Genomic DNA, 57,671 nt, shown 5'->3' with positions numbered 1-57,671 from the left:
CACATAAAGTGCGTCACACAAAGTAAAAATAAACTATGCGATTCCTCCTGCGTCGGAATGACAAAAAAAACAGAACAAAACACAAACTTTGTCTTTCCAACGCAGGAGGAAACACAACAAGTATTGACAATAAATAGATATAAAATGAACAATACAATGATTGAATATAACGAAGGAAGTCATATATATTATGTTTATATCATTACAAATAAATATAGGTCAACTTATTATATTGGAGTTACCAATAATTTAAGCATCAGATTACAGCAACACAAAGAAAATATTGAAAAAGGAATTAAAACTTTTGCGTCTAAATATAATATTGAGTTTTTAGTTTATTACGAAAAATTTACTTGGATACAACTTGCAATCGCGAGAGAAAAAGAACTTAAGGGTTGGCGAAGAGAAAAAAAGTTAGATTTGATTAAATCTTTTAATAACAATTTTGAGTTTTTAAATGATAGATTCGTAAAGAATAATGCGATTCCGCCTGTGTCTGAATGACAAAAAATGAAACAACACACAGTTTGCCGTTCCGAAGCAGGAGGAATCACACAATACTAATAAAATAAAAGATGATGATGTGATTCCTCCTGCGTCGGAATGACAAAAAAAACAGAACAACACACACCGTTTGTCATTCCGACGCAGGAGGAATCACATAAAGAAATTCACATAAAAAAATAAAAAAATAAATAAACAAATGAACCTAAAAAACGCCCAACTCGAAGTAGATAATTGGATAAAAAACCACGGTGTTCGGTATTTTAACGAACTCACAAATATGGCACAACTTACCGAAGAAGTAGGCGAAGTAGCCCGTATTATTGCCCGCCGTTATGGCGAACAATCTGAAAAAGAATCCGACAAAAACAAAGATTTAGGCGAAGAACTTGCCGATGTGGTTTTTGTAGTTTTGTGTTTAGCCAACCAAACAGGAATAGATCTGCAAGCTGCTTTCGACAAGAAATTAGATCTAAAAACAAATCGGGATCACGACCGCCATCATAATAATGAAAAACTAAAGTAAAGTCTTAAACTTGTTATTTCTCGAAATAACAAAAAACAATAAAAATGAATTTACATCTTCATTCAATAATAATTAATCAACAATCAACAATCAAAATCTCTGGTTCAAAATCTGAAACCAATAGATTATTATTATTACAAGCCTTATATCCAAATATAACTTTAGACAACATATCTAGTTCAGATGATTCGCAAGTAATGATTAAAGCACTTGCCTCTAAAACTCAAGAAATAGATATTCATCATGCAGGAACTGCCATGCGGTTTCTTACAGCTTATTTTGCTCAAAAAGAAGGCAAAGAAGTAATTCTTACTGGTTCCTCTCGAATGAAAGAACGACCAATAAAGATTTTGGTCGAAGCTTTGCAACAACTAGGAGCGGAAATTGAATATGTAGAAAATGAAGGTTTTGCGCCCATAAAAATTGCAGGAAAAAAAATTGTTCAACATAAAATTTCGCTTCTAGCAAATGTAAGCAGTCAATATATTTCGGCATTATTGCTAATCGCTCCAAAACTCGAAAACGGATTAGAATTAACCTTAGTGGGGGAAATTGCCTCTACACCATATATTAAAATGACTTTGGCTTTGCTGAATGATTTAGGAATTGAAACTTCATTTATTGACAATAAGATTTCGGTATTACCACAATTCATAATTCATAATTCACAATTTACAATTGAGTCAGATTGGTCCTCGGCCTCTTACTTTTATTCGATAATTGCATTGTCAGAAATAGGAACACGAATTACCTTATCAAGCTACAAACAAAATAGTTTGCAAGGCGATTGCGTATTGGCAGAAATTTATAAGGATTTTGGAGTCGAAACGGTTTTTAATCTCAATAAAACAATATCAATTACAAAAATAAATAATTGTCAATTATCAACTATCAATTATCAATTAAATAATGCTCCAGATATTGCTCAAACCATTGCTGTTACTTGCTTCGGGCTAAGAGTGGGCTGTCATCTTACAGGTTTGCATACTTTAAAAATAAAAGAAACCGATAGATTAGAAGCGCTAAAAGTCGAATTAACCAAATTGGGCGCAACAATTTCTGTGACCAATAATAGTTTAACATTAGAGGGTTCGTCAAATATACATTCTGATATAAAAATTAAAACCTACCAAGACCATCGTATGGCAATGGCATTTGCACCATTAGCATTAAGAACTTCAATCATTATTGAAGATGCTGGTGTTGTCTCAAAATCGTATCCAAATTTTTGGAACGATTTACAAAGTATAGGTTTTCGAATTAATGAGATATAAAAAAACGTATAAATTTGTATAAATCTGAGTTATAAGCTCTCTATTATCTGTGTTTCATAAAAATAAACCCAAAAACACTTGACAACGCCTATCTCACAATCGTATATTTGCAAACGATTTAATTTTAGAACTCAAAAATCTAAAATCTAAAGTCTGAAATCTAAAATTTTACTATGAAGTTATCTCATTTCCAATTCAATTTACCAGACGAATTATTAGCTGAATATCCTGCCGAAAACCGTGACGAATCACGACTAATGGTTGTAAATAGAGCAAAAGGAACCATAGAACACAAAATGTTCAAAGATGTTTTAGACTATTTCGACGAAGGAGATGTTTTAGTTTTAAACAATACTAAAGTTTTTCCAGCACGTTTATACGGAAACAAAGAAAAAACAGGTGCCAGAATAGAAGTTTTCTTACTCAGAGAACTTAATGCCGAACAGCGCCTTTGGGACGTTTTGGTAGATCCAGCTCGTAAAATTCGTATTGGAAATAAACTATATTTTGGCGATGACGATTCGTTAGTTGCAGAAGTAATAGACAACACAACATCACGAGGAAGAACCTTACGTTTTCTTTATGATGGTTCTTACGAAGAATTTCGCAACAAACTAACAGAACTAGGAGAAACACCAATCCCAAAATATATATCTCGCGAAGTAACACCCGAAGATGCAGAGCGTTACCAAACCATATATGCAAAAGAAGAAGGTGCAGTAGCAGCACCAACTGCCGGCTTGCACTTCTCTAAGCACTTAATGAAGCGTTTAGAAATAAAAGGAATTCAATTTGCAGAAGTAACACTTCACGTAGGTTTGGGCACTTTTAATCCAGTAGAAGTAGAAGATTTATCTAAACACAAAATGGATTCTGAAGAACTAAAAATAACACAAGAAGCTTGCGATATTGTAAATGCTGCCAAAGAAAGAAAAAGCAGAATTTGTGCCGTAGGAACAACCTCGATGCGTGCCATAGAAAGCTCAGTTTCATCAGCAAGAACACTAAACCCGTATGATGGTTGGACAAATAAATTCATTTTCCCTCCACACGATTTTAGCCTAGCAACCTGCATGATAACAAACTTTCACACACCAAAATCTACACTAATGATGATGATATCAGCATTTTGTGGTCATGATTTAATGAAAGAAGCTTATGCAGAAGCCATCAAAGAAAAATATAAATTTTATTCCTATGGTGATGCCATGCTAATCATTTAAAAATAATATTTCAAATACAAAACCTTTCAGTACTGAAAGGTTTTTTTATACCCTTCTCATTTTTATTTAGCACCCACCCGAGCAAAAGAAGAACTAGCAAAGAGAAAAATTATTCCAACAATTTTTTGCTCACACGACTACTAGCAATAAAAGAAGCTATAAAACCCAATACTATAATAGTTACCAGAACAATGGCAACATTTTGCAAATTAAAAATTACGGGGTAAGCTAACGATTCAGAAATCATAACTACCTTATAAAACTGCTGTATTAGCACTATTATTATCCCTAAAAACAAACCCAAAAACCCACCAAAAACAGTTAGCAAAGTACCTTGCAGCAAAAATATTTTTCGCAAATCAGCAATTGGAGTTCCTATATTATATAAAGTTCTCAGATTGTCTTTTTTATCCAGAACCATCATGATAATAGCACCTGCAAGGGTAAACAAGATAAGAACAATAACTAAAGTACAAATAAGATAAAGAACCGTATTTTCTGTATTTAGCATTTTATACAAACTATCATTCTGTTGCGCCCTATTTTTAATAATCACCTGATTGCTAAAAACCACATTCAAATCATCAACAACAGTTTCGCTTTTTGCTTTTGAAGATAATTTTATCTCGAGTCCAGAAATCTGATTGGGTTTAAATTCTAGTAATTCTTGAGCAAGCTCTAAATCGGCAAAAACATATTTAGAATCCAGTTCGTCATTTACGGCATAAATCCCAATAGGAACTAAATTCGACTTATTAAAAGCATTTTCGGGATTAGAAATGGCGCCTTTTCCAGGCTTTGGCACAAATATTTCGAACGCATTGTCTAAATCGAACAAACCCAAAGACAACTTCTGAGCAATCATATTACCTACAACCACCTGAGGCGTTTTTGGCACAAGCCATTGCCCTTCATACATTACCTTACTTACATTATTTACAAGATTATACTGGCTATCAACACCTTTTAGGTAAGCAACCTGCTCTTTATTTTTATACAAAAACAACACTTTTTCCTCGATAGTTTTACTACAAAAAGCAATATCCGTATTAGCACCAATCCTTCGTTTCTGATCTTCCGAAATAAGAAACGACTTACCATACTTTGGTATTATTTTCAAATCTGGATCAAAATTATTACTAAACGACAAGCTAAACTCTTTTAGCCCGCTAAAGATAGACATAAAAACAAAAAGAACCATAGCACCAATTACAATACCGCCCAAAGCAATCTTAGAAATAATATTAATTGCATTATTACTACTTCGGCTAAAAACGTAACGCTTGGCTATGTAAAAAGGAAAATTCAAATTATATCTTCTTTCTTTTCTCTAACAAATCACGATTTTCAATAGGATTTTCTTTCCCCGCAAGCGCATTGTCAATTTTTTCGATATAATCTAAACTATCATCAATATAAAAAGCCAAATTAGGAACCTTACGCAACTGCAAACGCACACGTTGCGACAAATCATGCTTAATCAAGTACATATTAGACTTTATAGATTCTAAAATTTCAGGTGCTTTTTCTTGCGGAAAAACACTCAAATAAACCCTTGCCACGCCTAAATCTGTAGTTACACTCACCTTAGAAACCGAAATAACAAGATTCGAAATCCCGTTCTTACGAATCTCACCCTGCAAAATATCTACCAAATCCTTCTGAATAACACCGCCTATTTTTTTCTGTCTATTTGTTTCCATACCGCAAAAATACGATATTTTAGCGAAAAAAAAGAACACTTATTACAAATACATTTTCAAAATTAGAAGCGAAACACTTGGGCATTTTCAGCAAATTACGTTCCCGCTATCCGTTGCAATCTCGCCAAGAAAAATGGCGAGGATTTTCACTACTATCGGGGCTATTTTAGGAAATGAACTCTATTTTTGCGAACTTTGGTAAAAAAACCATGAGAAAAATAGAACACATAGGAATCGCAGTAAAAAATTTAGAAATTTCCAATCTAATTTTCGAAAAACTATTTGGCACACCATCATACAAACAAGAAGAAGTAGCAAGCGAAGGCGTAAAAACCTCCTTTTTTATGAACGGCCCCAATAAAATAGAATTATTACAAGCCACAAATCCAGAAAGTCCCATTGCAAAATTCCTAGAAAAAAAAGGCGAAGGAATACACCACATCGCTTTCGATGTCCAAGATATCCTTTCAGAAACAGCTCGTTTACAGTCAGAAGGCTTTATTATTCTAAACGAAACCCCTAAAAAAGGAGCCGACAATAAACTAGTTGTTTTCTTGCATCCCAAATCTACAAATGGCGTTTTAATAGAATTATGTCAAGAAATTGAAAAATAATTTTGAGAATCTCAAAAAATGTAGTAATATTGCAATCTCAAATAAGTCTTATGTGTTATTCATAAGCACAAGACAAAACAAAAACAGGTCCTATAGCTCATTCGGTTAGAGCAACTGACTCATAATCAGTAGGTGCTTGGTTCGATTCCAAGTGGGACCACTTCAATTTCATAAAACCTTTCAATTCGTTGAAAGGTTTTTTTTGTTGTTATTTTATTGTAAATTAGTTGGTTGAGTCAATTTTTTCAACTACTATTGTACAGAAATAATTTTAAATTAAAATTTTATAATTTCTAAGACAAACAAGCTATTAGAAAGTTTTTTATATATTTTACAATTATGAAGCCCATCCCAAAAAAACTAACCTTAACCTTACTAGCTACCCTATCAGCTGTTTTTACGCATGCTGCCCCTCCATCTGGACCACCACCACCAGCACCACCACCACCCGGATTTCCTATTAACAATGGCATTTTATGGCTAGCATTTGTAGCCATAGCATACGGTTTTTATACACTTAGAAAATTTAAACTACAATCTAAATAAAAAAGGTACACAAAACGTGTACCCTTTTTTTTATATAAATAATTCTTTGTTAGTTTTTTCCTTTTCCAGACAATTCTAGATTTTTCTCTATAGTATGACTTGGCCTTGACCACTTTGGTTTTTCCCCTAATGATTCATATCGAGAATCTTTTGCTTCAACTGTGGTAGGTTGCGATACTTTAGTAAATGGTTTTTGAGGATTTAACCCCAACATTTCAAACATTTTCATATCCTCATTTACATCTGGATTTGGTGTTGTAAGCAATTTATCGCCTGCAAAAATAGAATTTGCTCCCGCAAAAAAGCACATTGCCTGACCTTCTCTAGTCATATTCATCCTTCCTGCCGAAAGACGTACTTGTGTTTCGGGCATAATAATACGGGTTGTAGCTACCATACGAATCATTTCCCAAATTTCTACTGGTTTCTCTTCTTCCATCGGGGTACCTTCTACTGCAACTAAGGCATTTATTGGCACAGATTCTGGTTGCGGACTTAGTGTAGACAAAGCTACTAGCATTCCTGCTCTATCGCCTATACTTTCTCCCATACCTATAATTCCGCCGCTACAAACAGTAACATTTGTTTTTCTAACATTGGCAATAGTTTCAATTCTGTCTTCAAAACCTCTTGTCGAAATTACTTCTTTATAATATTCTTCAGAAGTGTCTAAATTATGATTGTAAGCATATAATCCTGCTTCTGCTAGTCTGTGGGCTTGGTTTTCGGTAATCATACCTAATGTACAACAAACTTCCATATCAAGCTTGTTAATAGTTCTTACCATTTCTAAAACCTGATCAAATTCTGGCCCGTCTTTTACATTACGCCAAGCAGCTCCCATACAAACTCTAGAGGATCCTGAAGATTTTGCACGTAGTGCTTGCGCTTTTACTTGCTGCACACTCATTAAATCATTCCCTTCAATATCTGTATGATACCTTGCAGCTTGCGGACAATAGCCGCAATCCTCTGGACAACCACCTGTTTTTATAGAAAGTAGCGTAGAAACCTGAACAACATTTGGGTCATGATATTCTCTGTGGATAGAAGCTGCTTCGTAAAGCAAGTCCATCAATGGTTTATTGTATATGGCAATTATTTCTTCTTTTGTCCAATTATTTCTCATTACACTCATAATAGTATCTTATAAATAGGGGTCAAAAATAAGGATTTCGGTTTAAAGTTTTACGTTCCTAATTCATTTATACTTAAAAATGTTTTCACGAATGGTTTTTGCTTGGTTACCATAAAATTTTATATCTGTTAGCAACTAGCAACCAAGTCACCCATAATAGCATTAAATACTATCATAATTACGAATACCTGACAATCTAACGACGGTTAAAAAAATAGTCTAACGATATAATTTTATCTTGTTGCAGTTGCCTTTTTAGTTCTTCAATCGAATTAAATTTAACTTCTGCTCTTATAAATTCACAAACAGAAATTGTAATTTCTAAATTGTACAAATCTTCATTTAGATTAAAAAAATGAACTTCTATAGTTGTGTTTTTTCCATCCACAGTGGGTTTTGTACCAATATTCATCATGCCTTGATGGTTTTTTCCTTGCCATGATCCTTCAACAATATAAACGCCATTTTTAGGTATAATTTTTTGAGTATTTTCTATACTAATATTGGCAGTAGGAAAACCAATTGTGCGTCCAAGCTGTTGTCCTCGTATCACATTTCCTGCAAAGAGATAATTATACCCTAAATATTGGTTGGCTAATTTTATATTTGCGTCCTGAATTGCTTTTCTAATTTTAGTCGAGCTAATAGAAATCTCATCTATTTCTTTAGCAGAAATTTGCTCTACATCGAAATGGTATTTTTTTCCAAAATAAATTAAATCATGTATATCGGACGCTCTATTTTTTCCGAAACGATGATCGTAACCAATAATTATTTTTTTAATATTTAGCTGATCTACTAAGATATTTTTTACAAAATCTTCGCCAGTTAGTTCAGAGAAACTAGCATCGAAAGGATGTATGATTAAATTATCAATTCCTTTTTTTTCTAACAGGGCTATTTTTTCGGCATTAGTATTCAGCAATTTAATATTGCTTTCTACTTGCAAAACGCTACGAGGATGCTGCGAAAAAGTGAGCACTACACTTTCTAGATGCTTATTTTGGGTGTTATTTAAAAGTCTGCTTATAATTTTCTGATGCCCTAAATGAACCCCATCAAAAGTACCAAGAGTAGCAACGGTTTTTTTTTCGCATTTAAAATCTGAAATAGAATAGAATACTTTCAAAGGAAATTAATTTTAAAGAACAAATATAAGCTTAAGTTTTGAATTTCAAAGAAGACTACCAAAGTATAACAAAACCTTCGTTTGCCCATCAAAACAATGAGAAATATAAAAAAATTACCGTCTAAATTTATTATTGTTTAAATTAAAACGCTTCAAAAAAACGAATAGTATATTTTTCTCGTTAAAAAAATTGTGCAATTTATAATTAATGAATACTTTAGCATCCAATTTTAACCCTAAATTCAATTATGATGAAGAAAAATACAAGTAAATTGTTGTTTATCTTAGCGTTAGGTTTTGCTTCTAACACAGTCGTAACAGCACAAGAAAATGCTTCACAAGAGCCTTCAAATGGATATGTTAGATGCTACACTACCGAACACGAGGCCGATTTGAAAGCCAAATATCCAAACCGTCAAACAACCCAAGAGTTTGAATCTTGGTTAGCACCTCAAATAGAAAAAATAAAAGCAGATAGACGCGCAGGAAAAAACATACAAACCGTATATAACATTCCTGTTGTAATACATATTATTCATGATGGAGACGCCGTTGGATCTGGAGAAAACATTACCGATGCTCAGGCAATTTCTCAAATCACAGTAATGAATCAAGATTATAGAAGAATGGCATCAACACCAGGTGGTGCAAACACTACCAATTTGGCTGTAGATGTAGAGATCAACTTTGTATTAGCACAAAAAGACCCTGCAGGAAATCCTAGCACAGGAATAGTTAGACACACAATTATCCCACCTACAAATGATTATCCTGACGGAGCAAATGGCAACGATTGGGAATTAAAAGCAGATGTTGAAAACATGAAATCCAACACGCAGTGGGATCCTACAAAATACTTGAACATGTGGACCATAAGACCTGGCGGAAACAGTTTGTCGGCCACACAAAATCCAGGGCTATCAGGACTTCTTGGCTATGCACAATTTCCTAGCACCTCAGGACTTACAGGACTTAATACCAACGGAGGACTAGCTGCTACCGATGGTGTAATAGCTGCTTTTGATGCAATGGGTACAAATGCAGCAAACGACGGGTCTTTCGCACTTAATCCTACCTATAACTTAGGAAGAACCATGACACATGAAGTAGGACACTGGCTAGGTTTACGCCATATTTGGGGTGACAACAATACTTGTCCTGCCGCAAATACAAGTGCAGATAAAGATTTCTGCGCAGATACTCCAGCAGCAAACGCACCAAATTACGCATGTACTTTAACAGCTAATACTTGCCCTACAACTCCAGGAAATGACCAAGTTCAGAATTATATGGACTATACTAACGATGCTTGTATGGATACTTTTACCAACGATCAGAAAACACGTATGCAAACTGTTATGGCAGTAGCCGACAGAAGAGGAACGCTAAACGCTTCAACAACTGCAATAGCTCCTTCTGCGGGTATTTACTATAAAAAAATAAGAAACACTTACTCCCCTGTTGAGGCTACAAATTGCTCTTATACAGATATTTCATACCCAGTCGCTATCATTAAAGCACCTTCGGCAAATGCAGTAGTTACTTTTAATGTAAATCCAGCTACAACTGCTGTTGTAGGTAAAGATTTTGACATTATGACCCCAACTGTTACACTTGCAACTGGCGCAACTACACCGCAAAATCTAACAGTTAGATATTATAATGACGGTGTAACCGAAGCTACTAAAAAAATAGTAATAGGTATGACTGTAAATGCAAGCGGTGGCGATGCAGTGATCATCCCTGGTTATGGCGAAGAAGACAATCCATCTTTATTAACGTGTACTATTTTAGACAATGATGTTGCCCATGTTGCAACACAGCAAACAACTGTTTTTAGTGAAAACTTTGACGGAGCCACCATTGCACCAAGAACACTAACTGACAGAGACGGAGATACTAAAAATTGGGGAGTATATAGCACTTCTGCTGGATCTGTTGCCGCTGGAATAGTAGGAAAATTTGCAGGTTCTGTATCCTATCAAAACGCAGCACTAACTCCAGACAATTTAATGACCTTTACAAATGCTATTGCAGTTCCAGTTGGAGCGCCTTCTTTATCATTTACCGTTTCTACACGTTTAGCTACTGATTTTGCTGAAAATTATGCGGTTTATGTAACAACATCTAATGACCCTAATACAATCGTTCAGCAAAATCCTGTATTTACAGAAATTATAGCTGTAGGAAAAACAGCTATAATAAATACTGTTGATTTATCTGCTTTTGCAGGTCAAAATATATATTTAAGTTTTAGACATTTTGATTGTACTGATCAATTTATATTAATGCTAGATGATATAAAGGTGTACAATACAGCTCCTGCTGACATCCAAGTAAATGTAAATACCGCAACACAATACCAAGCTTCAGTAAACATTGAAGGTACTGTGTACGCTAAAGACGCAACAACAAGTAAAGCAATTGCCGACTTAATAAGCACCACTAATTTTGATTACGGTTGTACAACCGTAGCAGTTACCAGAGATCAGGTAACAGCAGGAGCAACAGCTGTTAATTATGCTGCAAATACAGCTAACAATCAAAAAGTAATGGCAAAAACAGTAACAGTTACAGCAGGCACAAATAATGCTGCTGGAGCTGGAAGTATCAAGTTTTATATTTCTGAAGCAGAAATTGCAGCTTGGGAAACAGCAACAGGAAATTCTAGAACAGCATTAAAAGTAATCAAACAAGGAACCGCTTCGGTATTGGCTACAACGGCTGGAACATTTGGCCCAAACACTACTTTGACTGCTACAATTTCTAACGGATTAGGTGGGGTTTATTATTTTGGAACTGCCGCTACTTTAGGAAAATCAGATTTTGAATTTGAAAACTTCTCTATGTATCCAAATCCAAACAAAGGTAATTTTGTTTTAAAATTTACGCCAACTTCAACTAATGATATTAAAATAAATGTTTGCGATATTAGCGGGCGTGAAGTATATGAAAAATCTTTTTCTAATACTGGGGCTTTCAATCAAAACATTAACTTAAACAAAGTAGAAGCAGGAATTTATTTAGTATCTATTAGCGATGGAGCTAAAAAAACTGTAAAACGTATTGTTGTAGAATAAACAACAACACACTAAAACGCAAGCAAATAGCTTGCGTTTTTTTTTACACAAAAGTTATTTTATATAATTCAGCTTAAAATTTAACCAACCTAAACTTCTCTAAAAGATGAAAAAAAAATTACTATTTATTTTTGCTTCTGCTTTGGCAATCTGCCAAACGCAAGCACAAACAAAAGACGCATGGACCACTAGCAAAGACGGGACAAACAAAATGGCTACAGACAAGGCAGTAACAAGACAATCTTTCCCCAAAGAATTCAAATTATACGATTTGAATACACAATCGATGAGAGAAACATTATTCTCGACAAAAAACAACCTTTCAAAAAACAAAACCATTATTTCTTTGCCAAATACCGAAGGACAAATAGAAGATTTTGAAATACATGAAGATTCAAATTTCGAGGACGATTTGCAAGCGCGATTCCCTGAAATCAGAGCCTATTCAGGAAAAGGCATTACCGATAAATATGCTACTTTAAAGCTAAGCATTTCTCCACAAGGAATACAAACTATGATTTTTAGAACCGATAAAGAAAACGAATTTATCGAACCCTATTCGCAAGATCATACAGTTTATGCGGTATTTAAATCCCAAAGAGAAAAAGGGAAATTACCTTGGACTTGTGGTACCGATGACAAGAAGATGATAATAGATCTAAAATCTCAATTAGCAAATACAAACAGATCTAGCACAGGACAACTAAAAACCATGCGCTTAGCACAATCATGCAACGGAGAGTATGCAGCTTATTTTGGCGCTTCAACAGCAGGAAACGCAACAGACCAAGGAAAAGTATTAGCCGCTTTCAATGCTACATTAACACGCTGTAATGGGGTCTATGAGAGAGATTTAGCACTACACCTTAATCTAGTCGCTAACACCACGAATATCATTTATTACAATTCCGAAACCGATCCTTATTCTACCACATTAAGTCAATGGAACACCCAATTACAAGAAGCAATAAATACCACATTAACAGGCGTAGGCACAACATTAGCAGCTAACAATGCTGCTTATGATATTGGTCATATGTTTGGTGGCTCCGGCGGTGGCGGAAACGCAGGTTGTATAGGTTGCGTTTGTGTAGATGGAGTAACAGGTGGAACAGGCAGCACTAAAGGAAGAGGTATTACCGCACCATCTGATGGAATACCAATGGGTGATAATTTTGATATCGATTATGTAGTGCATGAAATAGGCCACCAATTAGGCGGAAACCACACCTATTCTAATGGAAATGAAGGAGCTGGCGTAAATATGGAGGTAGGTTCAGGGGTAACCATAATGGGGTATGCAGGAATAACCTCACAAGATGTAGCAGCACACTCTATCGATAAATACCATGCCGCTACGATAATGCAAATTCAAGCAAATCTAGCTGGAAAATCATGTCCTGTTACAACTAATATAGCAACAAACAATGCTACACCTGTAGTAAACGCAGGAGCTAATTACCTCATCCCTATAAGCACACCTTTTGTCTTAACGGCCGTAGGATCTGATGCTAATACCGAAGATGCTTTAACCTATAGCTGGGAAGAATTTGATGATGGAGCTACAAGTACCGCTGCAGCAAGTAGCGCAGCAACAACTAAAACTGTTGGGCCAAACTTTATATCTTGGAACCCTACAGCTTCGCCATCTAGATATTTCCCTAAAATGTCTTCTGTAATCGCAAACTCAGCAACCACTGGATTCGTTGCCAGCTCTTGTACTACGTGCGACGCTGGTATGCTATCTGAAGCACTAAGTTCGGTTGCCCGTGATTTGAATTTTAGAGTAACCGTTAGAGACAACGCTCCTTATAGTGCTACTGCTCCAGTAAAAATTGGACAAACTAATTTTGACGATATGAAAGTTACTGTTGTTGCTGGTGCAGGACCTTTTACCTTAACATCTCCCAACACAGCCGTTTCGTTATTAGAAGGCTCTAATCAAACCGTAACTTGGAATGTTGCTGGAACAGACACAAATGGTATAAACGAGAAATTTGTTGACATATACTATTCTACCGATGGCGGAAACACATATCCAACTTTATTAGCCAGCAAAGTCCCTAACGACGGAAGCGAAACCATAACAATCCCTGTTTCTGCCGCAAGTGGAAGAACTGGTTCACAAAACAGGATCATGGTTAAAGCTAATAACAATATTTTCTTCGATATTTCTAATGCAAATATTGCAACTACTGTTGGCGGCACTACATTTTCTGTGGCTTTCAACGGCGTTTCAGGAAACCAAAATCAAGGGGTTTTCCAGGGAGCAAACACATTAACTTATACATTTGATTACAATGCAATGGGTGGTTTTTCTGGAACTACAAACTTTACTGCATCTGGAGTACCAGCCAATACAACAGTAGCTTTTTCTCCAACATCTAGAACTACTGACGGCGCTGTAACAATGACGGTAACAACCACAGCAACAACCCCAATAGGTTTAGCAAATATTATTGTAACAGGTACATCTGGAGCAACAACAAAAACGGCTCCTTTCTACCTAGACATATCTGGAGCTCCAGCATTAACTACTTTATCTGCACCATCAGATAATGCAGTCGCTCAGAATACAACAACAAACTTAACTTGGGCAACCGCAGCAAATGCAACATCTTATGATGTACAAGTTGCTACCGATAATGCTTTTACTAGTATTATTTCTTCAGGAACGGTTACAACAACCACGTACCAAATAAGTGGTTTAAGCCAAGCAACTGCATATTACTGGAGAGTTTTAGCTAAAAACGCTAGTTGTACTGGTATTTTCGGATCTTCATTCAAGTTTACAACAGGAGTAACTTCATGTGCAACAACAGCAGCTTCTGGAGCACAAATTCCAAAAAACATAGCAATTCCTACAGCAAACACAGTCACATCGACAATAACCATTCCTGCAGCTAGTGGCGGAACAATTGCCGATCTAAACATAACAATGAACATTAACCACACCTGGGCAGGAGATTTAGTAGGAACTTTAACAAGTCCTTCTGGAACAATTGTACAATTATTCTCAAGACCTTGTGATGCCGATGCAACTAATGGAGATATTATTGCAACTTTCGATGATGCTGGTAGTCCTCAGGTTTGCCCTGGAATAACAGGAACCGTAGTTCCTTCAGCGCCTTTATCAGCATTTAATAATTTAAGTTCAACGGGAACTTGGACACTTACCATAGATGATGTTTCTAACAATGACGGAGGTAGTTTAAATAGTTGGAGTTTAAATATTTGTACTATACAACCATTATCGGCACCAAGTTTTGAAGGTTTTGCAGATTTCGGATTATTCCCTAATCCAAACAAAGGAGATTTTAATGTAAAATTTACTTCAGCTTCTACAAATGAGATTAAAGTAAATGTACATGATATGAGAGGTCGCCAAGTATATGAAAAATTATTTTCTAACACAGGAGCTTTCAATCAAAATATAAATTTAAACAAAGTGGAAGCAGGAATTTATTTAGTCACTATCACAGATGGTGCTAAGAAAACTGTAAAACGTATTGTTATAGAATAATACAAATTTTATAAAACATAAAAACGGAAGCCAGTTGGCTTCCGTTTTTTATTTGCCGTTATATGCAGTCATGGCATTTTCTAATCCCGCTAGCGCAAATGTTTTCACCGCTTCGACAGCAGTTTTCAGTCGTTCTGGTAGTTTTTCTTTCTCGGATTCGTCCCACTCCCCTAGCACATAATCTACTTGTTTGCCTTTCTTAAACTCGTCGCTGATACCAAATCTAAATCTCGGATATTCTGATGAATTTAGGATTTGCTGCACACTTTTTAAACCATTATGACCGCCATCGCTTCCTTTTGGTTTTATGCGAATGGTTCCAAATGACAAATTTAAATCATCAGTAATTACAAGTACATTTTCTTTTTCTATTTTTTCTTTTTCCATCCAATACTGAACTGCTTTTCCGCTCAAGTTCATATAAGTATTGGGTTTTAATAATAAAAGAGTTCTTCCTTTGAGTTTACATTCGGCAAGTGAACCCAATTTTACAGTTTGAAAATCTAACGATTCTTGTCGAGCTAAAAAATCTACTACTTTAAATCCTATATTGTGGCGTGTATTTACATATTCGGCGCCAATGTTGCCTAGACCAACTATCAAAAATTTCTTCATACTATCATTATTACTTTCTTCGGTTTTGGTTGTCGAAAAAAGATTTGAAATCCATTGTATCATTACAAAAGGGATTACTAATTTTTACTATTTAATAATGTAACGCTATCTAACTCCCGCTTTAACGGTGTCATAAACTGAATAAACCTTGGTTTATTCCTACTATCCATAGGTACCGAATTGGGCAATTTAAGTTTTAGTGCATCTACTTGCACTCCGTTTTTCCAGAAGCGATAACACACATGAGGTCCGGTTGCAAGCCCTGTACTTCCTACTTTTCCAATAATTTGCCCTTGTGTTACATGTTGCCCTCGGCGAACTAAAATTCTGGACATGTGCAAATATTGTGTTGCATAAGTTTTATCGTGTTTTACTTTCACATAATTCCCGTTCCCTATAGAATATCCAGATTTTTCGACCACGCCACTTGCGGTTGTCATAATTGACGTTCCTGTTGGGGCTGCATAATCAGTACCACTATGGGCTTTCCAGCGCAATTCTACAGGATGAAACCTGCTTTTCGAAAATTTTGATGTAATATTTACAGACTTTAGTGGTGCTTTCAAAAAGAAATTCTTCAATGCTTTTCCTTCGTCATCATAATAATCTACTTTTTTATCTTTCGCATTTTGTTTGAAAGGGAATGCGTATATTTTCTTTCCTTTGTATTCAAAATAAGCACATTCTAAAAAATCGATTCCGTCATAAATAGAATCATTTACAAACCTTTCGGTAAATGTTACTGCAAATTTATCTCCTTTTTTAGATTTAAAAAAATCGATAGACCATTTGTAAATTCCTATTAATTGACTTGACAAGGCAGAAGATGCGCCTTCGTTTTTTAGCGATTCCGATAAAGAGCCATTTAGTTCTCCTGCAATGGTTCTCCTTTTAAAACTTACAGGCCTTCTTTTTTTGTTTACTAGCACAATCGAATCACGAAAATCGACAATATAATAACTTAAATGATCTGGTTGGTAAACAAAATATTGCAGTTTTTTTGTTTTGTCTTTAGACAGCAACATGGTATAAGGCTTTCCTATTCTTACTCTTCTCACATCGAAAGTGTCTTTTACTTTGGCAACAATATCATATACTTTTTTTCCGTTTAGGTTTTGTTTTTTTATAATACTCCCAAAAGTATCTCCAGATTTTATGGTATCATTTACAACAAAAAAATCATTGAGTCTAAACCCGAATTCATAGCGAATTGGCGCTGCTTTTTTTGTGGGCAAAACTAAATTTTCATTGTCTTTTTTACATGAAATAATTAGTAGCGCAATGACTAATAGCGTTATAATTTTTTTCAAACGGATTTTTTTTTTAAAGGTTTTCGCCCCAATTGGCTAATTCATCTTTCGACCAAAGTTCGGGAAAAAATATTCTTCTTTGGTATTTTGGGTGCATATATTTTTTCCAATCGCTACCTCCTGTTGCTTCGCCATCACCTTTACCGTTGTCTATATACTTTCGGGCTGCGTTCAAATGTCCCATAACCCAAGTGATATTTACAGTATAATCATAATGACGCATAGCCGCAATTAGTTCTGGATTATGCTGGTCGTTTTCTGGAATTTCTTTAAATTTTTGCCAAAGATTGATGGTATTGTACTCTTGCATGCAATCAAGAAATTGTTTTTTGTACTTTTTTTCAAACTCTGTCAGTAAATATGATTTTTCGCCAGTGTCGTAATCTTTTCCTGCTGCTTGCCAATACAAATGTTCGAATGCGTGTTCGAATGCTGTGTCTCTATCGATGGTTGCTCTAAAACGGTGATCTATTAAGTTTATCAAATCGGTCGAACAAAACTCGATCATGCGATATTGTGCGCTCTGAAAACCGCTTGCTGGGGTGAGTGTGTGACGAAATTTCATGTATTGCTCTACTTCCATTCCTTCGCCCATGATATCGAAAGAAGTGGTTAGCATATCAAAATAACGACTAATTCTCATTAACCTTTCGGTAAAAAATGCTGTGGTTGGTTTTTGGGTGTATGATAATTGCTTTATTTCCCACAAAATCATTTTAAATAACAATTCGTTTACCTGATGGTACATAATAAATACGTTTTCATCGGGCAAAGTTGTTCTTTGTATTTGAAGGTTTAACAACGCATCTGTTTGAATATAATCCCAATAAGTAATGGGTTTAGCCCAAAGCAATCCTTCTAGGTGCGCTTCGGTTTTTTGGTTTATTGCTTTGTATTTTTCGTCAATTTCTTGAACTATATTTTCAAATTTGTTTGTCATCTTAGTTAATTACCATAAATGGATTTTTTAATCCTTTAAAAATTTCTAGATCGGCTTTAAGTGATCCTACTGCTAAACTAGCTTTTATTCGTAAAGGTATCTTATTTTCGTCATCTGAAATCCAAACCGTCAAACTTTCTTCTTCTTTAAAAACACGTCCAGATTGTACAAGTGGTCTAAAAATCATTGCTTTTACCTTACCAAAGCTTGTTTTTATTGTTTCTCGTCCCATAAATTTTAATTTAAATTTAGTGATTTCGTCATCAAAAAACATATCTATCATGATTGATTCTCCAATATTAAGTCTGTTTATATTTGGATGATTTCTTAAATAATAAAATGCAGAAACAATGTCTTGCACATTTTCACTTACGTTAAATGATTTGTCGGTATTATTCTTGTGATCCTTAACTAAAACAGTGTTTTTGTCTTGATTAAAGAAGCCTTCTTGGTTTTTTGTATAACCACCTTCGTCTATTTTTCGAAGAAATTGATAGGGTTTATAGGTTGTTTTATCTATAAAACTCTGATAATGATCTTCGACTTTAAAAAATGTTTTAGCCATTCCTGAAGTATAGCCGTGCCCAACTGTATAAAAGACTTTTTTGTTGCTTATTGCGGCTTCTTTTACTTCAAGGGTTGCGTAGCCTGCGGTGATCATACCGTAATGAATTCTGAACTTAAACCATTCACCTACATCGAAAGCGCCTTGGTTTTGTGCAAATGTATTTAATGAAATAATTAGCGAGAATAGTAGTAATTTCTTTTTCATTTTTAAGTCGATTTATATTCGTTTTACTTATAGAATACAAAATTCATTCCAAATGTACTAAAAAACAAAAAACCCAGTCAAATAAATGACTGAGTTTTTATGTCTTAACCAACCAAAAAACTATAAATTATGAAAATTTATCAATTTTAGGGAACCACCCCCTCAATTGCGAGTGCAAAAGTAGTGTGGGAATTCGTTAATTTCTAACAAAAAACAAACTTTAACATATTTTTATAAATTTTGCTAACGATATGTTGGTTTTTAGCAACAATAATGCAACCAAAACAAATATTTATTACAATGTTCCTCTTTTGGATTGTTCTCTTTCTATCGATTCGAATAATGCTTTGAAGTTTCCTGCTCCGAAACCTTTGGCTCCCATTCTTTGAATAATTTCGAAAAATAAAGTTGGGCGATCTTCTACTGGTTTGGTAAATATTTGAAGTAAGTAACCGTCTTCATCGGCATCGACCATAATGGCAAGGTTTTCTATTTTGGTTAGATCTTCTTTCATCATATCCATGTGAACGCCTAATCTTTCTGGTATGGCTTTGTAGTATTCGTGTGGTGGTGCCGATAAGAATTCGACTCCTCGTTCTTTTAGTTGTGTTACGGTTGCGATGATATCGTCTGTTGCGATGGCAACGTGTTGTACGCCTGAGCCTTCATAAAAGTCTAGATACTCTTCTATTTGTGAGCGTTTGTTTCCTTTTGCGGGTTCGTTTATAGGGAATTTTATTCTTCCGTTTCCGTTACTCATTACTTTGCTCATTAGGGCTGAATATTCGGTATGAATTTGTTTGTCGTCGAAAGAAAGGAAGTTTACAAATCCCATGGTGTCTTCGTAGAATTTTACCCATTCGTTCATTTGGTTCCAACCTACGTTACCCACCATGTGGTCTATGTATTTTAGTCCTACTGGAGTTGGATTGTAATCTGATTTATGTGCTATAAATCCTGGTAGGAATGTTCCTTTGTAGTTTTTTCTTTCTACGAACATGTGTACGGTTTCTCCGTAAGTGTATATTCCGGCACGAACTACTTCTCCGAACTCATCAGTCTCGACAGTTGGTTCCATATATATTTTTGCGCCACGAGAGGTTGTTTCTTCGAATGATTTTCTGGCATCTTCTACCCAAAGGGCGATAATTTTTACGCCATCTCCGTGTTTTTTTACGTGTTCGCCAATGGGAGATTCGCTTTTTAATGCGGTTGTAAGTACTAGACGTATTTTGTCTTGTTTTAGAACATAGGAGACTTTGTCTCGTGATCCTGTTTCTAGTCCGCAATAGGCGTGAGATTGGAAACCGAATGCTGTTTTGTAAAAATGAGCTGCTTGTTTTGCGTTTCCTACGTAGAATTCGACATAGTCTGTTCCTAGTAATGGAAGGAAATCTTGTGCGCCTTCGAATATTTTTTCTAATCCGTATTCTACTGATTTTACTTCTTTTGCCATTGTGTTTATTTTTTTATCCTTGAATAATCATAAAGGGAACGCGGATCACGCGAATTTTATAGATTTACACGGATTTATTATTGTATAAAATGTTGTTCTTTCTTCTAAATTTCTAGCCCTGATGGTCGAATTGCTCTCGCAATTACCTTTTTCTTTTTTCTTTAAAAAGGAAAAGATATAGCAGACAGCAGGAAATAGCTCCTTATTCTACCCAAGATTTGTAATATTGTCCATCATCTAATCCCATAGCTGCTTCGGTTACCATAAGTGGGCGAAAGGTGTCGACCATAACGGCGAGTTCTTGGGTTTGGGTGTGTCCTATACTGCGTTCCATTGCTCCTGGTGCTGGTCCGTGAGGAATTCCTTTTGGGTGTAATGTAATATGTCCCTGTTCGATATTGTTACGACTCATAAAATCGCCATCTACGTAATATAATACCTCATCACTGTCTATATTACTATGGTTGTATGGTGCTGGAATTGATTTTGGGTGGTAGTCATATAGCCTGGGAACGAATGAGCAGATTACAAAGGTTGATGTTTCGAAGGTTTGATGAATTGGTGGTGGCAAGTGTACGCGACCTGTTATGGGTTCGAAGTTACGTATGCTAAAAGCGTACGGAAAGTTATAACCGTCCCAACCTATTACATCAAACGGATGTGTGGCGTATACAATTTCGTGCATCATGCCTTCTTTTTTTGTTTTGATAAGGAAATCGCCTTTTTCGTCGTGTGTTTCTAATTCTGAGGGCAATTTGAAATCTCTTTCGCAAAATGGCGAGTGTTCTAAGTGCTGACCAGATTCGTTTTTGTAGCGTTTTGGGGTATAAAAAGGGGTGTATGATTCGACGTAGAACAGTCTGTTGTCTGAGGTTTCGAATTCTATTTGATATATCATGCCTCGAGGAATTATGAGATAATCGCCGTACTCGAAAGGAATGTTTCCTAACATTGTGCGGAGTTTTCCTTTTCCTTTGTGAATGAAGATCATTTCGTCGGCATCGGCATTTTTGTAAAAATACTCGGTAAGTGATTTTTTAGGTGCAGCGAGCCCGATGATGCAATCTTTGTTGATTAACATGTCTTTTCGGCTGTCAAGAAAATCGTCTTCGGGTTTTAGTTCGAAACCTTTTAGTAATAATGATTTTATGTTTTTACCTATGGCTATTTTTGGTTCGACCGAATAGGATTTTATAATTTCTTTGACTTGCGTTGGACGGTGCACATGGTATAATAACGATGAATGACCGTTGAAGCCTTCGGTACCAAAGAGTTGCTCGTAGTACAAGCCTCCTTCTGGCTTTTCGAATTGTATGTGTCGCTTTTGCGGAAAATTACCTAGTTTGTGATATATTGGCATTTTTTTCTAATTTTAGATTTACGATATTATATTTTAGATTTTTTTTTTGTAAAACTAAAGTTTTTCTCACTCAGGATTTCTCTTGATGAGGAATTGTAAATAGGATAATAAGCCTGACCATGTAGATTTCATATTACAAATATCGGGAAAAAATTATTTTTACGAGCCTTTTATTTTGAAATATTTATAATCGATAAAAGGCATTAAAAACTCGATTTAATCAAGTTTTAATGCCTTTTTTTATGTGTTTTAAATGTTTTTTATTTTTTATCAGGATTGTTTAAAACGCTATTTTTTTTACTATACCCGAAATATACAATAAGTCCTATTGCTAGCCAAACTGCAAGTCTTAACCAGTTTGTCCAGCCAAGACCGTATATCATTGCTAAACAAACTATTACACCTAAAATTGGTACAAATGGTACGAATGGAGTTTTGAATTCGCGTTTCATATCTGGATCTGTTTTTCTTAATACAATTACAGAAACACAAACTAAAATAAATGCAAATAAAGTACCTATACTAGTCATATCTCCTACTATATCTCCCGGAACAAAAGCAGCAAATGCACCAACAATTACTAAAATGACAAGATTTGCTTTGTATGGTGTTTTGTATTTAGAATGTAAGTCTCCGAATGCTTTTGGCAATAAACCATCTTTACCCATAGCGTAAAAAACCCTAGATTGACCTAGTAACATTACTAAAATTACCGAGGTAAATCCAAATAAAATAGCTACTGTTACAAACTGGGCTAACCACTCGTAACCAACCATTGCAGAGGTAATTACATTTGCAACCGATGCTTCTTTTCCGCTTGTTCTAAAAAATTCTACAGATTCAAGTCCAGTTAAAACGTGTGCAAAAAGAATATACAAAACAGTACAAACAGCTAATGAGCCTAAAATACCAATTGGCATATCTCTTTTTGGGTTTTTAGTTTCTTGTGCCGCTGTACTAACTGCATCAAATCCGATAAAAGCAAAAAATACTGTTCCTGCTGCTCCTAAAATACCCATGATTCCTCCGTAATTATGTCCCACACCTGAGTCATCTATAAATATTGAAGGCTGTGGTATATAAGGAGTATGATTTATTGGGTTTATAAAATTCCAACCAAATACAATAATCATTATTACAATAGATACTTTTACAAGTACAATGATACCATTTACAAATGCAGATTCTTGTGTTCCTTTAATTAGCAACAAACTTATTACTGCTACAATAAAGAAGGCAGGAAGGTTTATTATACCATGTTCTCCTGATGCAGAAATTTGAAAAGGCGAATGTGATAAAGAATAAGGTATAGGACTAGTATGAAGCACATTTACCAGCAAGTTATTTAGATACTCACTCCAAGCGATCCCAACAGTGGCAGCCCCTACGGCATACTCTAGTATTAAATCCCAACCAATTATCCAAGCTAAAAGCTCTCCCATTGTTGCATAAGTATAAGTATATGCGCTTCCTGAAATTGGAATAGATGAAGACAATTCTGCATAACAAAGCCCTGCCAAAGCACAGCCAATAGCTGCTATAATAAATGCGATTGTTACTGATGGCCCAGCGTTTTGGGCAGCCGCCGTTGCGGTTCTAACAAAAAGACCAGCTCCTATAATTGCGCCAACTCCTAATGCGACAAGCGACCAAGCGGTTAGTGTTCTTTTTAAACCTTTCTCAGACTCAGATGCTTCTGCAAGCAAAAGAGATATTGATTTTTTTTTCCAAATAGACATAAAAATAAAATTTTGTGTTTTAGTTTTCCAAAAATAGACTTTTTTGAAAACAATACAATAAAAAATGATTATTTCTGATGTTAATTTACGAAATACGCTTCTAAAAGACAAATCCAACAGTAAACCAAGTAAAACTTTTGCCAGTTTCTGGCGACCAACTTTGTTTTATTTCGATTGGTCCCACAAGCGTTTCTATACCATAACCTAATGCGTAACCAGTATATTTAGGACTAGATATCCAAGCATTGGTATCAAAAATATTATTACCTATATTGGCGAAATTTGAGCAAAGGTTAAGATGATTTTTTTTAATAAACTCATAATCAAACGATAAACTAGCTTTTACATAACTATTACCCGAAAGATCTAAATAATTATATCCGTAAAAAGGTTTCAGATTATTTATTTTAGTAAAACCATAACCGCCCAAAACATAATCGAAAACAGTATTGGTTTTTGTATCTACTAGAAACCCTCCTTCTGTTTGAAGTTTTACTGCTACTTTTTTGAAAACTGTTTGTACAATTCCTACATCAGCTTTTAAACTTGTAAACCGAGTAAAATCGTCATAGTGGTTAGATGAGGATAAAAATGATTGTATGTCGCCCATAAAATACCAGCCTCTTTTAGGAAAATATTTGTTTGAAAAGGAATCGTATTTTAAGAAACCTATTAATGACATATAATTATTTTTATCTAAATATTTTCTTGTGTTTGCAGATAAATTTGCTGTTACATTAATATATTTATGTTCTACACCTATTCCGAATAAGAATTTTTGGGCAAATATTGTTTGCAAATAAGCTTGATTGGATAGGTCTAGATAATCTATATTTATATTTTCTAATCCTGTGTTTTGTAGGGTTTTACCATCATTAAAATCGGTTTCGCTTGCTCGCTTAAACTGATTTAGTTTCGATTTTAATCCAAAACTCCAATGAAAACCGTTGTCTATATAATAATCTAAATTATACCTAAAGGCATCTCCTAGAATAACATCTAATGAAGCGACATCGTTTTTAAAATATAGGTTGCGTTGTGTAACATTTACTAAGGCACTAGATTTAAATAAGTCGTCATAATGCACGCCTAATTTGAAATAGGTTTTTACTGGATTTTCTTTAACATTAATAATTAAATTGTCTTGATTGTCCTGTTTTGTTAGTTTATAATTTAAAGAACTAAAATTTTGAGTAGCGTTTAAGTTGTTTATCCCATTATGTAAATCGCTATAACTAATTTTACTTCCTGGTTTAAATCTGAGTTTTCCAATAACATACGAACGGGTATAATTTTCATTGCCTTCTATACCAATTTCTTGAATGTGCAAACTATCTATTCCCTTTGTGTTTTCTGGGGCTTCCTGATAATGCGTGCCTAATCTTTCTAATTTTTCTCTTACTAGTAAAGCGGCTTCTATGCCTTTGTTTACTATTTGTTCTCCTCGATCGAAAGAAACTACTGAAAATCCTTCGATATTTGGTTTTATATAAATATCGGTTTGAAGTTTCTTTTCTCTCATTTTTTCAATGGTTTGATAATTTGAAATTTGATTCAGAATTACTAGCACACTATTTAAAGATTCTCGGTCTTTTAAGTCGTCTTGCACATCGACACCAATAATAACATCTGCCCCCATTTTTCTTACTTCTTCTACGGGATAATTGTTAGTAACCCCGCCATCTACATACAAATCGCCATCTATTTCTACTGGAGAGAATAAGGAGGGGAAGGCGCTACTTGCAGATAGGACTAATGGCAAACAACCGTTTTTAAAAACTTTTTCTTCTCCAGTTTCTAAATTTGTGGCTACACACAGAAAAGGTATTTTTAGTTTACTAAAATCTTGAACATGCCGAACGTTATGGGTTAGTTTACTAATTAAATTGTAATTATACATTCCTTTAGATAATCCTTTGGGAATGGTGATTTTGAATTTTTGAAAGGGTAATGAAAGTGCATACAACTCGTCGTTGCTCTTTTCGTAGAAAGTTTTGTTTTTTCGGGGTACAAAATCTTGAACTAATTCGTCGAAGTTTGTCTCTTTAAATATCGAATCTAGTTGGCTGGCATTGTATCCGCTGGCATATAATCCGCCTATTATGGCGCCCATGCTTGTACCGCCTATGTAATCTATTTTTATGCCTGCTCGCTCTATTTCTTTTAGTACGCCTATATGGGCAAATCCTTTTGCGCCGCCGCCGCTAAGAACGAGTCCTATTTTTAGTCTTCTGCTGGAGTCTTGTGTTTGTGAAAAGCAAATGAGGGAGGTTAGGCAAAAGGTTAACAGATACAAAAGACGCATGCCTTTTAGCCCCGATAGCAACGGAAATCCTTTTTCTTTCTTTTTCAGAAAGAAAAAGATTGGAGTGAATAGCGGGAAAATGGATTGCTTGTGTGCTTTATACATTCGCTACAAATATTAGTTGTCTAATTTGCTGTAAAAGTCGGTAATTTTTTTGGCTTTTGAAATACCTATAAGGTCAGATATTTCTTTTTCTTTGGCTAATTTTAATCTTTTTACACTTTTGAAATGTTTTATTAATGTTAGCATTGTTTTTTCGCCAATTCCTGGAATGGTTTCTATAGATGAATTGAGTGCTGCTTTACTGCGTTTGTCTCTGTGAAAGGTTATTCCGAATCGGTGTGCTTCGTTTCGTAATTGTTGTATTATTTTTAGTGTTTCTGATTTTTTATCTAAATATAGAGGAATAGAATCTCCTGGATAAAACAATTCTTCTAATCGTTTTGCAATTCCTATAATGGCGATTTTTCCTCGTAAATCTAGTTCGTCGATGATTTTGAGTGCCGATGATAGTTGTCCTTTTCCGCCATCGATAATAATTAAATTAGGCAGGGGTTGGTTTTCGTCGAGTAATCGTTTGTATCTGCGATACACGACTTCTTCCATAGAAGCGAAATCGTTTGGTCCTTCTACGGTTTTTATGTTAAAATGGCGGTAGTCTTTTTTGGATGGTTTCCCGTCTTTAAAAACTACGCAGGCCGCAACGGGATTGGTTCCTTGTATGTTTGAGTTGTCGAAACATTCTATGTGCCGTGGCTCGACAGATAGGCGTAAGTCTTTTTTCATTTGTGCCATAATTCGATTCACATGGCGTTCTGGATCTACAATTTGTAGTTGTTTGAGTTGTTCGATTCTGTAAAATTTAGCGTTGCGAACAGATAATTCTAAAATTTGCTTTTTGTCGCCTAATTGTGGTACTGTTACTTTTATATTTTCGCCTACTTCGACTTCGAAAGGAACAATAATTTCTCTTGAAAGTAATTGAAAACGCTCTCTGAGCTCGACAATTGCTAGTTCTAATAATTCTTGATCTGTTTCGTCTAGTTTCTTTTTTATTTCTAAAGTATGGGAACGAATAATCGAACCATGCGAAATTTGGAGAAAGTTAATAAATGCTGCTGCTTCGTCTGAAACGATAGAAAAGACATCGATATTTGTGATTTTTGGGTTTATGATGGTAGAACGTGACTGGTAATTTTCTAGAATTTCTATTTTTTCTTTTATTTTTTGAGCTTCTTCGAAGTGCATATTCTGAGCTAAATTAGTCATCACTTTTTTGAAATCTTTCATAGAGTCTTTAAAATTTCCTTTCAAAATTTCACGAATTGCATTTATTTGTGTTTGATAATTTTCTAGTGTTTCTAGTCCTTCGCAAGCGCCTTTGCAATTGCCAATATGGTATTCTAAACAAACTTTAAATTTATAGTTTTCGATGTTTTTTTGGCTCAAATCGAAATTACAGCTTCGCAGCGGATACAATTCCTTGATCAAATCTAAAATTACCGAAACTGTTTTAAAACTAGTATAAGGCCCAAAATATTCTGAACCATCTTTTACCATTTTCCTAGTTGGAAACAATCTCGAGAAAGGTTCTTTTTTAATACAAATCCAAGGGTACGTTTTGTCGTCACGAAGCAAAATATTGTATCGTGGTTGCAGGGTTTTTATAAGGTTGTTTTCTAGTAATAACGCATCGGTTTCGGTAGGTACAACAATGTGTTTTATAGTTACAATTTTCTTAACAAGGACATTTGTTTTTGCAGTATCATGCACTTTATTAAAGTAAGAAGAAACCCTTTTTTTGAGGTTTTTTGCTTTACCCACATACAAAATTTTGCCGTCTTTGTCGTAATACTGATATACTCCAGGATTATCCGGAAGGGTTTGTATTTGTAACTCTAAAGATGAAATTGACATTGATTTGAAATTGATATTTTTAAAACAGTCAAATTTACGATTTCCAAAATATTATTTCTACATTTAAACTTTAAATTTATAAAATGAAAAAAACGAAGACAATTACCATTCTTGGCGAAAGTATTAAAGCTGGCGAAAGTAAAACTATAGATATGGAAATAGCTCGTTTGCATACCACTACCAAGCTAAAAATACCAGTAATTGTAGAGCGTTCTACTATTGATGGTCCCGTGATTTTATTTTCGGCAGGAATTCATGGTGACGAAATAAACGGTGTCGAGATCATTAGACAACTAATAATACAGAAGATCAATAAGCCGAAAACTGGAACTATCATTTGCATTCCTATTATAAATATGTTTGGTTTTGTAAATAAATCACGTGAATTTCCTGACGGAAGAGATTTAAATCGTGTTTTTCCAGGAAGCAAAAAAGGCTCTTTAGCAAGTCGTTTTGCACACCATATTCTAGAAGAAATTATGCCAGTGGTAGATTATGCTATCGATTTTCATGCCGGAGGTGCCAGCCGGTTTAATGCGCCACAAATTAGAATTACACCAAATAATTTAGAATTAAAAAAATTGGCCGATGTTTTCGATGCGCCTTTTACCTTATACTCTAAAAACATTGCTGGCTCTTTTAGAAATTCTGCAGATAAAATGAATATAAAAATGTTGCTTTTTGAAGGCGGAAAATCTCTCGACATCAACAAATCGGTTGCCAACGAAGGGGTGAATGGCGTGAAACGAATTTTAGAACATTTAGCAATGCTAAACAACAATCTTACAACCGAAAAACAAACAAACAAAACCATTTATATTCAAAAATCAGGTTGGTTGCGTGCCAAACGCTCAGGTTTATTTCATGACAACAACCTAATTGGATCTTTTGTAGAAAAAGGCACAATTTTAGGCACAATTACTGATCCTTTTGGTAAATTTGAACAAAAAGTAAAAGCACCAGCTAACGGGTATGTTATTAATGCAAACCATTCGCCAATAATTTATCAAGGTGATGCAATTTACCATATTTCGAATATTGTGGGCGATGGCGGAGAATAATGATTTATTATTGCTAATTAACGAATTTAGATTTCAGATTTTGATATGAACAAAAAAGAACTTCGATTAAAATACAAAAAATTAAGACAAAACTTATCTCAAAATGATATTGAAGAAATGTCGTTAGAAATAGCCAATGCTATTCTGAAATTAAACATCTGGAACAAAACGTATTTTCATGTTTTTCTCCCTATAGAAGAACAAAAAGAAGTAAATACCGAGTTTGTGTTGCACCTTTTGCAAGGAAAAGACAAAGAAATTGTGGTTTCGAAAGCTAATTTTGAAACCCGAGAAATGACTCATTTTCTGCTAACAGATAACACAAAAATAAAGAAAAACCAATACAATATTCCAGAACCTATTGATGGTTTAGAAGTCCCTGTTCACAAAATAGAGGTGGTTTTTGTGCCTCTTTTAGCTTATGATAAGCTAGGAAACCGAGTAGGTTACGGAAAAGGATTTTATGACAAATTCCTGTCCGAATGCAAACCTGAAACTATTAAAATAGGACTTTCCTTTTTTGAATCTGAAGCGTTTATTTCCGATATTTTTGAAAATGATGTTACCTTAAATTTTTGTGTAACTCCCAAAACTATTTATAAATATTAATTATTTTGCGAAAGCTTTTTTATTAAAAACTATCAAAATCCCAACACCTGTAGATATTGCCATATCTGCCACATTAAAAATGGCATTAAAGAATGTAAAATGGTTTCCGCCCCAAACAGGCAACCAAGTTGGCAAATTTCCTTCCCAAATTGGAAAATATAACATATCTACAACTTTTCCGTAAAACCAGCTACCATAAGGTTGCTCGCTAAATAATGTAGCCAAGCTGTAAGTACTATCATTAAATATTTTTCCGTAAAAAACAGAATCGATAATATTCCCAAAGGCACCTGCCATAATTAGTGAAATAGCTATAACCAATACCGTTGAACTCCGTTTTTTTACAGCATCCCAAAGCCAATAACCTATACCTCCTACGGCAAGAATCCTAAATAAAGTTAGGGTTAATTTTCCGTAAATACCAGGAATTTCGACACCCCAAGCCATGCCTTCGTTTTCTATAAATAGTATTTTAAACCATGAAAACACAGGGACTTCTTGGTGTAAAACAAAATGTGTTTTTACATATATTTTAGAAATTTGGTCTATTAGCAAAACCAGAAAAACAATAAAATAGGCTTTCTTTAAATTCATTTTAAAATTTATTACGGGACAAAAATAAACATTATTACCCTAAAGTCGCAAGCGGAAAGTCATAAAGTCGCAAATCCTTGTTGCAAGTAAATCCGAAGTTTTTTAATTTTTACAAAAAAAGATATGAATATCTATACATGAAAGACTTTAAGACATTTAATTTTATGCCTTTCGACTTATATTACGATATAAAAAACGCTCCTAAAAGGAGCGTTTAGTAATTTATTGGGGTAAAATTATTTCTGCAAATTTTTTGCTTCAATACTCATTGTTGCATGAGGAACAATTTTTAAACGTTCTTTGTCTATTAATTTTCCTGTTACTTTACAAACACCGTAAGTTTTACTTTCTATACGAACCAGCGCATTTCGCAAGTCACGAATAAATTTCTCTTGGCGTATAGCCAGTTGTGAGTTTGCTTCTTTAGACATCGTTTCGCTTCCTTCCTCAAATGCTTTAAACGTTGGCGATGTATCATCGGTACCGTTATTTAAGTCATTCATGTAAGCGCTTCGTATTAAATCTAGATCGATTTTAGCTTTGTCTAGTTTTCCTAAGATTAATTCTTTAAATTCTGCTAATTCTGCGTCAGAAAATCTTATTTGTTCATCTACCATAATTTCTTATTTTGAAATTAAAATCATTGTTTTTATATCATCAAACTCAATAATTGTACCGTTTTCGATACTATCTAAAAGGATTAGTTCTTTTGTAAGTGTTTCAGATTTTATATAATCTTGGTTGTCTAAAATGGCTTGATTTATCTTGTCATTTTTTTCGACCGAAACCGTAATCTTATCAGTCACATCGTAACCCGAATCTTTTCTCAAATTCTGAATTCTGTTTACTAACTCTCTGGCAATTCCTTCTTTTCTTAATTCATCAGAAATTGTAATATCTAATGCTACGGTAATTCCACCAGAATTTGCTACCAACCAACCTTCAATATCTTGCGATGCAATTTCTACATCTTCTGCCGATAAAGTTATCTCTTTTCCTGAAATAACAATATCTAACGTTCCTTCTTTATCTAACTGACTAATTTGAGCTGCTGTAAAACCTTGTATTTCTTTAGCTATCAAACCCATATCTTTTCCAAAACGTGGTCCTAGAGCCTTAAAATTAGGTTTTATTTGCTTTACTAAAATACCCGAAGCATCGTCTAAAAGTTGTATTTCTTTTACGTTTACTTCTGCCATAATCAAGTCCGAAACTGCTTCTATTTCTGCTTTAAAACCGTTGTCGAGTACTGGAATCATTATCTTTTGCAATGGTTGTCGTACTTTTATCATTTCTTTTTTCCGAAGCGATAAAACCAGCGACGAGATTGTTTGTGCTTTTTGCATTCTGCTTTCTAACGATTTATCAACAAAGTTTTCAACCTGTTTTGGAAACTCGGCCAAATGTACACTGTCATATTTTTCTGACTGTGTTGTTAGTGTTAAATCTCTGTAAAGTTTATCCATAAAGAATGGGGCAATAGGTGCTCCAAGCTTAGAAACGGTGATTAAACAAGTATATAATGTTTGGTAAGCTGCAATTTTATCTTGTGCATAATCGCCTTTCCAGAAACGTCTTCTGCATAATCTTACATACCAATTGCTTAGGTTTTCTTGCACGAAATCTGATATCGCACGAGCGGCTTTTGTTGGTTCGTAATCTGCATAAGCGTCGTCAACGACTTTTATAAGCGTATTTAATTCAGATAAAATCCATCTGTCAATTTCTGGTCTTTCGTTTAATGGGATTTCTGCTTCGGCATATTTAAACCCATCTATATTGGCGTATAACGCAAAAAATGAGTAAGTATTATATAAGGTACCAAAAAATTTACGGCGTACTTCTGCAATACCTTCTAAATCAAATTTCAAATTATCCCAAGGATTGGCATTCGAAATCATGTACCAACGTGTGGCATCTGGACCATATTCTGTTAAAGTTTCGAAAGGATCGGCGGCATTTCCTAAACGTTTAGACATTTTTTGTCCGTTTTTATCTAAAACCAATCCATTAGAAACTACATTTTTATAGGCAACTTTATCGAAAACCAAGGTTCCAATAGCGTGTAAGGTATAAAACCAACCACGAGTTTGATCGACACCTTCGGCAATAAAATCGGCAGGAAAATCTTTGTTTTCGTCTATTTTGTCTTTATTTTCAAAAGGATAATGCCATTGTGCATAAGGCATAGAGCCAGAATCGAACCAAACATCTATCAGATCAGACTCTCTTTTCATGGGTTTTCCTGAGGCAGAAACTAACGTGATTTCATCGACTACATTTTTATGCAAATCGATTAAATCATAGTTTTCTTCACTCATATTTCCAACCTGAAAATTTTTAAAAGGATTTACTGATTGGAAACCTGCTGCGATAGCTTTTTCTATTTCGTTGTATAATTCTTCGACAGATCCTATTAAGATTTCTTCGGTTCCTTCTTCGGTTCTCCAAATAGGCAACGGAATTCCCCAAAAACGAGAGCGTGAAAGATTCCAGTCATTGGCGTTTTTTAACCAATTCCCAAAACGACCTTCGCCAGTTGCTTTTGGTTTCCAATTGATGGTTTCGTTAAGATCGAACATTCTGTCACGAACATCTGTAATTTTTATAAACCAAGAATCTAGCGGGTAATATAAAATGGGCGTGTCGGTTCTCCAACAATGTGGGTAACTGTGTACGTATTTTTCTACTTTAAAGGCTTTGTTTTCTTCTTTTAGTTGAATGGCAATTTCTACATCGGCCGAACGTTCTGGTGCTTCTCCATTAGTATAATACTCATTTTTGACGTATTTCCCAGAATAATTACCCAAACCATCTATAAATTTACCTTGTAAGTTTACTAATGGTACTAGATTTCCGTTTTCGTCAAGAACTAGCATTGGCGGCACTTCTGGCGTTGCTTCTTTGGCTACTTTAGCATCATCTGCTCCAAAAGTGGGCGCAGTGTGTACAATTCCTGTTCCGTCTTCGGTAGTTACAAAATCGCCTGAAATTACTCTAAAAGCATTTTCTGGATTTTGGTAGGGCAAAGCCAATGGCATTAATTGCTCGTAACGAATTCCTACTAAATCGGAACCTTTAAATTCAGCAAGGATTTTATAAGGTATTTTTTTATCGGCTGTTTTAAAGTTTTCGAAATCTGAAATTTCATCTGATTGAAAAAACCCTTTACTAAATTGTTTTCCAACCAAGTTTTTAGCCAAAATTACTTTTGCTGGAAGAAATGTATATTGATTGAAGGTTTCAACTAAAACATAATCTATTTTTGGCCCAACAGTTAGTGCAGTATTTGAGGATAATGTCCAAGGTGTGGTGGTCCAAGCTAGGATGTATATCTCTCCTAAATTTTGTAAAAAATCAGGCAAACTTTCGTTTAATGCTTTAAATTGTGCAACAACTGTTGTATCTGTCACATCACGGTAAGAACCAGGTTGGTTTACTTCGTGCGACGACAATCCTGTTCCCGCTTTTGGCGAATAGGGCTGAACGGTATAACCTTTGTACATCAAATCTTTGTTGTAGATTTGTTTTAGAATCCACCAAACGGATTCCATGTATTTGGGTTTGTAGGTTACGTAAGGATCTTGCATATCTACCCAATAACCCATTTTTTCGGTCAAATCATTCCACACGTCGGTGTAACGCATGACTGTTTTTTTGCAGGCTTCGTTATATTCTTCGATGGAAATGGTTTTTCCTATATCTTCTTTGGTAATTCCTAATTCTTTTTCGGTACCTAATTCTACTGGCAAACCGTGAGTATCCCAACCTGCTTTACGTTTTACTTGAAAGCCTTTTAGTGTTTTGTATCTACAAAAAATATCTTTGATGGCACGTGCCATGACGTGATGTATTCCAGGCAATCCGTTTGCCGATGGTGGCCCTTCGAAGAATACGAATGGTGTGTTACCTTCGCGAGTGGCTACACTTTTTTCGAATATGTTTTCTTTTTTCCAAAAGTCGAGTATTTCTGATGCTACCGTTGGTAGATTAAGTCCTTTGTATTCAGTGAATTTAGCGCTCATTTTGTCCTTTTCTTAAATCGTGGTGCGAAAATACTATTTTTTTTAAAAACCTCATCAATATTCCTATAAATTTGAAGATGAGTTTAAACACTTATAAGAATTTACGTGTTTATCGATAATGTAAGCTATTCATCGAATAAATTTTGATTTCCTGCACATTTATTTTAATTTTACAAAAAAAATCATGCGAAATTATTTTTTAAACACGATATTGTTTTTTGTGTGTTTTCAAGGATTATCTCAAGTAGGAATTGGCACCTTGACCCCTACTAAAAGTTTAGATATTAATGGCGAATTGCGCATCCAAACCTTACCTATTTCATCAGACCCACTAAATGCCTCATGGACACTTACTGCCGATAATGATGGAAATATAACAAAAGTAAACAGGAAAAACCCAACTAGCATTTTGTTAGAAGCTTCGCCAGATTATACAGGATATAAATGGAATACAAATACTGTTAGTTGTGACCCAGCATATTTATCGAATTGGAACACCTCATATAACATAACTACAAATACAGGAATTAGCTTTACTACTACCAAAGCCAATCAGCTCGTAGAAGTAAGTAGCTATATACCGTACCGGATTCTTGAAAGTTGTTCTGTGGCTACTTTAGCCTATGATGCCAACACAAGAGTAGTTGCTAGCAAAATAAACATAACTAGCCCTAGCAGCTTTAGTAAAACGGTGGCGGCAAGCACACAATACTTTAGTGGCGGCATGATTAATCAAACTGAGAATTATTATATTAACCTTTCAGGCAGTGTTGTTTTGCCAACCATAGGGACTTATACCTTTCTTATAAATATAGCAACCAGAAATATTGCAGGAACAGATGCTAGCAACAATTCCTTATTTCGTGTAAACTTTGTTAAATCTGAGATTTTAGCCCCTAGCGCACTTACAATAACTACCCTAAATTAAATATACCACTAAATATGAAAAAATTTATCATCATTTTAGCCTTCACAAACACCCTCTCTTTGCTAGCGCAAAATGTAGGTATCAATACTACAAGCCCTTCTAAAACACTAGACATTAATGGCGAATTGCGCATTCAAACCCTACCCGATGCCAATGCAGACGCAACAGCCAACAAAGAGTTAGTAGTAAATGCCGCTGGCGATGTAAAAACCACCGACAGGAATACCATTGGGGCAATACTACTGCAAGACAACACACCAAATACAACTGGAAAAACATGGAACAGTACAGCAACAGCCAATACCGATGGCAATATAACAAACACCCTGTACAGTACAACGATTACAACTACAAAGCCCAACCAATTAGTTAATGTAGTAATGATGATGCCGTATCAAATTTTCGATTTCGGAACCACTACTGCTTTGCCACACGACCCTTCTACTCGCTGTATTACCGCCTCGCTGGCTATAAATTGCGGTACTGCCGGAGCAGACGTGATAGTTGCAGCACATACAGATTTTTTTAGTGGCGGCTTTAACTTAACATTGCCCTACTATTTTACAATTTCCGGAACAATAAAAATTCCTACAGCAGGCATATATACGCTAAAATCCCTTATTAATTTAAAATCTAAAGGAACAGGAGATTTTAAAATAGACTTTACAGGAACGGGCGAAAACGGTTATATATTAGCTAGATCTTGCAATTAAGACACTCTTTATAATTGAGGCTAGTTCACATTTATTACCAACATAGAATCGCAGATTATATTGTGGCTTCATCAAGACATTAATAAAACATTTCTCCCATCATTACAACAACTTATTTGTTATATGCCATTTATGAAAAACCACACAAAATGAAAAACTTAATTTTTTTAATACCATTTATTGGTGCTTTTTTGGTTTCTTTTAAGCCAACTAATTCAAGTAAGAGCCCAAGTTCTTTTGATTATTATTTTGCAAACTCTAAAAATACTTGGAACGACAAAGAAAAATTTGGTAAATGGATTGAAAAACAAGACACAGTAATTTTTACTTTAGGTTATTTCAGAGGAGATTGTTGTGGTAGTATTCCTCAACCGAAAAATATGTTTGCTGAAATATTTAATGATACTATTTATTACGATTATAGAAATGAAAAAGACCCTAATTGTGATAGTCGTATTGGAATTTGCGGTGCTGTAATTGATTTTGTAATTAATAAAAATAAGTATCCAAATTATAAAAATCTTAAATGGAAGTACAGAAAAAAGAAATAACCCCTATTCTACTATTGAACTAACTCTGGCAAAAGAAAAAATATAAATCATTAAAGAGATAAAATAAACGACATATAACAGCCACTACAACGGATTTAGGCATTAGGCTTAATTTAAAATTGGTTTTGTATTTAGGATGATTTGGCAAATCCGAAAATAGGGCTTAATTTAGTCCCAAACCCGCTGTAGTGCCAAGACGTTACCTAACCAAATAACCTACCGTAATTTTGCCAAGCCACATAAACAAATATGCCTAAAAACAGCATACAAAGTATAAATTTTATAAAAGCAGAAGCCAGAAAACCCAACAACGAACCCGTAGCTACCATTAAAGCACGTTTTTTATCCTTCAAATTATAAAAAATCTCGCCTAAAAAAGCACCAGCAAAAGCACCAATAACAAATCCAAAAGGAATAGGAATAAAAAAAAATCCAAAAGCAAGCCCAATATTTGTACCCCAAACCCCATAAGAACTACCCCCAAATTTCCTTGTCCCTTTCGAGGGGATCATATAATCTAACACCAAAACAACAATAGTTAACACCAGCGTAAAGCCAAGAACCCAATAATCATTAGCAACGGCTTTGGTAAAATACAACAAAAACAATCCAACCCAACTAATACTTGGACCAGGCAAAACAGGCAAAAAACTCCCCAAAACACCTATAACAACACAAATAAAACCAACAATTAGTAATACAATATCCATAAATTAAATTTTACTATTTTTGAAAAACAAAAACACACCCTAAACACTAACGATTTACGCCATTTGTAGATGAAAAAACGAACAACAATACTCCTCTTAGTTACTATTTTTCAAAGTTGCCAGTATTTTAAAAAAAATGTACCCACCAAAGACGATTTACTACAACAAGAATTAAAAAAAATAAATTGGAACGAAGTAGATGATTTTCCAAGCACCACCCAATGCGATTCCATCAATGATAAAATTGCCCGAAAACAATGTTTTTTCGAGCTTGTAACAAATACCCTTCAAGAAAAACTAACCCAAGATTCCATCAAAATTCTATTTCCAAAAATAGACACCATCCCCATAAAAATCACCGTTTTTGCCAATGCAAAAATACAATTCGAACCCAATCTTACAAAATACAACAGCACGTATAACACCATAAAACTAGACAGCACCTTACAAGCAAAACTACTAGATTTCCCTACTATCGAACCCGCTATAAAACGCGGAATAAAAGTAAAATCACAGTTTGTATTACCCATAATCTTAAAATAAAACATTTTTTTTAGGAGCCAATCCTGCTATCCGTTACAATCTCGCCAAGAAAAATGGCGAGGATTTCCACTACTATCAGGGCTAGGGCATTTGGGCAAAAAACAAAACTATTTATAAAAAACCCTTCCTTTCCAAGAATAACTACCAAAAAAAGAATAAAACCCAACCACAACGCAAAACAAAGGATACAACAAACTACCAAACAAAAGATAATTTAAACTCGCTTTAAAAAAAGAACTCGCTTTATAAAGCAAAAAGAAATCAACAATAAATTTCGAAAACAAGAGTAATACAAAACAATTAAGATTAATCATTCCCAAAACAAAAAACAAAAAACCTAGAACCCAAAAAAGATTCATCAACAAAACAGAAACCCCCAATTGCATACTATACAAACCATTATAATTCCCAGTTTTACTTGCCCAACGAACCCTTTGATTAAATAAATATTTCCAAGTTTTTTCTGATTTAGTTTGCACAATTGCCCATTCCGATTTTAAGAAACAAACCTCATTTTTGGCTTTCTGAATAGCTTTCTGCAACAAAAAAACATCGTCGCCACTAGCAATTGTATCATTCCCATCAAAACCATTTAATTCATAAAAAAAAGCTTTTTGATAACAAAAATTGGCCCCATTACATATAAAAGCCTGGTTGTTCCCAAAACTCCCTATGGTTGTACCTTGCAAACTCAAAAAATCTAATTGCTGAAAAGCATCTAAAAAACCAGAATTTGTTTTATAAAAAACACCCGCCGCAACCATTTTAGGCTTATTCTTTTGTATAAACGCATCAAACGTAGAAAGCCAATTCGGCCCAACCAAACAATCGGCATCAGTAGTAATAACCCAATCATTTTTAGCAATAGCTATTGCCGTATTTATAGCATCTTTTTTTGGAGAATTAGAAACCCTAATATTGTGCACTATTATAATTTGCAATTCGTAATTTGTAATTTGTAATTCCTCCTCTGAATCGTCATCAACTAAAATCACTTCAAACAGATCCTTTGGATAATTTAATTGATCAATACACAACAAAAGTTTTGGCAAATTATCCTGCTCATTTCTAAACGGAACTACAATAGAAAACCTGGTTTTTGGTGACACATTTTCATTGTCAAAAGGTTTTACTTTCGTAAATCCGTAAATTAACCAAATAATATTTAGCAAATAATAAATCGTAATGCAAGCAAAAATGTAATTTACAATTTCCATTGTGGCTTAAAATTTAAAACATAAAAACCACCTATAATTACAGGAATTACCACATTTAAAAACCACATAAGTGTGGTTACAAAAACCACAATCCATTCATTTACACCTAATAAAGAAAAGAAAAAAACAGCCACGCTACCTTTTATAGCAAAATCTAAAAACTGAAAACTAGGCAGCGATGAGGCCAAAAAATAAACTGTTGCAATAGTTGCCATGAGTGTAAAATACGGCAAATGAACATCGAAAGCCACAAACAAAAAATAATATTGATGCGAAAACACAAGGTAACGAACTGCTCCTAAAACGATATTCTTCTTATGAATTTTTTTGGGAATTTCATTAATTTTCGAGAGCAAATTTTCTAGAGAATACCCTTTTAACTGTATTTTTTTCGAAAAAAAACAAAAAACCAAAAAAACCAAAACAAAAACCAGTATAGCAAAACCCCAAAACGTATAACCCAAAAACAAAAGTCCAATTGTACCCAAAATAATTGTCAGGATTAATTGTATTCCGTTGCAAAGAAGATTTAGAAATATTATTTTCTTGGCATTACTTTTCTCAAAATACAAAGTTTTTCCTGCATACTCCCCAATACCGTTTGGCGTAAAAATACCAGCAGTAAGCGATGCTAAAACTTGTTTTGTAGCTTCGCCAAGACTAATTATTTTAAACGAAGAAACTAAATTTTGCCATTTCAAAATTTCAAAAAATCTGTTAACAAAACTCAAAAATAATATAAAAACGATACCTAAAACAGATTGCTTTTTTTTAAACAAAACAATAAATTTAGTCCAATCTAACTTATCATTAGTGGCCAATTGGTGATAAATAAAATAAAATGCAGCAACAACAATCGAAAGTTTGATGGCAAGTATAAGGAATTGTTTAGCTTTGTGAGAAATTGAAATCATTGGCACAAAGAAACAAAACTTTAAACTTTAAACTTTAAACTTTCAAATAAAACATTGGCAAACGAACGGATCATATTAGGAATAGACCCAGGAACAACGATTATGGGTTTCGGACTCATCAAAATCATTAACAAAAAAATGGAGTTTCTGCAACTCAACGAATTAATTTTAAGCAAATACGACAACCATTATCAGAAACTAAAAGTAATTTTTGAAAGAACTATCGAACTAATTGATACCCACAACCCAGACGAAATTGCCATCGAAGCGCCATTTTTTGGCAAAAACGTACAATCTATGCTCAAGTTAGGAAGAGCGCAAGGTGTTGCCATGGCGGCAGGACTCTCTAGAGATATCCCTATTACAGAATACGAACCCAAGAAAATAAAAATGGCGATTACTGGAAACGGAAATGCCAGCAAAGAGCAAGTGGCAAAAATGTTGCAACAATTATTAGGACTAAAAGAATTACCTAAAAACCTAGACAGCACCGATGGTTTAGCCGCAGCAGTTTGTCATTTTTTTAATTCTGGAAAAGTAATTGGCACCACAAGCTATACAGGTTGGGACGCTTTTGTAAAACAGAATGAAGAACGAGTAAAAAAATAATTTTGGCAGGCATTTACATCCACATTCCATTCTGCAAGCAAGCTTGTCATTATTGTGACTTTCATTTTTCTACCTCATTAAAAAAGAAAGATGAAATGGTTTTGGCTATTGCCAAAGAAATTGCAATGCGTAAAAATGAGTTTAAAAACCAAACAATAGAAACCATTTATTTTGGAGGAGGAACGCCTTCCTTATTAAATGTTTCTGATTTAATTTTTCTGATTAATCAAGTGTACTCTAATTACAACGTTTCCCAAAACACAGAAATTACAATAGAAGCCAATCCTGATGATTTGTCAGAAAATCGAATTATCGAATTATCAAAAACACCAATAAACAGATTAAGTATAGGAATTCAATCTTTTTTCGAAGAAGATTTACAATTAATGAATCGGGCACATAATTCGGCGGAAGCCAAAAAATGTTTGGAAATAGCCACGCAATATTTCGATAATATCTCGGTCGATTTAATATACGGAACACCAGGAATGAGTAACGAACGATGGCTAGAAAATATTAAAATTGCTTTAGATTTGAATATTCCGCACATTTCGAGTTATGCTTTAACGGTCGAACCCAAAACAGCTTTACACAAGTTTATCAAAGACGGAATGATGCCACAACTTGATGATGCTATGGCCCATGAGCAGTTTTTAATATTAGTTGACACTCTAGAAACAAATAAATTTATTCATTACGAACTGTCTAATTTCGGAAAAGAGAACTATTTTTCTAAAAACAATTCGGCATATTGGTTGGGCAAAAAGTACATAGGAGTTGGCCCCTCGGCACACAGTTATGATGGGAAAAACCGCAGTTGGAATTTGTCTAACAATGGGCGTTATTTAAAATCGATTTCCGAAAATACATTACCTTCTGAAACCGAAACTTTATCAAAAACTGACAAATACAACGAATATATAATGACTGGCTTGCGAACTATTTGGGGTGTTTCTTTAAATAAAATTGAAAGCGAATTTGGAGAAAAATACCTCAAATACCTCCTAAAAAATACACAAAAGTATTTAGACGATACAAAGCTTATTTTAGAAAATAATATTTTACGAACAACCAGAAAAGGAAAATTCTTTTGTGATGGAATTGCGTCCGATTTATTTTACTTAGATTTGGAATAATTTAGCCACAAATAGAAAGTGCAAAGCACACAAAACTTTGCAACCCTTGTAAAATCCTTTGTAAACTTAGTGTTTAAAAAATGAAAGCAATAATAAACAATCAAGAAATCGATTTGTCAAAACCAATCGATATTTCCATACCGTTAACCAATACAGACAAAAACCCTATCGCTTGGTATCTCAACAAACCAGAGATCGAACCTGTAACGGTAGGCGACTGGATAGGCAAGGTTTCGGAAGGAAAATCATCAACAAATTTTAACAATATATTTTTCAATCCGCACGGACACGGTACGCATACCGAATGTTTAGGCCATATCACGAACGCTTTTTATAGTATCAATCAGTGTTTAAAACAGTTTTTTTTTACTGCCGAATTAATTTCGGTCAAACCGAAAACCATCAATGGAGATTTAGTGATAACTAAAGAACAAATAAAAAATGCTTTAAACAAAAAAACGCCCGAAGCCATTGTCATTAGAACCTTACCTAATATAGAAGAAAAAAAGCACAAGAAATATTCACATACCAATCCGCCATATTTGGCTCAAGAGGCAGCAGTTTTTATTCGAGAAATCGGGATTCAACATTTGCTAATCGATTTACCAAGTGTAGACCGAGAAGAAGATGAAGGGAAATTGTTAGCACACAAAGCCTTTTGGAATGTAAAAGATGTGAATAATCTAAACGAAGACGCTAGGCTAAACTGCACTATTACCGAATTAATTTATGCAGACAATACAATACTAGACGGTAGTTATATACTAAACCTTCAAATAGCACCGTTTGAGAATGATGCCAGCCCAAGCAAACCTATATTATTTAAGATTTAATACTCATGAACATTCAAGAACTCTACGAATTTTGCCTGTCTAAAAAAGGAGCAACCGAACATTTTCCTTTCGATAAAGACACATTGGTCTTTAAAGTTGGTGCAAAAATGTTTTGTGTAACCTCATTAAAAGGATTTGAAAACGGAAATCCTTCGTTAAATTTGAAATGTAATCCCGAAAAAGCACTCGAACTTAGGGCAGAATACGAAGCTGTTAAACCAGGCTATCACATGAGCAAAGTACATTGGAATTTGGTCAGTTTTAACAAAGATATCTCCTCTAAAATGATATATGAGTTAATAAATCATTCGTATGAATTGGTTTTTAAAAGTTTGACTAAAAAAGTTCAAAACGAAATTTAATAATTAAAAAAAGGAATTACTTTTGTTATTCTAATTTAGAATAACCAACACGAATAACCAATTTTAAAATAAAAAATGATAGATAATTTAAAGAAAATACTAAACGAAGACCAAGACCCAAAAGCGATAGAGAAAATTACAGCAAAACTAGAATCTTTGCTAATGAAAAACGAAGAAGTGGGTTATATTGGCGTACAAAAAAAACCAGCTATTACCGTTTTGCCAGACAGCATTGTAATGACTAATAAAAGAATCATTGTATGCAAGCCTAAAAACTTAGGTTTGTCTATGGATTTTATAGATTATGACTGGGATGATATTGCAGGAGCATTTGTAAAAGAGAATATTTTAGGTTCTGAATTTTCATTTTCTACAAAAACCGAGTTGGTTATTAGTATCGATTATATTCCGAAAAACCAAGCAAGAAAACTACACACTTTTGCAAAAGAACAAATAGATTTACTAAAAAACCCCGTTGTTATTGCTTCAATCATTGAAGAAATTACCCCTGAAGAACCCATTCCTGTTTCGAATACAATTCCTTACGAAGAAGAAATTATTGAGGAGTTAGAAACAGAAGAGGTAACTAATTTTTCCGAAATTATGCCTGTAGTTCCAACTTTTTCTGAGCCCATAAATACAACAAGTACCGAGAAAAAATTAGCTGATTTTTCTCAAGATGAATTGTTCGAAAAATTACAGAACTACAAAAAATTACTCGACAACGGTTTAATTCTTCAAGGAGAATACGACACTTACAAGAAAGAAATTTTGAGTTATATGTAATTATCATCAATAAGTAATAAAGTTAAAAAACCAATACCCGTTTAATTTTAAAAACACCGCAATAGTTGGTGTATATATTGTCATACTATGTTTTGTTTAGGATACTGCAAAAAAAAAACGCCCCTCAATTTAATTTTGATGGGGCGCTTATTTTAATTACTCAATCTCCGAAACTCTGAGCGTATTTACCATTCCTTTTTCGGTTACTGGCATGGCTGCTAAATTTATTAAGAAATCTCCTTTTTCGACAAAGCCTTTTACACGTGCTATCTCATTTATATCGATTATTGTATCATCAGTACTTACAAATTTGTCATAATAAAAAGATTTTACACCCCAAAGTAAATTAAGTTGGGTTAGGATGCTTTTATTAGAAGTAAAAACTAAAATATGAGCCGATGGCCTCCATGCAGAAATCTGAAAAGCCGTGTATCCACTATTAGTTAAGGTACAAATTGCTTTGGCTTTAATTACATTTGCCATAGTTGCAGCGTGGTGACAAATGGTTTTTGTAATAAAACGATTGGTACGAATTTGCGGTGTGTTTTGTGGCACTTGAATAAGTGGCGAATCTTCTACAGCCTCAATAATTTGGGTCATCTGCTCGATAACCTGAACAGGATAACTTCCTACTGATGTTTCGCCTGAAAGCATTACGGCATCAGCACCATCCATTACAGAATTAGCAACATCATTTACTTCAGCACGAGTTGGCGTAAGACTTGTAATCATAGTTTCCATCATTTGTGTGGCTACAATTACGGGAATTCGAGCCGTTTTTGCTCTGTGTATTAATTTTTTTTGTATTAATGGAACTTCGTGAGCAGGAACCTCTACTCCTAAATCGCCACGAGCCACCATTAGTCCATCGCAATGCGCTACAATTTTATCGATGTTTGCTACACCTTCAGGTTTTTCTATTTTGGCAATAATCGGAATTTTATGCTCAGAATGTTTTGCGATTAAATCCTGTAGTTCCATTAAATCTTCGGCCGTTCTTACAAAAGAAAGTGCTATCCAATCTACTTTTTGTTCGATAGCAAAAAGAGCATCTTTTATATCTTTTTTTGTTAATGCAGGAAGCGAAACCTTTGTATTGGGAAGATTTACCCCTTTTTTAGATTTTAATGGTCCGCCTTGTATTACTTTACAAATTACCTCGGTAGTCCTATTGGTTTCTATGGCTTCAAACATTAGTTTTCCGTCGTCTAGAAGTATTTTTTCGCCTGGATTTACATCTTTTGGAAATTCTTTATAATTCATATAAACGCTATGAGCCGTTCCTGGAACATCCTCTGCGGTCTGAAAAGTGATAATATCACCAGGATTTACCACAACATCTTCTTTCATCACTCCTACTCGAAGTTTAGGTCCTTGTAGGTCTCCAAGAATGGCAGTTGTATAACCAAACTCTTCATTTAATTCTCGAATTATATTTATTTTAGATTTTACATCATCGTAGTCTGCATGCGAAAAATTAATTCTAAAAACATTCACTCCAGCTATAATCATTTCATTTATGACTTCTTTTGTGCTACATGCTGGACCAAGTGTAGCTACAATTTTAGTTTTTTTATTTGTTAACATTTTTTAAAAAATTAAATTATTTTTTGATTTTATTTCGTTTGCATCTATTTCATAAACGGCACTTATAGAATCAATTTTGTTTATTTTGCTTATAATATCTTTTATTTTGTATTGAGAATCATGCGCTATTTTTAGAAAAAAATCTACTTTTTTCAGCTCGGAAAGCAAAGAAACTCGTCTTGTAAAATTTTTATTTTCAAACAAATTAGTTGGCAAATTTTCGACTGGCAAATCTATTTTTTGTTTGTTCTGAATTAAATCCCAAGCCACCATTTTCTCTTCATCATCGTAAGTAAAACGAGAAAAATGAGTTAGTTGCTCCTGAATTTTTACGGGAATTTCGTTTTCATTTTTACTAAGAGAAATAGTTAATTTCTGGTTTAGTTTAAATGCTAGTTTGTAATCTTCTTGCGAGGTATGAATGGCAATTAGGTTATAATCGACTTGGTCAAAATCCTCGAGATGTAATTTATGAATCGCCATGAAACCCAAAAAAATTAGGTGTAAAGATAGCGTTTCTATTGGTTAAAAACAGTTAACAAAATTAGGTTTTTGTTAAATTTATAAATCCTGTAATATTTCAGAAACAATGAGTTATTTTCCGTCTATTTCTGACTGGAATACAAAATACCCTCTTTTAGAGGCAATTTCTTCTGCTTTCTTTTTTGATGTGGCTCGGGCTTTTGCAACAACTTTACCATCAATACTTAGTTTTACACCAAAATATTTTAGTTTCCCTGCATCTTCATCTTCATAAATATCGTAATGAAATACCCTTTTTTCTTTCTGACACCACTCTATAAGTAAGCTTTTGTAGCTAATAACTTTGCCTTCTAACTTATCGATATCTACATAAGGTTTGATGACTTTTTTATGAATAAATTTCTCGCAATACACAAAACCTCTATCAAGGTAAATCGCTCCAACAAAAGCTTCAAAAAGATTGCCGTGTATGTTTTCTCCAAAATTCTGAAGTGTTACTTTGCTTTCCAAAAACTGTATCAGATTAAGATCTTTTCCTAATTCGTTTAAGTGTTCACGACTTACAATTTTAGATCTCATTTTAGTTAAATATCCTTCATCGCCTGTAGGAGACATATTAAATAAATGAGCTGCAATAACACTTCCCAGCATAGCATCGCCCATAAATTCTAGCCGCTCATAATTCATTGGATTTCCTTTTTCATCTAACTTATTCATTGATCGATGGGTAAAGGCTCTGCGAAAATGAGTAAGATTTAAAGGTTTAAATCCTAATATTTTTTCGAGTTTACTAAAAAAAAGCCCGTCCTCTGAAGAACGGGAACTTAAAAATATTTTTTTAATAAAACTCATAAGAGTAATTAATCTATTTTTTTAAACAAAACACACGCATTGTGACCACCAAAACCAAAAGTATTACTCATAGCCACTTTTACGTCTCTTTTTTGAGCAACATTTAGGGTTAAGTTTAATTCTGGGTTAATGTTTTCATCTACAGTTGTGTGGTTTATTGTGGGAGGAACAATACCGTGTTTGATAGACAATACCGAAGCAATCGCTTCGATAGCACCAGCGGCACCAAGTAAATGCCCTGTCATCGATTTTGTCGAATTGATATTAATGTTTTTAGCATGAGCACCAAAAACATGACTTATCGCTTTCAATTCTGCAACATCTCCAAGCGGTGTTGAGGTTCCGTGTGTGTTAATGTGATCTACCTCTTCAGGCTTCATACCCGCATCACGAAGTGTATTGTTCATTACTGCAATAACGCCCAATCCCTCTGGGTGTGGTGCAGTTAGGTGATACGCATCAGATGACATACCGCCACCACCAACTTCACAATATATCTTTGCGCCACGAGCAATTGCATGTTCATATTCTTCAAGAACTAAGGCACCAGCACCTTCACCAAGAACAAATCCGTCGCGCGTTGCGTCAAATGGTCTTGAAGCAGTTTCTGGGCTGTCGTTCCTTGTGGATAAGGCTTGCATCGAATTAAATCCGCCCATACCTGCAATAGTTACAGCAGCTTCTGAACCTCCAGAGATAATTACATCACACATACCCAATCGAATATAATTGAAAGCATCGATTAATGCGTTTGCAGAAGAAGCACAAGCAGAAACTGTAGTATAATTTGGTCCCATAAAGCCATTTCTCATAGAAATATGAGCAGGAGCAATATCGGCAATCATTTTTGGAATAAAGAAAGGGTTAAATCTTGGTGTGCCATCTCCTTTAGCATAGCTTAAAACCTCTTCTTGAAAAGTTCCTAAACCGCCTATTCCAGCACCCCAAATAACACCAACTCTATGTTTGTCTACATTGGCATCAGTTATTCCAGCATCTTTTATAGCTTCTTCACTCGCAGCAACAGCATATTGAGCAAATTTATCCATTCTTCTAGCTTCTTTACGATCCATAAAATCTTCAATATTGAAGTTTTTTAGCTCGCAAGCAAACTTAGTCTTATGTTTTTCGGTATCATAATAAGTAATTGGGGCAGCGCCACTTTTTCCACTTATTAGTGCTTCCCAATATTCTTGAATATTATTTCCAATAGGTGTTAGTGCACCTAATCCTGTTACTACTACTCGCTTTAATTGCATAGTTTAGTTCGTTTTGTTTAATATAAAAAAAACCCAAAGTGCTTTTAATTACTACTAAAAGAAACAATGAGGCATTACCCTAAAGTCGTAATTCAAAAAATCAAACACAAAAAAGTCTTGTTGTCATTAAATTTTACTGTTTTCAGATACACCTTTTTGAGCGAAAATAAAAACAAATCTAAAGACATAACTTCAAGTCTTTTGGGTTGCGTCTTTTTAGAATTATATAAATATTTTTATGATTGTAATACAACCAATATGTGTTTTTTTTACAAATCTACAAAAGATTTTAAAGACATTAAAAAATAAAAAAACACCTGTAAGGTATTTCACTTACAGATGTTTGAAAATATTATTTTTTAGCTTCTTCGATGTAAGAAATAGCTTGACCTACAGTAGCAATGTTTTCAGCTTGGTCGTCTGGAATTTGAATATCAAATTCTTTTTCAAACTCCATAATTAGCTCAACAGTGTCTAATGAATCAGCTCCTAAATCATTTGTGAAGCTTGCTTCTGTTACAACTTCGTTTTCGTCAACGCCTAATTTGTCTACGATAATCGCTTTTACTCTTGATGCAATGTCTGACATAATCTTTAATTTTAAATTTTAATTGATGGCAAAAATAAAAAACTTTATCTTAAAACCACATTTTAGTTAATAAATCTGACAACGAATTTAAAAAAATATTTTCACAAAGAGCCATTATTTTTATTTATTATCATTTATTATTCTTTTTTTTGCGAAATATAAATAACACTATAAATGAAAAAGGTTGTAATATTTGCTTCGGGATCAGGGTCTAATGCCGAAAATATTATTTTATATTTCAAAAATAATAATCAAGTAAACATCGCATCGGTATTTACTAACAACATAAATGCCAAGGTTTTAGAAAAAGCAAAACAGCTTAAAACCCATACCGAAGTATTCGATAAAACCCAACTTTCTGACGGCGCAATTTTAAACAAAATAAACAAAATAAAACCCGATTTAATTGTTTTAGCAGGTTTTTTGTTAAAATTTCCAGAAAGCATCATTGAAGCCTATCCTAATAAAATTATAAACATTCATCCCGCATTGCTTCCAAAATATGGCGGAAAAGGAATGTACGGAATGAATGTACATAGAGCAGTTCTAGAAAATAAAGAGACAAAAACCGGAATCACCATTCATTATGTGAATAAAAATTATGACGAGGGTGAATTTATTTTTCAAAAAAATGTTTCAATTACAAATTGTAAAACACCCGAAGAAATTGCCGTAAAAATTCATGAACTAGAAATGGAATGTTTTCCCAAAGAAATAGAAAAATTACTAATACCAAAAACCTAAATTGAATTACCAAGTACACATATATACCGATGGCGCTGCCAAAGGAAACCCAGGCCCAGGAGGCTATGGCGTTGTAATGGAATTAGTTGGCACTGCTTTCAAAAAAGAGTTTTATGAAGGTTTTAGACACACCACAAATAACCGTATGGAATTGTTGGCAGTAATTGTTGGTTTAGAAAAACTTAAAAACCCAAACATGAAGATTTTAGTAGTTTCGGATTCTAAATACGTGGTAGATTCTGTCGAGAAAAAATGGGTTTTAGGCTGGGAAAAAAAAGGCTTTAAAGACCGAAAAAATTCCGATTTATGGAAACGCCTACTCATTATTTACAGAAAACACCAGGTCGATTTTAAATGGATAAAAGGGCACAACAGCCATCCGCAAAACGAAAGATGCGATCAATTAGCCGTTTTTGCATCAAACCAAAAAACACTTTCGGTTGATGCTTTTTACGAGAAAGAAGAAGCAAAACTATTATAAAAACTTTACAACTTTCAACCGTTGTAACTTTGTAACTTAAAAACTATCTTTGCACTATAATTTTGAAATTCAGAAAATGAACAAACTTTTAATCGTAGGAACTGTTGCTTTCGATGCTATTGAAACTCCTTTTGGAAAAACAGATAAAATTTTAGGTGGAGCAGGAACTTATATAGGACTTTCAGCGTCACATTTTAATTTACAGTCAGCAATAGTTTCAGTTGTAGGAGACGATTTCCCTCAAGAATATTTAGACTTATTAACTGCTAGAAACATCGATATTTCAGGTCTTGAAGTAGTAAAAGGAGGAAAAACCTTTTTCTGGAGCGGAAAATACCATAACGACTTAAACTCTAGAGACACATTGGCTACAGAACTAAATGTTCTAGCCGATTTTCAACCTAAAGTACCTCAAAATTTTAAAAATGCCGATGTTGTTATGCTAGGAAACTTGCATCCAATGGTGCAGAGCAGTGTTTTAGATCAGATGGAAGTAAAACCAAAATTAGTAGTTTTAGACACTATGAATTTCTGGATGGATTGCGCTCTCGAAGATTTACTAAACGTCATCAAACGTGTCGATGTTATTACCATAAACGATGAAGAAGCACGCCAATTATCTGGCGAATATTCTCTAGTTAAGGCAGCCGCAAAGATTCACACAATGGGACCTAAATATGTAGTCATTAAAAAAGGTGAGCATGGCGCCTTAATTTTTCACGACAAAGAAGTTTTCTTTGCGCCAGCATTGCCACTCGAAGAAGTTTTCGATCCAACTGGAGCAGGAGACACATTTGCAGGAGGATTTGCAGGATTTATCACGCAAAGCGAAAATGTTTCTTTCGAGAACATGAAAACTGCAATCATTCACGGATCAAACTTAGCATCGTTCTGCGTTGAGAAATTTGGAACCGAAAGAATGTTAAAACTAAGCAAAGAAGAAGTTGTTGCAAGATTGAAGCAATTCAAATCTCTAACACAATTCGAAATAGCATTATAATAAGAACGCCTCGGGATTTTCGGGGCGTTTTCGATTTAAACAATAACTACAAAATCACAACACAACCCAATGAGTGATGCAATTAAACACGAATGCGGAATAGCTTTTTTAAGATTATTAAAACCGCTAGAATTTTATAAAGAAAAATACGGAACGGCCTTCTACGGCATACAAAAAATGTATCTGTTAATGGAAAAACAGCACAACCGTGGTCAAGATGGCGCTGGTTTTGCTAGCATAAAACTAGACATGAAACCAGGCGAACGCTACATTAGCCGTGTGCGATCTAACGATGCGCAAGCAATACAAGATGTTTATGCACAAATAAATTCTCGAATAAACGAGGAAATGATTGCCAATCCAGAATACGCAAACAATGTAGCCCTTCAAAAAGAAAACATCCCCTACTTAGGCGAATTATTCTTGGGTCATGTTCGCTACGGAACTTTTGGCAAAAACAGCATCGAAAACGTACATCCTTTCTTACGCCAAAACAATTGGATGCACAGAAATTTACTCTTAGCAGGAAACTTTAACATGACCAATGTTAAAGAACTTTTTAACAGCTTAATCGAGCTGGGACAACATCCAAAGGAAATGGCAGATACCGTTACCGTAATGGAAAAAATAGGCCATTTTTTAGATGAAGAAGTAACTAATTTATACCAAGATTGTAAGAACGAAGGATTTTCAAAAAGAGAAGCTTCTGCTATTATTGCCGAAAGACTCGATTTAGTAAAAATACTAAAAAGAGCCTCTAAAAATCTTGATGGCGGCTATGCGATGGCAGGATTATTAGGTCATGGCGACGGATTTGTATTTCGTGATCCAGCAGGAATTCGCCCAGCATATTATTACCAAGATGATGAAATTGTGGTGGTTGCTTCAGAAAGACCAGTAATACAAACTGTTTTTAATGTCGATTTCGAAAAAGTTAAAGAATTACAACCAGGAAATGCTTTAATAATTAAAAAAAGCGGAAAAATATCTGAAGAACAAATCCTTACACCAACTGTAAAAAAAGCCTGTTCTTTCGAAAGAATTTATTTTTCTCGTGGAAGCGATGCCGAAATATATCAGGAACGAAAAAACCTAGGAAAATTAATACTTCCAGCTGTTCTTAATGCGATAGATAATGACACTGACAATACCGTTTTCTCTTATATCCCAAATACTGCCGAAACTTCTTTTTACGGATTAGTCGAAGCAGCGCAAGATTTTTTAAACCAAAGAAAAAACAATTACATTCTTGCTAACAAAGACACACTTACAACCGAATCTCTTCAGGAATTACTATCGGTAAAAATTAGAACCGAAAAAGTAGCTATAAAAGATGCAAAACTGCGAACATTCATTACCGAAGACAGCAGTCGAGACGATTTAGTTGCCCACGTATATGATGTAACTTATGGCGTGATAAAACCAACAGACAATCTTGTAATTATAGATGACAGCATTGTTCGTGGCACTACACTAAAAATGAGCATCATAAAAATGATGGATCGTTTGAAACCAAAAAGCATCGTTGTAGTTTCCTCTGCACCACAAATTCGCTATCCTGATTGTTATGGCATAGACATGGCAAAATTAGAAGGATTAGTAGCTTTTAGAGCAGCCTTAGAATTGCTAAAAGAAAGGAACTTACACCATATTATCGACGAGGTTTATACCAAATGTAAAGCGCAAGAAAACCTAAAAGACGAGGCTGTTGTAAACTTTGTAACCGAAATTTACGCACCATTCGAACCACAAGAAATCTCAGATAAAATTGCCGAAATGCTTACCGAAGATTCTGTAAAAGCTAAAGTAAAAATTATTTTTCAAACCGTAGAAGATTTACATATCGCTTGCCCTAAAAATTTAGGCGATTGGTATTTTACTGGCGATTACCCAACACCTGGCGGAAACCGAGTAGTAAACCGAGCTTTCATGAATTTCTACGAAGGGAAAGACGCAAGAGCATATTAAAAGAAGAAAAAAAATACAGTTTAACGAGTATTTATACAATTCAACGGTTTAATTTGATAACAAATAAAAAACCAGATACTTTAGCCTAGCCATTACACATGTAGGTTAAGTTTATTGAATATTTTTGAGAAAAAAGGTGAAATTAAAATTTCACCTTTTTTTATTACAGCAAACAAAAACAACCTATCATTTAGCATACGTCAAATAACAAACAGGATATTTGTTTTCTTAAAAATCGTATCTTTGGTAACTAAAACCCATAAACCTGTTTACTTCACTATACTTTTATTTTAATAAGAGCTCCGTAAACACCCTTTGCAACGAAAATTTCTTGCTTTTTACTCTAAAAACAAAATATTAACGTATAACGCCAAAAATAGTCCCTGAAAAATGATAGAAATAGAACGTAAATTTTTAGTTTCAAATAATGATTTCATAGCTTTGGCTGTTGCCAAAAACAGAATCGTACAAGGCTACTTAAATTCTAATCCTGAGCGAACAGTTCGTGTAAGAATTAAGGCAAACAAAGGCTTTCTGACTATAAAAGGCAAAGGAAACGAGTCAGGAACAACTCGATTAGAATGGGAAACTGAAATCCCATTAATCGAAGCTGAAAAACTATTATCTATTTGCGAAAATGGTGTAATTGACAAAATTAGATATGAAATTCCTTCCGGAAAACACACCTACGAAGTTGATGTTTTTGCCGAACAAAACAATGGTTTAATTATTGCCGAAATTGAACTGAATGACGAAAACGAAAGTTTCGAAAAACCCAGTTGGTTAGCACAAGAAGTTACTGGAAACAACAAATATTACAACGCTTATTTAAACAACAATCCTTTCGGGAGTTGGTAAGAAAACCTTTTTTTATTCATCACTTCGATTGTTACTAATGTTGCGCCTCCATTTTTATTAGAAGCCATTTCCATGTAAGCCCTACGAGACAAATCAATTTCTCGACCTTTTACAAAAGGGCCACGATCGGTTACTGTGACTATAACATGTTTTCCGTTATGCTCATTTGTTATACGAAGCCTTGTTCCAAAAGGGAATTTTTTATGGGCTGCGGTAAGTTTGTTATTATCAAAACGAACGCCACTTGCAGTACGCCTACCGTGAAATTTTTTAGCATAATACGATGCGTGAGCTTTCTTTTTGTATAATTTATAGGTAAAATTACCTTCTACAAGCAGACTGTCTATTGCTACCGTATCGACCCTTACGGTATCCTTAACGAGGCTTATAGAAAAAGATTGCTTGTCGAATTTCTTAAACGAAAAACTAGAAATTAATATTACTGCTATTGTTGTGGTAATTACCAAAAAAAATTTATCTTTTATCATAATTTTAATTTAATTATTATTACACACTTCTCAAATACTATACCCAAAAACAAAAAAAGCCTTAACAAATAAGACTTTTTTAAATTATTTAAACCATAATGACCAAGGAATTCTACTTAACACCAATAATAACCCCAAACCATAAAATACGGCAATACTTTTAAATTTCGTTTTGCTCTCTAATCCCTTTTTGTGTTTAGACCAACCAATTGTAATTAGAGTAATTGCTATAACATTAACCAGCGGATGCTCTAACGAAGTGAGTCTCAAAGCAGCATTTTTCATCTCTCCAAAAACTGAGAAACCTAAAGGCGAAAGAAAATACAACACAAATCCTACGGTAAGTTGCAAGTGTGTTACTATAAGCGCAAATAATGCGATTTTTTTGTCTTTTGTGGTAAACTCTCTTTTAGAAAAGAACCCCAAAGCACTGTTCGCAAAAGCTAAAAATAAAAGTAATAAGGCAAAATATGCCCAGCCTGAGTGAAATTTCTGAATAAAATCGTACATTTTTTGTTTTTTAGTTCAACGCAAATATAAACAAAAAAACAGGACAAATTTAAAACTTACACGATACAAATTTGTATTAAAAAAATCAAAGTATATTTGCATAAAATAATTCCCATTGAGCACAAAAATCATCTCTAAGAAATACAGCGAACAAGCGAAAATTGTTAATCTATTAAAAACAATTAAAGGCGATAACAAAATTCATATTAAAGGATTGGTTGGTTCGTCATTTTCGTTTGTCATTGAAGCGTTGTTTGCAAAAAGTGAAAATTCTTTTCTATTATTGTGTAACGAAAAAGAAGAAGCCGCTTATATCCTGAACGATTTAGAACAACTCGTTAGCGACCAAGATGTGTTGTTTTACCCAAGTTCTTACCGAAGACCGTATCAAATTGAAGATACAGATAATGCAAATGTTTTGCTTCGGTCGGAAGTTTTAAACAGACTCAATTCTCGCAAAAAACCAGCCATTATTGTTTCTTATCCAGAAGCTATTTTCGAGAAAGTGGTAACCAAGAAGGAATTAGATAAAAACACACTCAAAATTTCGGTTGGCGATTTGGTTTCTATCGATTTTATTAATGAAGTTTTATTCGAATACGAATTTAAAAGAGTCGATTTTATTACAGAACCCGGTGAGTTTTCTGTTCGTGGTGGCATTTTAGATGTATTTTCTTTTTCGAACGATAATCCGTATCGAATCGAGTTCTTTGGTAACGAAGTAGATAGTATTCGAACTTTCGATGTGGCCACACAACTATCAATCGAAAAGAAAAATAAAATTGCGATTATTCCTAATTTCGAAAATAAATTTTTACAAGAAAACAGAGAAAGTTTCCTAGAATATATCAATGCTAAAACAACTATTTTTATTCAAAATACCGATTTATTATTAACACAATTAGACAAATTATTTAGCAAAGCCGAAGAAACTTTCGAGAAGTTAAATAAAGATGTCAAACACGCTTTGCCCGAACAATTGTTTCTAAATCAGAAAGAGTTTATTAAGCAAGCCTTAAATTTTTGTGTGGTCGAAACGGCTTCAAAACCTACTTTTAGAACCTCAGAAACTTTCGAATTTCATATCAAACCACAACCCTCCTTCAATAAGCAATTCGATTTGTTATTAAATAATTTGAAAGACAACCAAGCACACAATTACAAAAATTATTTATTTTGTTCGAACGAACAACAAGCCAAACGTTTTCATGATATTTTTGAGAGTCTTGATGAGCAAAATCACGAAACAATAACCAAACAATACGAAACAATTGTTTTGCCATTGTATCAAGGTTTTATTGATGAAGAAAACCAAATTGCGTGTTATACCGACCACCAAATTTTTGAACGCTATCATAAATTTAGCATCAAAAACGGGTATTCTAAAAAACAAACCATCACGCTCAAAGAACTAACTTCACTGGTAGTTGGCGATTATGTAACACATATTGATCACGGAATTGGAAAATTTGGTGGACTGCAAAAAATACAAGTTGAAGGCAAAACACAAGAAGCAATAAAACTAGCGTATGCTGATAATGATATTGTATATGTAAGCATTCATTCGCTACACAAAATATCAAAATATACAGGTAAAGATGGCGCCCCACCCAAAATTTACAAATTAGGTTCTGGCGCTTGGAAAGCTTTAAAACAAAAAACAAAAGCCCGAGTAAAACATATTGCTTTCAACTTAATTCAATTGTATGCCAAACGCAGATTAGACAAAGGATTTGCATTTGCGCCCGATAGTTATTTGCAACACGAGCTAGAAAGTTCGTTTATTTATGAAGACACACCAGACCAGTTAAAATCGACACAAGAAGTAAAAGCCGACATGGAAAGTGATCGCCCAATGGACAGGTTGGTTTGTGGCGATGTAGGTTTCGGGAAAACAGAAGTCGCTATTCGAGCTGCATTTAAAGCAGTTGACAACGGAAAACAAGTCGCTATTTTAGTTCCAACTACAATTTTGGCATACCAACATTATCGCACATTTACCGAAAGGTTAAAAGACATGCCTGTTACTATAAATTACCTCAACAGATTTAAAACCGCCAAGCAAAAAGCTGAAACACTCAAAGATTTAGAAGCTGGAAAAGTAGATATTGTTATAGGAACGCATCAATTGGTAAGCAAAAATGTAATTTTTAAAGATTTAGGATTACTTATTGTAGATGAAGAACAAAAATTTGGGGTTAATGTAAAAGACAAACTCAAAACCATTACCCAAAACGTAGATACATTAACACTTACAGCAACTCCAATTCCGAGAACTTTACAGTTTTCGCTCATGGCAGCCAGAGATTTATCGGTCATTACAACACCGCCGCCCAATCGTTATCCTATCGAAACCCATGTGGTTGGTTTTAATGAAGAAACGATTCGTGATGCTATTTCGTTCGAAATTGAACGTGGCGGACAAGTATTTTTTATTAATAATAGAATAGAAAACATTAAGGAAGTTGCTGGCATGATTCAGCGATTGGTTCCTGATGCCAAAGTAGGAATTGGTCACGGACAAATGGATGGCAAGAAACTCGAAGAACTCATGCTCGCTTTTATGGAAGGCGAATTTGATGTTCTGGTCGCTACAACCATTATCGAAAGCGGATTAGATGTTCCCAATGCGAATACGATTTTTATTAACAATGCCAATAATTTTGGATTATCCGATTTGCATCAAATGCGAGGACGAGTGGGTCGAAGTAATAAAAAAGCTTTTTGCTATTTTATTTGTCCGCCATATTCTGTGATGACTGAAGACGCTCGAAAACGAATTCAAGCCTTAGAACAATTTTCGGAACTAGGAAGTGGTTTAAATATTGCTATGAAAGATCTTGAAATTCGTGGTGCAGGCGATTTATTAGGTGGCGAGCAAAGTGGCTTTATAAACGAAATAGGTTTTGATACTTATCAGAAAATCATGAACGAAGCCATTGAAGAACTTAAAGAAAATGAATTTAAAGATTTGTATGAAAACGACAATGAAACAGTAGAAAAAGAATATGTAAAAGATTTACAGATTGATTCTGATTTCGAATTGTTGTTTCCAGATGATTACATAAACAGCGTGACCGAACGTTTGGCTTTGTATAATGCTTTAGCCATTATAAAAGAAGAAAATGGTTTGTTAGAATACGAAAAACAACTCATAGATCGTTTTGGACCTTTACCAAAACAAGCTATTGCTTTGCTAAATAGCTTGCGAATAAAATGGATTGCTACCCAAATTGGAGTCGAAAAATTAATCCTCAAACAAGGCAAAATGGTTTGTTATTTTGTATCAGACCAACAAAGTGATTATTACCAATCGAAACGTTTTCATCAAGTATTACAATTTGTACAAAAACAACCGCAATTGTGCAAAATGAAAGAAAAAGAAACCAAAAATGGATTGAGGTTGTTGTTAACTTTCGAAAATGTAAAAAGCATCAAAAAAGCGCTAGAACTCATGGAGATGGTATAAAAACTATTAAAAACCAATATAATACCATTTAAAGTTTAAAATTACTGGGATAAAAAAAACATACAGTTTGTCATTCCGAGGAACGAGGAATCTCATCAAGTTATTCAAATTATGAGAT

General features: G+C 34.3%; 52 protein-coding genes and 1 tRNA gene (1 of these 53 running past the window's edge). 26 read left to right on the top strand and 27 right to left on the bottom strand.

Annotated elements, in window-relative coordinates; all coding sequences use genetic code 11:
- The 5 genes from B0A57_RS12195 to queA form a co-directional block, all read left to right on the top strand.
- Positions 1-7, top strand: the final stretch of a protein-coding gene (locus B0A57_RS12195; protein ID WP_165602392.1) for a hypothetical protein. It extends 152 nt beyond the left edge of the window; the window shows 7 of its 159 coding nt (coding positions 153-159); its start codon lies beyond the left edge, outside the window; the stop codon is at positions 5-7.
- A gap of 137 nt (positions 8-144) precedes the next feature.
- Positions 145-504, top strand: a complete 360-nt coding sequence (locus B0A57_RS00830; RefSeq protein ID WP_074460280.1) for a GIY-YIG nuclease family protein — start codon at positions 145-147, stop codon at positions 502-504.
- 199 nt (positions 505-703) lie between these two features.
- Entirely contained in the window at positions 704-1,030 is a 327-nt protein-coding gene (locus B0A57_RS00825; protein WP_011962417.1) for a nucleotide pyrophosphohydrolase, read from the top strand.
- Positions 1,031-1,074: 44 nt separating this feature from the next.
- A complete protein-coding gene (locus B0A57_RS00820) occupies positions 1,075-2,304 on the top strand; it encodes a 3-phosphoshikimate 1-carboxyvinyltransferase (RefSeq protein ID WP_011962416.1) in 1,230 nt (409 codons plus the stop codon).
- 173 nt (positions 2,305-2,477) lie between these two features.
- Positions 2,478-3,527 carry a tRNA preQ1(34) S-adenosylmethionine ribosyltransferase-isomerase QueA gene (queA, locus tag B0A57_RS00815; protein WP_011962415.1) on the top strand — a complete coding sequence of 350 codons (1,050 nt, stop codon included), beginning with the start codon at positions 2,478-2,480 and terminating at the stop codon, positions 3,525-3,527.
- A 109-nt stretch (positions 3,528-3,636) separates the two neighbouring features.
- On the opposite strand, the gene B0A57_RS00810 is transcribed toward queA, so the two are convergent.
- Complete coding sequence (locus B0A57_RS00810) at positions 3,637-4,836, bottom strand: ABC transporter permease (protein WP_034097391.1); 1,200 nt, start codon at positions 4,834-4,836, stop codon at positions 3,637-3,639.
- Between the two features lies 1 nt (position 4,837).
- Positions 4,838-5,230 carry a 30S ribosome-binding factor RbfA gene (gene rbfA, locus B0A57_RS00805; RefSeq protein ID WP_011962413.1) on the bottom strand — a complete coding sequence of 131 codons (393 nt, stop codon included), beginning with the start codon at positions 5,228-5,230 and terminating at the stop codon, positions 4,838-4,840.
- 209 nt (positions 5,231-5,439) lie between these two features.
- Between rbfA and mce the strand changes: the two genes are divergently transcribed.
- Positions 5,440-5,844 (top strand): methylmalonyl-CoA epimerase, encoded by a 405-nt coding sequence (gene mce, locus B0A57_RS00800; RefSeq protein ID WP_011962412.1) that lies wholly within the window; start codon positions 5,440-5,442, stop codon positions 5,842-5,844.
- An 86-nt stretch (positions 5,845-5,930) separates the two neighbouring features.
- Positions 5,931-6,004: transfer RNA gene (locus B0A57_RS00795), tRNA-Ile, on the top strand.
- Between the two features lie 133 nt (positions 6,005-6,137).
- Here the strand turns inward: B0A57_RS00795 and B0A57_RS12190 are convergent.
- The 3 genes from B0A57_RS12190 to B0A57_RS00780 form a co-directional block, all read right to left on the bottom strand.
- Complete coding sequence (locus B0A57_RS12190) at positions 6,138-6,341, bottom strand: hypothetical protein (RefSeq protein ID WP_074460273.1); 204 nt, start codon at positions 6,339-6,341, stop codon at positions 6,138-6,140.
- A gap of 98 nt (positions 6,342-6,439) precedes the next feature.
- Positions 6,440-7,528, bottom strand: coding sequence for a biotin synthase BioB (gene bioB / locus B0A57_RS00785; protein ID WP_011962410.1), 1,089 nt, complete (start codon positions 7,526-7,528; stop codon positions 6,440-6,442).
- A gap of 196 nt (positions 7,529-7,724) precedes the next feature.
- Positions 7,725-8,657, bottom strand: a complete 933-nt coding sequence (locus B0A57_RS00780) for a bifunctional riboflavin kinase/FAD synthetase (protein ID WP_034097387.1) — start codon at positions 8,655-8,657, stop codon at positions 7,725-7,727.
- A gap of 248 nt (positions 8,658-8,905) precedes the next feature.
- On the opposite strand from B0A57_RS00780, the gene B0A57_RS00775 reads away from it, so the two are divergent.
- Both B0A57_RS00775 and B0A57_RS00770 read left to right on the top strand, forming a co-directional pair.
- The gene (locus tag B0A57_RS00775) at positions 8,906-11,737 is read left to right on the top strand and encodes a T9SS-dependent choice-of-anchor J family protein (RefSeq protein ID WP_227117465.1); all 2,832 of its coding nucleotides are present in this window, start codon (positions 8,906-8,908) and stop codon (positions 11,735-11,737) included.
- Between the two features lie 106 nt (positions 11,738-11,843).
- On the top strand, positions 11,844-15,260 hold the full coding sequence (locus tag B0A57_RS00770) for a zinc-dependent metalloprotease (RefSeq protein WP_052079073.1): 3,417 nt from the start codon (positions 11,844-11,846) through the stop codon (positions 15,258-15,260).
- 48 nt (positions 15,261-15,308) lie between these two features.
- On the opposite strand, the gene pth is transcribed toward B0A57_RS00770, so the two are convergent.
- The 9 genes from pth to uvrC form a co-directional block, all read right to left on the bottom strand.
- Positions 15,309-15,875, bottom strand: coding sequence for an aminoacyl-tRNA hydrolase (gene pth, locus B0A57_RS00765; protein ID WP_034097400.1), 567 nt, complete (start codon positions 15,873-15,875; stop codon positions 15,309-15,311).
- A gap of 77 nt (positions 15,876-15,952) precedes the next feature.
- Complete coding sequence (locus B0A57_RS00760; protein ID WP_034097383.1) at positions 15,953-17,185, bottom strand: M23 family metallopeptidase; 1,233 nt, start codon at positions 17,183-17,185, stop codon at positions 15,953-15,955.
- 13 nt (positions 17,186-17,198) lie between these two features.
- Positions 17,199-18,125 (bottom strand): tryptophan 2,3-dioxygenase family protein, encoded by a 927-nt coding sequence (locus tag B0A57_RS00755; RefSeq protein WP_034097381.1) that lies wholly within the window; start codon positions 18,123-18,125, stop codon positions 17,199-17,201.
- Between the two features lies 1 nt (position 18,126).
- Positions 18,127-18,897 (bottom strand): DUF3108 domain-containing protein, encoded by a 771-nt coding sequence (locus B0A57_RS00750; protein ID WP_034097379.1) that lies wholly within the window; start codon positions 18,895-18,897, stop codon positions 18,127-18,129.
- A 295-nt stretch (positions 18,898-19,192) separates the two neighbouring features.
- On the bottom strand, positions 19,193-20,353 hold the full coding sequence (hppD, locus tag B0A57_RS00745) for a 4-hydroxyphenylpyruvate dioxygenase (RefSeq protein ID WP_034097377.1): 1,161 nt from the start codon (positions 20,351-20,353) through the stop codon (positions 19,193-19,195).
- A 202-nt stretch (positions 20,354-20,555) separates the two neighbouring features.
- The gene (locus B0A57_RS00740; protein WP_034097375.1) at positions 20,556-21,713 is read right to left on the bottom strand and encodes a homogentisate 1,2-dioxygenase; all 1,158 of its coding nucleotides are present in this window, start codon (positions 21,711-21,713) and stop codon (positions 20,556-20,558) included.
- 260 nt (positions 21,714-21,973) lie between these two features.
- Positions 21,974-23,452 carry an amino acid permease gene (locus B0A57_RS00735; protein WP_034097399.1) on the bottom strand — a complete coding sequence of 493 codons (1,479 nt, stop codon included), beginning with the start codon at positions 23,450-23,452 and terminating at the stop codon, positions 21,974-21,976.
- Between the two features lie 100 nt (positions 23,453-23,552).
- Positions 23,553-25,862: a patatin-like phospholipase family protein gene (locus tag B0A57_RS00730; RefSeq protein ID WP_074460275.1), complete on the bottom strand. Its 2,310-nt coding sequence runs from the start codon at positions 25,860-25,862 to the stop codon at positions 23,553-23,555.
- A 12-nt stretch (positions 25,863-25,874) separates the two neighbouring features.
- Positions 25,875-27,674, bottom strand: coding sequence for an excinuclease ABC subunit UvrC (uvrC, locus tag B0A57_RS00725; RefSeq protein ID WP_011962398.1), 1,800 nt, complete (start codon positions 27,672-27,674; stop codon positions 25,875-25,877).
- 83 nt (positions 27,675-27,757) lie between these two features.
- Between uvrC and B0A57_RS00720 the strand changes: the two genes are divergently transcribed.
- Entirely contained in the window at positions 27,758-28,735 is a 978-nt protein-coding gene (locus tag B0A57_RS00720) for a succinylglutamate desuccinylase/aspartoacylase family protein (protein ID WP_011962397.1), read from the top strand.
- Positions 28,736-28,780: 45 nt separating this feature from the next.
- A complete protein-coding gene (locus B0A57_RS00715) occupies positions 28,781-29,344 on the top strand; it encodes a 5-formyltetrahydrofolate cyclo-ligase (protein WP_011962396.1) in 564 nt (187 codons plus the stop codon).
- Here B0A57_RS00715 and B0A57_RS00710 read toward each other — a convergent pair whose 3' ends face one another.
- From B0A57_RS00710 to ileS, 3 genes are all read right to left on the bottom strand, one after another.
- On the bottom strand, positions 29,345-29,938 hold the full coding sequence (locus B0A57_RS00710) for a lipoprotein signal peptidase (protein WP_011962395.1): 594 nt from the start codon (positions 29,936-29,938) through the stop codon (positions 29,345-29,347).
- A gap of 236 nt (positions 29,939-30,174) precedes the next feature.
- Positions 30,175-30,555: a TraR/DksA family transcriptional regulator gene (locus tag B0A57_RS00705; RefSeq protein WP_011962394.1), complete on the bottom strand. Its 381-nt coding sequence runs from the start codon at positions 30,553-30,555 to the stop codon at positions 30,175-30,177.
- A 6-nt stretch (positions 30,556-30,561) separates the two neighbouring features.
- On the bottom strand, positions 30,562-33,963 hold the full coding sequence (gene ileS, locus B0A57_RS00700; RefSeq protein ID WP_038465905.1) for an isoleucine--tRNA ligase: 3,402 nt from the start codon (positions 33,961-33,963) through the stop codon (positions 30,562-30,564).
- A gap of 184 nt (positions 33,964-34,147) precedes the next feature.
- Here ileS and B0A57_RS00695 point away from each other — a divergent pair, with 184 nt between their 5' ends.
- The 3 genes from B0A57_RS00695 to B0A57_RS00685 all read left to right on the top strand — a co-directional run bounded on the left by B0A57_RS00695 (position 34,148) and on the right by B0A57_RS00685 (position 36,155).
- Positions 34,148-34,891, top strand: a complete 744-nt coding sequence (locus B0A57_RS00695) for a hypothetical protein (protein ID WP_038465902.1) — start codon at positions 34,148-34,150, stop codon at positions 34,889-34,891.
- Between the two features lie 14 nt (positions 34,892-34,905).
- Positions 34,906-35,604: a hypothetical protein gene (locus B0A57_RS00690; protein ID WP_034097368.1), complete on the top strand. Its 699-nt coding sequence runs from the start codon at positions 34,906-34,908 to the stop codon at positions 35,602-35,604.
- Positions 35,605-35,753: 149 nt separating this feature from the next.
- Positions 35,754-36,155, top strand: coding sequence for a hypothetical protein (locus B0A57_RS00685; protein ID WP_038465899.1), 402 nt, complete (start codon positions 35,754-35,756; stop codon positions 36,153-36,155).
- A gap of 203 nt (positions 36,156-36,358) precedes the next feature.
- Here the strand turns inward: B0A57_RS00685 and B0A57_RS00680 are convergent, their stop codons facing one another.
- Positions 36,359-36,865 carry a DUF456 domain-containing protein gene (locus tag B0A57_RS00680; RefSeq protein WP_038465896.1) on the bottom strand — a complete coding sequence of 169 codons (507 nt, stop codon included), beginning with the start codon at positions 36,863-36,865 and terminating at the stop codon, positions 36,359-36,361.
- Positions 36,866-36,934: 69 nt separating this feature from the next.
- Between B0A57_RS00680 and B0A57_RS00675 the strand changes: the two genes are divergently transcribed.
- Positions 36,935-37,408, top strand: coding sequence for a hypothetical protein (locus B0A57_RS00675; protein ID WP_011962388.1), 474 nt, complete (start codon positions 36,935-36,937; stop codon positions 37,406-37,408).
- Positions 37,409-37,515: 107 nt separating this feature from the next.
- On the opposite strand, the gene B0A57_RS00670 is transcribed toward B0A57_RS00675, so the two are convergent.
- Positions 37,516-38,625: a glycosyltransferase family 2 protein gene (locus B0A57_RS00670; protein WP_034097362.1), complete on the bottom strand. Its 1,110-nt coding sequence runs from the start codon at positions 38,623-38,625 to the stop codon at positions 37,516-37,518.
- Positions 38,613-39,539: a lysylphosphatidylglycerol synthase domain-containing protein gene (locus B0A57_RS00665; protein ID WP_011962386.1), complete on the bottom strand. Its 927-nt coding sequence runs from the start codon at positions 39,537-39,539 to the stop codon at positions 38,613-38,615. Before B0A57_RS00665 ends, B0A57_RS00670 begins: the two co-directional genes overlap by 13 nt.
- A gap of 54 nt (positions 39,540-39,593) precedes the next feature.
- On the opposite strand from B0A57_RS00665, the gene ruvC reads away from it, so the two are divergent.
- The 5 genes from ruvC (at position 39,594) to B0A57_RS00640 (ending at position 43,265) form a co-directional block, all read left to right on the top strand.
- A complete protein-coding gene (gene ruvC / locus B0A57_RS00660; protein WP_011962385.1) occupies positions 39,594-40,148 on the top strand; it encodes a crossover junction endodeoxyribonuclease RuvC in 555 nt (184 codons plus the stop codon).
- Positions 40,149-40,150: 2 nt separating this feature from the next.
- A complete protein-coding gene (gene hemW, locus B0A57_RS00655) occupies positions 40,151-41,284 on the top strand; it encodes a radical SAM family heme chaperone HemW (protein ID WP_011962384.1) in 1,134 nt (377 codons plus the stop codon).
- An 80-nt stretch (positions 41,285-41,364) separates the two neighbouring features.
- A complete protein-coding gene (locus B0A57_RS00650; protein ID WP_011962383.1) occupies positions 41,365-42,117 on the top strand; it encodes a cyclase family protein in 753 nt (250 codons plus the stop codon).
- Between the two features lie 5 nt (positions 42,118-42,122).
- Positions 42,123-42,479: an MmcQ/YjbR family DNA-binding protein gene (locus B0A57_RS00645; RefSeq protein WP_034097360.1), complete on the top strand. Its 357-nt coding sequence runs from the start codon at positions 42,123-42,125 to the stop codon at positions 42,477-42,479.
- A 75-nt stretch (positions 42,480-42,554) separates the two neighbouring features.
- The gene (locus B0A57_RS00640; protein ID WP_011962381.1) at positions 42,555-43,265 is read left to right on the top strand and encodes a PH domain-containing protein; all 711 of its coding nucleotides are present in this window, start codon (positions 42,555-42,557) and stop codon (positions 43,263-43,265) included.
- A gap of 156 nt (positions 43,266-43,421) precedes the next feature.
- Here the strand turns inward: B0A57_RS00640 and pyk are convergent, their stop codons facing one another.
- From pyk to B0A57_RS00610, 5 genes are all read right to left on the bottom strand, one after another.
- Positions 43,422-44,852 carry a pyruvate kinase gene (pyk, locus tag B0A57_RS00635; protein ID WP_011962380.1) on the bottom strand — a complete coding sequence of 477 codons (1,431 nt, stop codon included), beginning with the start codon at positions 44,850-44,852 and terminating at the stop codon, positions 43,422-43,424.
- A 3-nt stretch (positions 44,853-44,855) separates the two neighbouring features.
- Entirely contained in the window at positions 44,856-45,335 is a 480-nt protein-coding gene (locus B0A57_RS00630; protein WP_011962379.1) for an IPExxxVDY family protein, read from the bottom strand.
- A gap of 111 nt (positions 45,336-45,446) precedes the next feature.
- A complete protein-coding gene (gene rnc / locus B0A57_RS00625; protein WP_011962378.1) occupies positions 45,447-46,187 on the bottom strand; it encodes a ribonuclease III in 741 nt (246 codons plus the stop codon).
- An 8-nt stretch (positions 46,188-46,195) separates the two neighbouring features.
- On the bottom strand, positions 46,196-47,446 hold the full coding sequence (gene fabF / locus B0A57_RS00620) for a beta-ketoacyl-ACP synthase II (protein ID WP_034097358.1): 1,251 nt from the start codon (positions 47,444-47,446) through the stop codon (positions 46,196-46,198).
- Between the two features lie 352 nt (positions 47,447-47,798).
- Complete coding sequence (locus B0A57_RS00610) at positions 47,799-48,035, bottom strand: acyl carrier protein (RefSeq protein WP_007137004.1); 237 nt, start codon at positions 48,033-48,035, stop codon at positions 47,799-47,801.
- Between the two features lie 174 nt (positions 48,036-48,209).
- Here B0A57_RS00610 and purN point away from each other — a divergent pair, with 174 nt between their 5' ends.
- The 5 genes from purN to B0A57_RS00585 all read left to right on the top strand — a co-directional run bounded on the left by purN (position 48,210) and on the right by B0A57_RS00585 (position 53,086).
- Positions 48,210-48,779 carry a phosphoribosylglycinamide formyltransferase gene (purN, locus tag B0A57_RS00605; protein WP_011962376.1) on the top strand — a complete coding sequence of 190 codons (570 nt, stop codon included), beginning with the start codon at positions 48,210-48,212 and terminating at the stop codon, positions 48,777-48,779.
- Between the two features lies 1 nt (position 48,780).
- Complete coding sequence (gene rnhA / locus B0A57_RS00600; protein WP_034097349.1) at positions 48,781-49,260, top strand: ribonuclease HI; 480 nt, start codon at positions 48,781-48,783, stop codon at positions 49,258-49,260.
- A gap of 76 nt (positions 49,261-49,336) precedes the next feature.
- Positions 49,337-50,260 (top strand): PfkB family carbohydrate kinase, encoded by a 924-nt coding sequence (locus tag B0A57_RS00595; protein ID WP_034097347.1) that lies wholly within the window; start codon positions 49,337-49,339, stop codon positions 50,258-50,260.
- A gap of 69 nt (positions 50,261-50,329) precedes the next feature.
- Complete coding sequence (locus tag B0A57_RS00590) at positions 50,330-52,228, top strand: amidophosphoribosyltransferase (RefSeq protein WP_011962373.1); 1,899 nt, start codon at positions 50,330-50,332, stop codon at positions 52,226-52,228.
- 390 nt (positions 52,229-52,618) lie between these two features.
- The gene (locus B0A57_RS00585) at positions 52,619-53,086 is read left to right on the top strand and encodes a CYTH domain-containing protein (RefSeq protein WP_034097345.1); all 468 of its coding nucleotides are present in this window, start codon (positions 52,619-52,621) and stop codon (positions 53,084-53,086) included.
- Here the strand turns inward: B0A57_RS00585 and B0A57_RS00580 are convergent.
- Both B0A57_RS00580 and B0A57_RS00575 read right to left on the bottom strand, forming a co-directional pair.
- Positions 53,053-53,574, bottom strand: coding sequence for a septal ring lytic transglycosylase RlpA family protein (locus tag B0A57_RS00580; protein ID WP_034097343.1), 522 nt, complete (start codon positions 53,572-53,574; stop codon positions 53,053-53,055). The genes B0A57_RS00585 and B0A57_RS00580 overlap by 34 nt on opposite strands.
- 84 nt (positions 53,575-53,658) lie before the next feature.
- Positions 53,659-54,084, bottom strand: a complete 426-nt coding sequence (locus tag B0A57_RS00575; RefSeq protein ID WP_034097341.1) for a hypothetical protein — start codon at positions 54,082-54,084, stop codon at positions 53,659-53,661.
- 160 nt (positions 54,085-54,244) lie between these two features.
- On the opposite strand from B0A57_RS00575, the gene mfd reads away from it, so the two are divergent.
- Positions 54,245-57,553, top strand: coding sequence for a transcription-repair coupling factor (mfd, locus tag B0A57_RS00570; RefSeq protein ID WP_394797937.1), 3,309 nt, complete (start codon positions 54,245-54,247; stop codon positions 57,551-57,553).
- Positions 57,554-57,671 lie beyond the last annotated feature (118 nt).

It is taken from the genome of Flavobacterium psychrophilum DSM 3660 = ATCC 49418, from assembly GCF_002217405.1.
Taxonomy (GTDB): domain Bacteria; phylum Bacteroidota; class Bacteroidia; order Flavobacteriales; family Flavobacteriaceae; genus Flavobacterium; species Flavobacterium psychrophilum.
The sequence above is the reverse complement of the archived record's forward strand: the minus strand, read 5'-3'. Positions and strand labels throughout refer to the sequence as shown.

Bases quoted from the DNA above. Each gene is read 5' to 3' on its own strand.
- B0A57_RS00695 (WP_038465902.1), top strand. From the start codon at position 34,148: ATGCGAAATTATTTTTTAAACACGATATTGTTTTTTGTGTGTTTTCAA.
- B0A57_RS00720 (WP_011962397.1), top strand. From the start codon at position 27,758: ATGAAAAAAACGAAGACAATTACCATTCTTGGCGAAAGTATTAAAGCT.
- pth (WP_034097400.1), bottom strand. From the start codon at position 15,875: ATGAAGAAATTTTTGATAGTTGGTCTAGGCAACATTGGCGCCGAATAT.
- mce (WP_011962412.1), top strand. From the start codon at position 5,440: ATGAGAAAAATAGAACACATAGGAATCGCAGTAAAAAATTTAGAAATT.
- B0A57_RS00740 (WP_034097375.1), bottom strand. From the start codon at position 21,713: ATGCCAATATATCACAAACTAGGTAATTTTCCGCAAAAGCGACACATA.
- B0A57_RS00690 (WP_034097368.1), top strand. From the start codon at position 34,906: ATGAAAAAATTTATCATCATTTTAGCCTTCACAAACACCCTCTCTTTG.
- B0A57_RS00580 (WP_034097343.1), bottom strand. From the start codon at position 53,574: ATGATAAAAGATAAATTTTTTTTGGTAATTACCACAACAATAGCAGTA.
- B0A57_RS00770 (WP_052079073.1), top strand. From the start codon at position 11,844: ATGAAAAAAAAATTACTATTTATTTTTGCTTCTGCTTTGGCAATCTGC.
- B0A57_RS00610 (WP_007137004.1), bottom strand. From the start codon at position 48,035: ATGTCAGACATTGCATCAAGAGTAAAAGCGATTATCGTAGACAAATTA.
- B0A57_RS00715 (WP_011962396.1), top strand. From the start codon at position 28,781: ATGAACAAAAAAGAACTTCGATTAAAATACAAAAAATTAAGACAAAAC.
- rnc (WP_011962378.1), bottom strand. From the start codon at position 46,187: ATGAGTTTTATTAAAAAAATATTTTTAAGTTCCCGTTCTTCAGAGGAC.
- B0A57_RS00650 (WP_011962383.1), top strand. From the start codon at position 41,365: ATGAAAGCAATAATAAACAATCAAGAAATCGATTTGTCAAAACCAATC.
- queA (WP_011962415.1), top strand. From the start codon at position 2,478: ATGAAGTTATCTCATTTCCAATTCAATTTACCAGACGAATTATTAGCT.
- B0A57_RS00595 (WP_034097347.1), top strand. From the start codon at position 49,337: ATGAACAAACTTTTAATCGTAGGAACTGTTGCTTTCGATGCTATTGAA.
- bioB (WP_011962410.1), bottom strand. From the start codon at position 7,528: ATGAGTGTAATGAGAAATAATTGGACAAAAGAAGAAATAATTGCCATA.
- B0A57_RS00670 (WP_034097362.1), bottom strand. From the start codon at position 38,625: ATGGAAATTGTAAATTACATTTTTGCTTGCATTACGATTTATTATTTG.
- B0A57_RS00735 (WP_034097399.1), bottom strand. From the start codon at position 23,452: ATGTCTATTTGGAAAAAAAAATCAATATCTCTTTTGCTTGCAGAAGCA.
- B0A57_RS00710 (WP_011962395.1), bottom strand. From the start codon at position 29,938: ATGAATTTAAAGAAAGCCTATTTTATTGTTTTTCTGGTTTTGCTAATA.
- B0A57_RS00730 (WP_074460275.1), bottom strand. From the start codon at position 25,862: ATGTATAAAGCACACAAGCAATCCATTTTCCCGCTATTCACTCCAATC.
- fabF (WP_034097358.1), bottom strand. From the start codon at position 47,446: ATGCAATTAAAGCGAGTAGTAGTAACAGGATTAGGTGCACTAACACCT.
- B0A57_RS12190 (WP_074460273.1), bottom strand. From the start codon at position 6,341: ATGGCTACAAATGCTAGCCATAAAATGCCATTGTTAATAGGAAATCCG.
- B0A57_RS00755 (WP_034097381.1), bottom strand. From the start codon at position 18,125: ATGACAAACAAATTTGAAAATATAGTTCAAGAAATTGACGAAAAATAC.
- pyk (WP_011962380.1), bottom strand. From the start codon at position 44,852: ATGTTAACAAATAAAAAAACTAAAATTGTAGCTACACTTGGTCCAGCA.
- B0A57_RS00680 (WP_038465896.1), bottom strand. From the start codon at position 36,865: ATGGATATTGTATTACTAATTGTTGGTTTTATTTGTGTTGTTATAGGT.
- B0A57_RS00630 (WP_011962379.1), bottom strand. From the start codon at position 45,335: ATGGCGATTCATAAATTACATCTCGAGGATTTTGACCAAGTCGATTAT.
- B0A57_RS00675 (WP_011962388.1), top strand. From the start codon at position 36,935: ATGAAAAAACGAACAACAATACTCCTCTTAGTTACTATTTTTCAAAGT.
- B0A57_RS00665 (WP_011962386.1), bottom strand. From the start codon at position 39,539: ATGATTTCAATTTCTCACAAAGCTAAACAATTCCTTATACTTGCCATC.
- B0A57_RS00825 (WP_011962417.1), top strand. From the start codon at position 704: ATGAACCTAAAAAACGCCCAACTCGAAGTAGATAATTGGATAAAAAAC.
- purN (WP_011962376.1), top strand. From the start codon at position 48,210: ATGAAAAAGGTTGTAATATTTGCTTCGGGATCAGGGTCTAATGCCGAA.
- B0A57_RS00830 (WP_074460280.1), top strand. From the start codon at position 145: ATGAACAATACAATGATTGAATATAACGAAGGAAGTCATATATATTAT.
- B0A57_RS00820 (WP_011962416.1), top strand. From the start codon at position 1,075: ATGAATTTACATCTTCATTCAATAATAATTAATCAACAATCAACAATC.
- B0A57_RS00640 (WP_011962381.1), top strand. From the start codon at position 42,555: ATGATAGATAATTTAAAGAAAATACTAAACGAAGACCAAGACCCAAAA.
- B0A57_RS00590 (WP_011962373.1), top strand. From the start codon at position 50,330: ATGAGTGATGCAATTAAACACGAATGCGGAATAGCTTTTTTAAGATTA.
- B0A57_RS00645 (WP_034097360.1), top strand. From the start codon at position 42,123: ATGAACATTCAAGAACTCTACGAATTTTGCCTGTCTAAAAAAGGAGCA.
- uvrC (WP_011962398.1), bottom strand. From the start codon at position 27,674: ATGTCAATTTCATCTTTAGAGTTACAAATACAAACCCTTCCGGATAAT.
- B0A57_RS00575 (WP_034097341.1), bottom strand. From the start codon at position 54,084: ATGTACGATTTTATTCAGAAATTTCACTCAGGCTGGGCATATTTTGCC.
- B0A57_RS00750 (WP_034097379.1), bottom strand. From the start codon at position 18,897: ATGAAAAAGAAATTACTACTATTCTCGCTAATTATTTCATTAAATACA.
- ileS (WP_038465905.1), bottom strand. From the start codon at position 33,963: ATGAGCGCTAAATTCACTGAATACAAAGGACTTAATCTACCAACGGTA.
- B0A57_RS00685 (WP_038465899.1), top strand. From the start codon at position 35,754: ATGAAAAACTTAATTTTTTTAATACCATTTATTGGTGCTTTTTTGGTT.
- hppD (WP_034097377.1), bottom strand. From the start codon at position 20,353: ATGGCAAAAGAAGTAAAATCAGTAGAATACGGATTAGAAAAAATATTC.
- B0A57_RS00775 (WP_227117465.1), top strand. From the start codon at position 8,906: ATGATGAAGAAAAATACAAGTAAATTGTTGTTTATCTTAGCGTTAGGT.
- B0A57_RS00585 (WP_034097345.1), top strand. From the start codon at position 52,619: ATGATAGAAATAGAACGTAAATTTTTAGTTTCAAATAATGATTTCATA.
- rbfA (WP_011962413.1), bottom strand. From the start codon at position 5,230: ATGGAAACAAATAGACAGAAAAAAATAGGCGGTGTTATTCAGAAGGAT.
- B0A57_RS00705 (WP_011962394.1), bottom strand. From the start codon at position 30,555: ATGGTAGATGAACAAATAAGATTTTCTGACGCAGAATTAGCAGAATTT.